The organism is Kribbella pratensis (genome assembly GCF_004365355.1).
Classification (GTDB): domain Bacteria; phylum Actinomycetota; class Actinomycetes; order Propionibacteriales; family Kribbellaceae; genus Kribbella.
Window position 1 is genome coordinate 342266 of the sequence record NZ_SODP01000004.1, and the last position, 56863, is coordinate 399128.

General features: G+C 67.3%; 51 protein-coding genes, 5 tRNA genes and 2 pseudogenes (1 of these 58 only partly in view). 25 read left to right on the plus strand and 33 right to left on the minus strand.

Annotated features, from left to right (window positions below; translation table 11 throughout):
• Positions 1-956 precede the first annotated feature (956 nt).
• Positions 957-1766, minus strand: a complete 810-nt coding sequence (locus EV653_RS42790) for an HNH endonuclease signature motif containing protein (RefSeq protein WP_370359392.1) — start codon at positions 1764-1766, stop codon at positions 957-959.
• A 42-nt stretch (positions 1767-1808) separates the two neighbouring features.
• Between EV653_RS42790 and EV653_RS42795 the strand changes: the two are divergent.
• A pseudogene (locus EV653_RS42795) lies at positions 1809-1862 on the plus strand (hypothetical protein); the annotation flags it as partial.
• Positions 1863-2039: 177 nt separating this feature from the next.
• On the opposite strand, the pseudogene EV653_RS42800 reads toward EV653_RS42795, so the two are convergent.
• A pseudogene (locus EV653_RS42800) lies at positions 2040-2741 on the minus strand (DUF222 domain-containing protein); the annotation flags it as partial.
• Between the two features lie 270 nt (positions 2742-3011).
• Complete coding sequence (locus EV653_RS36005) at positions 3012-3896, minus strand: RNA polymerase sigma-70 factor (RefSeq protein ID WP_134110163.1); 885 nt, start codon at positions 3894-3896, stop codon at positions 3012-3014.
• Between the two features lie 162 nt (positions 3897-4058).
• Between EV653_RS36005 and EV653_RS36010 the strand changes: the two genes are divergently transcribed.
• Positions 4059-4550 (plus strand): carboxymuconolactone decarboxylase family protein, encoded by a 492-nt coding sequence (locus tag EV653_RS36010; RefSeq protein WP_134110166.1) that lies wholly within the window; start codon positions 4059-4061, stop codon positions 4548-4550.
• On the opposite strand, the gene EV653_RS36015 is transcribed toward EV653_RS36010, so the two are convergent.
• Entirely contained in the window at positions 4530-5045 is a 516-nt protein-coding gene (locus EV653_RS36015; RefSeq protein ID WP_134110169.1) for a DinB family protein, read from the minus strand. The two genes, EV653_RS36010 and EV653_RS36015, sit on opposite strands and share 21 nt — an antisense overlap.
• Positions 5046-5120: 75 nt before the next feature.
• Positions 5121-5531: a VOC family protein gene (locus EV653_RS36020; RefSeq protein ID WP_134110173.1), complete on the minus strand. Its 411-nt coding sequence runs from the start codon at positions 5529-5531 to the stop codon at positions 5121-5123.
• Positions 5532-5651: 120 nt separating this feature from the next.
• On the opposite strand from EV653_RS36020, the gene EV653_RS36025 reads away from it, so the two are divergent.
• From EV653_RS36025 to EV653_RS36035, 4 genes are all read left to right on the plus strand, one after another.
• On the plus strand, positions 5652-6026 hold the full coding sequence (locus tag EV653_RS36025; protein ID WP_134110176.1) for a VOC family protein: 375 nt from the start codon (positions 5652-5654) through the stop codon (positions 6024-6026).
• Between the two features lie 133 nt (positions 6027-6159).
• Positions 6160-6294 carry a hypothetical protein gene (locus tag EV653_RS42545; protein ID WP_255511220.1) on the plus strand — a complete coding sequence of 45 codons (135 nt, stop codon included), beginning with the start codon at positions 6160-6162 and terminating at the stop codon, positions 6292-6294.
• A 109-nt stretch (positions 6295-6403) separates the two neighbouring features.
• Positions 6404-7258 carry a hypothetical protein gene (locus EV653_RS36030; protein WP_238160680.1) on the plus strand — a complete coding sequence of 285 codons (855 nt, stop codon included), beginning with the start codon at positions 6404-6406 and terminating at the stop codon, positions 7256-7258.
• Between the two features lie 425 nt (positions 7259-7683).
• Complete coding sequence (locus EV653_RS36035; protein WP_238160681.1) at positions 7684-9528, plus strand: heparinase II/III domain-containing protein; 1845 nt, start codon at positions 7684-7686, stop codon at positions 9526-9528.
• Between the two features lie 97 nt (positions 9529-9625).
• On the opposite strand, the gene EV653_RS36040 is transcribed toward EV653_RS36035, so the two are convergent.
• Complete coding sequence (locus EV653_RS36040; RefSeq protein ID WP_134110183.1) at positions 9626-10210, minus strand: mycothiol transferase; 585 nt, start codon at positions 10208-10210, stop codon at positions 9626-9628.
• A gap of 63 nt (positions 10211-10273) precedes the next feature.
• Here EV653_RS36040 and EV653_RS41835 point away from each other — a divergent pair, with 63 nt between their 5' ends.
• Complete coding sequence (locus EV653_RS41835) at positions 10274-10768, plus strand: hypothetical protein (RefSeq protein WP_202871987.1); 495 nt, start codon at positions 10274-10276, stop codon at positions 10766-10768.
• Positions 10769-10796: 28 nt separating this feature from the next.
• Positions 10797-11249: an NUDIX hydrolase gene (locus EV653_RS41840; RefSeq protein WP_202871988.1), complete on the plus strand. Its 453-nt coding sequence runs from the start codon at positions 10797-10799 to the stop codon at positions 11247-11249.
• Here EV653_RS41840 and EV653_RS36050 read toward each other — a convergent pair.
• The gene (locus EV653_RS36050) at positions 11244-11705 is read right to left on the minus strand and encodes a GNAT family N-acetyltransferase (protein ID WP_166679672.1); all 462 of its coding nucleotides are present in this window, start codon (positions 11703-11705) and stop codon (positions 11244-11246) included. The two genes, EV653_RS41840 and EV653_RS36050, sit on opposite strands and share 6 nt — an antisense overlap.
• Positions 11706-11855: 150 nt before the next feature.
• Here EV653_RS36050 and EV653_RS36055 point away from each other — a divergent pair, with 150 nt between their 5' ends.
• Together EV653_RS36055 and EV653_RS36060 are read left to right on the plus strand one after the other, a co-directional pair.
• A complete protein-coding gene (locus tag EV653_RS36055; protein WP_134110191.1) occupies positions 11856-12791 on the plus strand; it encodes a phosphotransferase enzyme family protein in 936 nt (311 codons plus the stop codon).
• Positions 12788-13417, plus strand: a complete 630-nt coding sequence (locus tag EV653_RS36060) for a histidine phosphatase family protein (RefSeq protein ID WP_134110194.1) — start codon at positions 12788-12790, stop codon at positions 13415-13417. Before EV653_RS36055 ends, EV653_RS36060 begins: the two co-directional genes overlap by 4 nt.
• 34 nt (positions 13418-13451) lie before the next feature.
• Here the strand turns inward: EV653_RS36060 and EV653_RS36065 are convergent.
• A tRNA-Thr gene (locus EV653_RS36065) sits at positions 13452-13527 on the minus strand.
• A 544-nt stretch (positions 13528-14071) separates the two neighbouring features.
• Here EV653_RS36065 and EV653_RS36070 point away from each other — a divergent pair.
• The 8 genes from EV653_RS36070 (at position 14072) to EV653_RS36095 (ending at position 18752) form a co-directional block, all read left to right on the plus strand.
• A tRNA-Pro gene (locus EV653_RS36070) sits at positions 14072-14147 on the plus strand.
• A gap of 91 nt (positions 14148-14238) precedes the next feature.
• Positions 14239-14312: transfer RNA gene (locus tag EV653_RS36075), tRNA-Arg, on the plus strand.
• Positions 14313-14496: 184 nt separating this feature from the next.
• Complete coding sequence (locus EV653_RS36080; RefSeq protein ID WP_134110198.1) at positions 14497-14943, plus strand: HNH endonuclease; 447 nt, start codon at positions 14497-14499, stop codon at positions 14941-14943.
• 34 nt (positions 14944-14977) lie between these two features.
• Positions 14978-15050: transfer RNA gene (locus EV653_RS41445), tRNA-Gln, on the plus strand.
• A gap of 29 nt (positions 15051-15079) precedes the next feature.
• Entirely contained in the window at positions 15080-16270 is a 1191-nt protein-coding gene (locus tag EV653_RS36085; RefSeq protein WP_238160682.1) for an RtcB family protein, read from the plus strand.
• A 39-nt stretch (positions 16271-16309) separates the two neighbouring features.
• Positions 16310-16400, plus strand: a tRNA-Ser gene (locus EV653_RS41450).
• 61 nt (positions 16401-16461) lie between these two features.
• Complete coding sequence (locus EV653_RS36090; RefSeq protein ID WP_134110201.1) at positions 16462-16653, plus strand: hypothetical protein; 192 nt, start codon at positions 16462-16464, stop codon at positions 16651-16653.
• Between the two features lie 188 nt (positions 16654-16841).
• Complete coding sequence (locus EV653_RS36095) at positions 16842-18752, plus strand: heparinase II/III domain-containing protein (RefSeq protein ID WP_238160683.1); 1911 nt, start codon at positions 16842-16844, stop codon at positions 18750-18752.
• A gap of 11 nt (positions 18753-18763) precedes the next feature.
• On the opposite strand, the gene EV653_RS36100 is transcribed toward EV653_RS36095, so the two are convergent.
• The 7 genes from EV653_RS36100 to EV653_RS36130 are packed head-to-tail and all read right to left on the minus strand — an operon-like array spanning position 18764 to position 29194.
• A complete protein-coding gene (locus EV653_RS36100; RefSeq protein ID WP_134110207.1) occupies positions 18764-20143 on the minus strand; it encodes an FAD-binding oxidoreductase in 1380 nt (459 codons plus the stop codon).
• Positions 20140-21006, minus strand: coding sequence for a U32 family peptidase (locus EV653_RS36105; RefSeq protein WP_134110210.1), 867 nt, complete (start codon positions 21004-21006; stop codon positions 20140-20142). Before EV653_RS36105 ends, EV653_RS36100 begins: the two co-directional genes overlap by 4 nt.
• Positions 21006-22247, minus strand: coding sequence for a DUF362 domain-containing protein (locus EV653_RS36110; RefSeq protein ID WP_238160684.1), 1242 nt, complete (start codon positions 22245-22247; stop codon positions 21006-21008). The genes EV653_RS36105 and EV653_RS36110 overlap by 1 nt, the downstream gene beginning before the upstream one ends.
• Before the next feature lie 59 nt (positions 22248-22306).
• Complete coding sequence (locus tag EV653_RS36115; RefSeq protein WP_238160685.1) at positions 22307-24112, minus strand: IlvD/Edd family dehydratase; 1806 nt, start codon at positions 24110-24112, stop codon at positions 22307-22309.
• Positions 24109-25560, minus strand: coding sequence for an aldehyde dehydrogenase (NADP(+)) (locus EV653_RS36120; protein ID WP_134110216.1), 1452 nt, complete (start codon positions 25558-25560; stop codon positions 24109-24111). The genes EV653_RS36115 and EV653_RS36120 overlap by 4 nt, the downstream gene beginning before the upstream one ends.
• A complete protein-coding gene (locus tag EV653_RS36125) occupies positions 25557-26450 on the minus strand; it encodes a fumarylacetoacetate hydrolase family protein (protein ID WP_134110219.1) in 894 nt (297 codons plus the stop codon). Before EV653_RS36125 ends, EV653_RS36120 begins: the two co-directional genes overlap by 4 nt.
• 29 nt (positions 26451-26479) lie before the next feature.
• Entirely contained in the window at positions 26480-29194 is a 2715-nt protein-coding gene (locus EV653_RS36130) for a UxaA family hydrolase (protein WP_134110222.1), read from the minus strand.
• Between the two features lie 121 nt (positions 29195-29315).
• Here EV653_RS36130 and EV653_RS36135 point away from each other — a divergent pair, with 121 nt between their 5' ends.
• Both EV653_RS36135 and EV653_RS36140 read left to right on the plus strand, forming a co-directional pair.
• Positions 29316-30014 (plus strand): GntR family transcriptional regulator, encoded by a 699-nt coding sequence (locus tag EV653_RS36135; RefSeq protein ID WP_238160686.1) that lies wholly within the window; start codon positions 29316-29318, stop codon positions 30012-30014.
• Positions 30011-30457: a ParB N-terminal domain-containing protein gene (locus EV653_RS36140; RefSeq protein WP_134110225.1), complete on the plus strand. Its 447-nt coding sequence runs from the start codon at positions 30011-30013 to the stop codon at positions 30455-30457. The genes EV653_RS36135 and EV653_RS36140 overlap by 4 nt, the downstream gene beginning before the upstream one ends.
• Here EV653_RS36140 and EV653_RS36145 read toward each other — a convergent pair.
• Together EV653_RS36145 and EV653_RS36150 are read right to left on the minus strand one after the other, a co-directional pair.
• Positions 30447-32036 (minus strand): phosphodiester glycosidase family protein, encoded by a 1590-nt coding sequence (locus EV653_RS36145; RefSeq protein ID WP_134110228.1) that lies wholly within the window; start codon positions 32034-32036, stop codon positions 30447-30449. The genes EV653_RS36140 and EV653_RS36145 overlap by 11 nt on opposite strands.
• A gap of 70 nt (positions 32037-32106) precedes the next feature.
• The gene (locus EV653_RS36150) at positions 32107-32421 is read right to left on the minus strand and encodes a VOC family protein (protein WP_238160687.1); all 315 of its coding nucleotides are present in this window, start codon (positions 32419-32421) and stop codon (positions 32107-32109) included.
• A gap of 56 nt (positions 32422-32477) precedes the next feature.
• Between EV653_RS36150 and EV653_RS36155 the strand changes: the two genes are divergently transcribed.
• From EV653_RS36155 to EV653_RS36175, 5 genes are all read left to right on the plus strand, one after another.
• Positions 32478-32858 (plus strand): VOC family protein, encoded by a 381-nt coding sequence (locus tag EV653_RS36155; protein ID WP_134110234.1) that lies wholly within the window; start codon positions 32478-32480, stop codon positions 32856-32858.
• Between the two features lie 899 nt (positions 32859-33757).
• On the plus strand, positions 33758-35257 hold the full coding sequence (locus EV653_RS36160; protein ID WP_202871989.1) for an ATP-binding protein: 1500 nt from the start codon (positions 33758-33760) through the stop codon (positions 35255-35257).
• A complete protein-coding gene (locus EV653_RS36165) occupies positions 35250-36263 on the plus strand; it encodes a PD-(D/E)XK motif protein (RefSeq protein WP_202871990.1) in 1014 nt (337 codons plus the stop codon). The genes EV653_RS36160 and EV653_RS36165 overlap by 8 nt, the downstream gene beginning before the upstream one ends.
• Entirely contained in the window at positions 36260-39244 is a 2985-nt protein-coding gene (locus EV653_RS42880) for a Z1 domain-containing protein (RefSeq protein ID WP_134110238.1), read from the plus strand. The genes EV653_RS36165 and EV653_RS42880 overlap by 4 nt, the downstream gene beginning before the upstream one ends.
• Complete coding sequence (locus tag EV653_RS36175; RefSeq protein WP_166679673.1) at positions 39237-41357, plus strand: DNA-directed RNA polymerase subunit alpha C-terminal domain-containing protein; 2121 nt, start codon at positions 39237-39239, stop codon at positions 41355-41357. Before EV653_RS42880 ends, EV653_RS36175 begins: the two co-directional genes overlap by 8 nt.
• A 102-nt stretch (positions 41358-41459) precedes the next feature.
• Here the strand turns inward: EV653_RS36175 and EV653_RS36180 are convergent, their stop codons facing one another.
• The 16 genes from EV653_RS36180 to EV653_RS42395 all read right to left on the minus strand — a co-directional run.
• Positions 41460-42656, minus strand: a complete 1197-nt coding sequence (locus tag EV653_RS36180; RefSeq protein ID WP_134110245.1) for a Gfo/Idh/MocA family protein — start codon at positions 42654-42656, stop codon at positions 41460-41462.
• Between the two features lie 413 nt (positions 42657-43069).
• The gene (locus EV653_RS36185) at positions 43070-43753 is read right to left on the minus strand and encodes a glycerophosphodiester phosphodiesterase (protein ID WP_134110248.1); all 684 of its coding nucleotides are present in this window, start codon (positions 43751-43753) and stop codon (positions 43070-43072) included.
• A gap of 31 nt (positions 43754-43784) precedes the next feature.
• A complete protein-coding gene (locus EV653_RS36190) occupies positions 43785-45110 on the minus strand; it encodes an ABC transporter substrate-binding protein (protein ID WP_134110251.1) in 1326 nt (441 codons plus the stop codon).
• The gene (locus EV653_RS36195) at positions 45107-45919 is read right to left on the minus strand and encodes a carbohydrate ABC transporter permease (RefSeq protein ID WP_134110254.1); all 813 of its coding nucleotides are present in this window, start codon (positions 45917-45919) and stop codon (positions 45107-45109) included. Before EV653_RS36195 ends, EV653_RS36190 begins: the two co-directional genes overlap by 4 nt.
• On the minus strand, positions 45916-46866 hold the full coding sequence (locus EV653_RS36200) for a carbohydrate ABC transporter permease (protein ID WP_238160688.1): 951 nt from the start codon (positions 46864-46866) through the stop codon (positions 45916-45918). The genes EV653_RS36195 and EV653_RS36200 overlap by 4 nt, the downstream gene beginning before the upstream one ends.
• Positions 46863-47732 (minus strand): inositol monophosphatase family protein, encoded by an 870-nt coding sequence (locus EV653_RS36205; protein ID WP_134110256.1) that lies wholly within the window; start codon positions 47730-47732, stop codon positions 46863-46865. Before EV653_RS36205 ends, EV653_RS36200 begins: the two co-directional genes overlap by 4 nt.
• Positions 47733-47773: 41 nt before the next feature.
• Complete coding sequence (locus tag EV653_RS36210; protein WP_202871991.1) at positions 47774-49162, minus strand: MFS transporter; 1389 nt, start codon at positions 49160-49162, stop codon at positions 47774-47776.
• Positions 49159-49590, minus strand: coding sequence for a MarR family winged helix-turn-helix transcriptional regulator (locus EV653_RS36215; RefSeq protein WP_134110259.1), 432 nt, complete (start codon positions 49588-49590; stop codon positions 49159-49161). The genes EV653_RS36210 and EV653_RS36215 overlap by 4 nt, the downstream gene beginning before the upstream one ends.
• A 21-nt stretch (positions 49591-49611) precedes the next feature.
• The gene (locus EV653_RS36220; protein WP_134110262.1) at positions 49612-50310 is read right to left on the minus strand and encodes an MgtC/SapB family protein; all 699 of its coding nucleotides are present in this window, start codon (positions 50308-50310) and stop codon (positions 49612-49614) included.
• 21 nt (positions 50311-50331) lie between these two features.
• Positions 50332-51351, minus strand: coding sequence for a 2-hydroxyacid dehydrogenase (locus EV653_RS36225; protein WP_134110267.1), 1020 nt, complete (start codon positions 51349-51351; stop codon positions 50332-50334).
• On the minus strand, positions 51348-52808 hold the full coding sequence (locus tag EV653_RS36230; RefSeq protein ID WP_134110270.1) for an FGGY-family carbohydrate kinase: 1461 nt from the start codon (positions 52806-52808) through the stop codon (positions 51348-51350). The genes EV653_RS36225 and EV653_RS36230 overlap by 4 nt, the downstream gene beginning before the upstream one ends.
• Positions 52809-52984: 176 nt before the next feature.
• Positions 52985-53785 (minus strand): DeoR/GlpR family DNA-binding transcription regulator, encoded by an 801-nt coding sequence (locus tag EV653_RS36235; RefSeq protein ID WP_130442430.1) that lies wholly within the window; start codon positions 53783-53785, stop codon positions 52985-52987.
• Entirely contained in the window at positions 53782-54411 is a 630-nt protein-coding gene (locus EV653_RS36240; RefSeq protein ID WP_134110273.1) for a histidine phosphatase family protein, read from the minus strand. Before EV653_RS36240 ends, EV653_RS36235 begins: the two co-directional genes overlap by 4 nt.
• Entirely contained in the window at positions 54408-55766 is a 1359-nt protein-coding gene (locus EV653_RS36245; RefSeq protein ID WP_134110277.1) for an FGGY-family carbohydrate kinase, read from the minus strand. Before EV653_RS36245 ends, EV653_RS36240 begins: the two co-directional genes overlap by 4 nt.
• 135 nt (positions 55767-55901) lie before the next feature.
• A complete protein-coding gene (locus EV653_RS36250) occupies positions 55902-56135 on the minus strand; it encodes a hypothetical protein (protein ID WP_134110281.1) in 234 nt (77 codons plus the stop codon).
• A gap of 301 nt (positions 56136-56436) precedes the next feature.
• Positions 56437-56863 carry the 3' portion of an excalibur calcium-binding domain-containing protein gene (locus EV653_RS42395; RefSeq protein WP_238160689.1) on the minus strand. Its footprint extends 209 nt past the window's final position, so only the last 427 of its 636 coding nucleotides appear in the window; its start codon lies beyond the right edge, outside the window — the gene reads right to left on this strand; it ends in the stop codon at positions 56437-56439.

A 56863-nucleotide genomic window follows, 5' to 3' on the forward strand; every position in this document is an offset into this window, starting at 1 on the left:
CTCCGGATTAGCCCCCCATCCCCCGTACTCCGGTCGAGCCCACCTGCCCGCGTTCTACGGCCAACCCCACGCCGACGTACGACTGCGAGCCCCGCCTGCCCGCGCACTGCGGTCGACCCGCGCGCCGACGTACGACGGCCAAGCCCGACTGCCGACGCACGACAGCGAGCCCCACCGAACGCCGCGATCCGGCCGTTGTCCTCCTCGTGCCGACGTACTCCGATTAGCCCCCCATCCCCCGTACTCCGGTCGAGCCCACCTGCCCGCGTTCTACGGCCAACCCCACGCCGACGTACGACTGCGAGCCCCGCCTGCCCGCGTACTGTGGTCGACCCGACGTGGCGCGCAGCCGCTCCGTCGCGCTGCTCCTCCCGCGACTGCTACGCCCGGCCCCACCCCGCTCATCGCCGGTGTATCCCATCCGGCTATCCCGGACCCTGCGGGCTGTGCCCGCGAGTGCGCGCTCATCGCGTGGGCGACTGCGTAGGTCGGCGTTATGGGCAAAAGCGGCGGGACTGCGCGAACGGTGCTCGCGTGGACCGCCTGCCCATGGCCGCGTGGTTCGGGAGACGCCAGGTATCGCCGTCGACGACCGACCGTAGCAACGTCGGTCATGCCGCATTCCGACCGATGCCGGCGAGTTCCCTGCGGGTGAACCGGGCGATCGGCGCATGTCGCCGTAACCCGAATGCCCCATGTCCGGCGACGTCGAGGTCGAGGTCGAGGAAGCGTCGCCTCGCCGCATTACGCGGCGCTTGATGGTCCCATCGAGCAAAACAGGACCTCCGCACCAGCGGAGCGAACATGCCGACGGAGCGAACATGCCGGACGGAGTGAACGTGCCGACGGAGCGAACGCGCCTTCGGAGCGGACATGCCCAGCGGCGTGGACATGCCCAGCGGCGCGAACGTGCCGGCACGTTCGCTCTGGTGTGGCGCCACGACGGATGCGGGTCGTTAGATGAGTGCTGTATCGGGCCAAGGGTCCGGGTGAATCGGATCGCTTGAGGTCAATGGCCTGCCGTGAGTTCGCCCAGCGATGTCAGTGGCGTCGCTCGCCGCGGACTCGCCCCAGACCGCGAAGCGGGCGGCTTCCTGCATCATCGTTTCGTCGGCCGACCAGCGACTGGAACGCCGCCCTGAACGCCCGTTGGAACGGCGCCTCGGCGCGGCAGATCCCGTGGCAGGTCCCGTGCCAGGTCTTGCGACGGCAGCGCCGTCTGGTCGCTGGGCAGCGGCGTCGGGTCGCTGGGCAGCGGCGTCGGGTCGCTGGGCAGCGGCGTCGGGTCGCAGAGCGACCGGCGCTTCGAGGAGAGCTGAGATGCTCGGTGTTGGTTGGGGTGGTGGATCGGCCCAAGTGGGGCGGGATACCTGGACGAGTCCGTCGGTGATGGTGATGACCCAGTGACCGGCGTGGAGGGCGCGATGGTGTGCCCGGCAGAGCAGCACCAGGTTGTGGATCGCGGTCTCACCGCCGTCGATCCACGACCGGAGATGGTGTGCGTCGCAATGGATCGGCGGGGCGCCACACACCACGCAACCCTTGTCGCGAACGTTCAAGGCGCGACGCATCGCCCGTGTCACCAGGCGCTCGGCCCGTCCGACGTCGAGAGGCTCGGAGTTGGATCCGAGCACCAGCGGGATGATCTTCGCGTCGCACGCCATGCGCCGGATCGCCGCAGCCGATAGCCCCGGGCCGTACACGAGTTCCCCGGTCGCGTCGGCAAGGGCCGACTTCAGGTCCTCGAAGTCGATCGTGACGGTGATGTTCGCCTTCGCGCCGAATCCAGGTACCCAACGATCCGCACGATGCGCGGCGCCGTCCTGCGCGGCGCCGTCCTGCGCGGCGCCGTCCTGCGCGGCGCCGTCCTGCGCGGCGCCGTCCTGCGCGGCGCCGTCCTGCGTGGCAGACAACCTTGCGGAACGCGCAGCTTGAGCGTTCGCGGCCACATCGTCTGCCGCACGGACCGGCAGAAGGTTTTCGGCGCCGGCGTCCGTGGCACACGTCTCGGTGGCGGGTGGCTTGAAGCCGCTCTCGGCGGCCGCGGCGGCGATGGTCAGCGTGGCTGTGAGGGCGTCGGCTTGGCGCTTCTCGCGGGAGCGTGGGTCGAGCTCGCCGTCTGCAGTCTTGTGGGGCCGGGCGGCGGCGTGGATGCGGGATCGGAGCAGCTCGGCGTTCTCGTTGGCCAGGTAGCCGCGGAACTTCACGCCGTTCTCAGCCTCGACCAGGGTCAGCGATTCGCGGGCATACGCAGCGTTCTCGTCGGGCTCGGGACCGTCGGAGTCCAGCAGGTCACAGATCTGCCGTGCGGCCTTGGCCAGCTCGCCCGGCGACAGGTGCGCGGCGAGGTTGACCAACTGCTCCTCTGCCACCTCCAGGTCCTCCACCGCGACCCTCGAGGCGACGCGCTCCAGCGCCGTGACGATGGCGCTTGCCTGGGCTGGCCGCAGCGGCCGAGTCCCATCGGTGAGGGCTGTCGACACCGCGTCGTACTTCGGCAGACTGCGGGACAGCTTGACATCGCGATGGGCGTCGCGGCGGTCGATGCGGTGGCGCATGGCAAGTAGCTCGGCGGTGTCGCGGGCACCGAACTCCGAGGCCAGGCCGATCTCGTCGACACGGGCGATGAGCTGCAGGCGGTAGGTCAACAGCTGGGTGACTGCAGCGTCCACTTGGTCGATGGTCGGCAGCAGCTCGCTGTCGCTCATCGACCAGACCGGCCGCTCACCCAGAGGCTCCATGCCCACAACGATAGGCACTCCCTCCGACAGTTTTCAAACTCGAATCCCCTTATTTTCAAGGCGATCCAGCCATCAACCAAAGATGACTGACGTGCTCTCCCAAGTCTTGCCACCACCTCGATCTGGTTCCTGCAGATCCCCTCTCGAGACTGTTCCACGAACGGCACGCTGAAGACGTGACCGGGGTTCCCGCACGGGATGCCCGCTACGCAGGCGGACGTCATCAACGGACCTGCTGGCCTTCATCGGTCCTGCCGCCAGGAACCTGGGCTAGCGGGTGAGGGGGACCTCCTTGGTCAGATGGGAGAGCTTCGAGGGGTTGCGGACCGAGTAAAGGCCGGTTATCTGGCCGTGGTCGATTCTCAGGGCGGTGACGGTGTCGATCTCGCCGTTGAAGCGGAGGATCAGGGCCGGTTGGCCGTTGATCTGGGTGAGGTCGAGGGTGGCTTCGGTGAGGCGGTCCACGGCGACGGCCAGGAGGCGGGCTACCTTGTCGGCGCCGACGACCGGGCGCTGGACGGCTTGGACGACACCGCCGCCGTCGCCGAGGAAGACGACGTCGGGGGCGAGGATGTCGACCAGGCCTTGGAGGTCGCCGGTTTCGATCGCTCGCTGGAAGGCGGCCAGTGCCTTGCGGGTCTCGGTTGGATTGACGGGGCCGGCCGGGCGACGGGCGGCTACGTGGGAGCGGGCTCGGTGGGCGATCTGGCGGACGGCGTCCGGCTTCTTGTCGACGGCCTCGGCGATCTCGTCGTACTCGAGGCCGAAGACCTCACGGAGGACGAAGACGGCACGTTCGGTGGGCTTGAGGGTCTCGAGGACCAGGAGCATTGCCATCGAGACGCTGTCGGCGAGTTCTACGTCCTCGGCCACGTCGGGCGCGGTGAGGAGCGGCTCGGGTAGCCACGGGCCGACGTACGACTCCTTGCGGCGGCCCAGGGTGCGGAGGCGCTGGAGGGCCTGGCGGCTGGCGATCCGGACCAGGTACGCGCGCTGGTCCAGGACCGTGTCGAGGTCGACGCCGACCCAGCGCAGCCAGGTCTCCTGGAGGACGTCCTCGGCGTCCGCGGCCGAGCCGAGGAGCTCGTACGCGACCGTGAACAGGAGGTTGCGATGGGCAACGAAAGCCTCGGTGGCCTGGTCGGTACCGGTCATGCTGGACTCCTTGTACGCGCGGGTGTCACCCAACAGATGCCGGCCGCCGTACTTCTGTGACACGAAGCCCGGTATGGCGCTCGTCACGTCCGGCGGGCGTCACGGCGAACGGGCCGGCGGCATCTCGTGGTCATCCAGTAGATCTCATGAATGAGGACGATGATGACCGAACCCCGTATCGACGTGATGCAGAACGAGCTCGGCGCCAAGCTGGCCAAGCGGTTGTTCGCGGTCCACAACCTGCTCCAGCAGACCGGCCTGCCGCACGTGACGCAGAACCTGGTGATGCTGCGCGCCAGCCAGATCAACGGCTGCGGGCACTGCATCGACATCCACTCCAAGGAGGCCGCGGCGGAGGGCGAGACCACGACCCGCCTGAACCTGGTCGCCGGCTGGAGGCACTCGACGGTCTTCACCGAGGAGGAGCAGGCCGCGCTGGCGCTCACCGAGGAGGCGACCCGGCTGGCGGACGCCTCGGAGGGTGTCTCCGACGAGACGTGGGCCCGCGCCGCGAAGTACTACGACGAGGACCAGCTGATCGCGCTGGTGACGCTGATCGCCATGATCAACGCCACCAACCGGATGGCCGTGACGCTCAACCAGCTCGGCGGTTCCTACGAGCCGGGCCTGATGTCAGCGACCGTCAACAGCTAGATCCCAGATCCGCTCGGACTCCCAGGCGTACTCCCACGCCTGGATGTCCGGCGGCTCGATGCCGAGGCCGGTGAGGATGGCGCAGACCTGCTCACGGTGGTGGTTGGCGTGGTTGATCGCCTGGGCGATGAAGATGCCGACCCGGGTACCTCGGGTGTTGTTGTCGACGACGATCACGCGTTCGACGTCGATCGGCTGGGTCAGGAAGACCTCCCACAGCGCGCCGGCCTCGGCGTTCCAGCCGGCGATGGTCTCGAGGTCGGTCGCGGGGTCGCTGTCCACGTAGTCGAGCGGCCGGTCCACGATCCGGCGCAGGTAGCTGCCGTCGCACCGGACGATGTGGTCGAGGGTCGCGAGGATGCCGCCGTACGTGCCGACGCCGGTGATCTCCAGCTGTTCGGCCGTGAGTTTCCGGTCCAGGCAGAACCGGGTCAGGCTGCCGGTCGCCCAGTTGTTGTGCCGGATGGGGTCGTACAGCAGGTCGTTGAGTCCCATGCAGGCCAAGCTAGCCGTGCCCGCCCGGCCCGGGGTACTGCATTTCGCCCCGGGCGAGGCGCAGGCGCGGCGGAATCAGCTGGCGCCGATGTTGACCATCCAGTTGATGCCGAACTTGTCGGTCACCATGCCGAACTCGTCACCCCACATCTGCTTCTCCAGCGGGACCGTCACCTTGCCGCCGTCGGCGGACAGCTTCTCGTAGTACCCGCGCAGCTCGTCGCCGTCGCCGCTCAGGCTGATCGAGATGTTGTCGCCCGGGTTGTACGGCATGCCCTGCGGGGTGTCGGAGGCCATCAACGTGAACCCGCTGGGGGTCTCGAGCTGGGCGTGCATCAGCAGCTCGTCGTCCTCCGGGCCGTGGCCCGCGCCGAACTCCTTGAAGGTGTTCTTGGCCAGGTCCCCGCCGAAAACCCCCTGGTAGAACTCCATCGCCGGACGCGCTTCACTCTTGAACTGAATGTACGGATTGAGCCGGGATGCCATCGAATCGTTCCTTCCCCCAACGAGCCGAACCCTCTGGTACGGCGCTTATGCCCGCACAGTAGACCCGGCCGCCGACAGTCCGCGACACCTCGAACCCGGCCGTCCGGTTAAGGTCTCGGGATGATCCTGCGACACATCACCATCGATGCGGCCGACCCCTACGAGCTGGCGCAATTCTGGAGTACCGTGACCGGCTGGCCGGTCGCCGATGGCGACGTACCAGGCGACGACGAGGTGCTGGTCGTGGCGCCCTCGCCGGTTCCCGGGCTGTTGTTCATCGCAGTACCCGAAGGTAAGTCGGTGAAGAACCGGGTGCACCTGGACTGGGGCCCGACCGAACGCTCCCGCGACGAAGAGGTCGAGCGCATCCTCTCCCTCGGCGGCACGATCTACGAGGACCACCGCCTCCCCGACGGCCGCGGCTGGGTCACCATGAAAGACCCCGAAGGCAACGAGTTCTGCGTCGAACGCAGCGAAGCCGAACGCGCCGGCTGACCGGCTCGGGTTCCACGCGTCGTGGTCGAACGCCCACGGTCCGTCAGCGGCGACCCCCTGCGCCCGGTTCGGCTTAAATGCGGCATGGGCCGGAACCCTATGCGTGGGTCCGGTCTTCGGGGATGCTTGAGGGGTGAAGTGGTGGTGGCGGCGGAAGAAGAAGGCTGCTGAGGAGGACGGGGAGCCTCGGCGGCGGGGGATGCGGCGGGACGAGGTCAAGGACCTTCGGGCTCGTCTGACGGGTGAGGGGTACACGCTGAAGCACTGACCGCCCGATGCAACCAAATGGGCGGCCGGAGCGTTTAGTAAGTAGGAGCCGGGGGATGCACCAGGTTCGGGGCGCGCCGCGTCACGTCGCGGCGGGGAGACGACGACTCATGCTGGGGGGTGGGCGCACGCTGAAACAGGCCCACATCCATCCTCACCACGAGCGTGTCTCGCTGCTCCGGGCGTTCCTGGGGTCCGTCGCCTCGATCTTCGTCACGCTGGTGGTCCTGGCCGTGCTCGCGGGCGTGCTCGTCGTCCTCGAGCCGCGGACCACCGATGCCGACACCACAGCCGACGGCAACGGTTCGTACAGCGTGCCGACGACAGGAGCCGGCCGGTACGGATCGGGCACGCTCGGCCCGTGGCAGGACCTGGTCCGGCGGATCTCCCCCGAGGACCAGATCCGCGACACGCTCACGTTCGACGGCATCTTCCTGTTCGGCGACAGCATCGCCGTACAGGACAGCGTGTCCCTCGAACGGCGGCTGGCCGACAGCACCGGCGACTCGATCGCCTTCCACGACTGGTCCGGTCAACCCACCTCGGCGGCCGTCGACGCACTCGAGGAGTGGTCGCGTGACTACGGTCTGCCCCGGCGGATCGTGATGGCCGTCGGTACGAACGACATCTTCGACCCACCCGCGTTCGCCGCCCAGGTCGAGCGCGCGATGAAGATCGCCGGGCCGAACCGGACGGTGTACTGGGTGAACGTTTACGCCAGCCGCACCAAGCAGCCGCCCGCCGTACGCGATGCGGATCTCGCGAACAGCGCCTGGGTCAACAACGAGCTCTACGAGGCTTCGCTCCACCACCCGAACCTGCGGATCATCGACTGGTCCTCGTTCCTCACTTCCCGGCCGGACGGGCCCACGCCGTACCTGCGCGACGGCGTGCACACCAGCGAGCCGCTCGGCGGCAGTGCCCGCAACGAGCTGATCACCGAGGCAATCAAGAACAGCCGCTAGGACAACCGCTCGGAACGCCCTGATTCTGCAGGCGATCCGGCGAGGTCGATGCTGCCCTTCCGGGCAACGCCCAACCGGAGTGGCCGATCCGAGGCAACCTTTTGACCCCCTCGCGACATCTATACAACAGAGGAACCAAGCTGAACCTCAGGGGGAATCGATGGCGACGTACCCGACCGGAGTATGACCGGCAGCCAATTTGATGCCGGAAGCAACCTTCCGTGGTCCGCCGGCCGTTTCTGAAGTGCAGCGTTTCTCAACTACGCGCGTCTCTGAAGTAGCAACGAAAACACCCTGACCATTTCCCGGGGATCGCCCGACCCGAATTCAGGTCTAGGCCAGAACGGGCATGCCCGAAAGCATGCGGGGGAGGACGAACGATGCCCGCGAGACATCTGCGCACGACCAGAACGACGCTCCGACTCATGATCCCGCTGCTCGTGAGCGCCGCCGTCCTGGCCGCCGTCCTGGTGATCCCGTGGGGCGGCTCCGAGCCGGAGGCGGCGCCGGACCCGACCGTGAGCCACACCCCCGAACCGCCGACGGCACCGCCGACGCCGGTGAAGCAGAACACGTACACGTGCCCGGCGTACAGCGGGATCGACCACGCGAACCCGGTCGCGAACCTCTACCAGGACAAGTTCACCTGGGGTACGACGCCGCCCACGAAGGTCGGCGACGGCAAGGGAAACATCAACTGGCGGATCAACCCGGACAAGAACCCCAGCTGGTACATGTGGCTGCACTCGCTTCGTTGGCTGGGGCAAGGAATCAACGCCGGCGCGCGCGGTGACAAGCGAGCGCTGCAACGGGTCAGCAACATCGCGCGCGACTGGGTCAACGACAACCCGTACTCCTGGAAGTCCGACGTCGGCGCGTACGAGTCGACGATGCACCGCACCAACGTGCTGATCTGCCTGCGGGAGGCGGTGCTGTCCGGGTTGCATGTGGTCAAGTTGCCGCTGACGTACACCTGGCTCGACGACGCGCTCATGGAGCACGCGTGGTTCCTGCAGAAGAACTACAGCGGCGACTGGAACCACGGCACCGACGAGAGCCTCGCGCTGTTCGGGATCGGGTGCACGCTGCAGCGCAACGACCTGAAGAAGATCGCGTCCGATCGGCTGACGAGCGCGATCAAGACGTCCATCGACACGCAGGGGTCGACGAACGAGCAGTCCACGGCGTACGCGCAGTTCAACTACGCGCTCTGGGGACGGGCAATCGACGTACTGCGCAAATGCGGGGTCGATCCCGGTACGACGATCGTCGCGCGCCGCCGGGAACTCGCGAAATGGCTCGCGCTGGCAACCAACTCCCTCGGGAACCTGCCGCAACTGGGCGACTCGGAGGTCGTGCGGACGGTGCCCGTTCCGGGGACCGTTCTCGAGTACGCCGGGACGCTCGGCAAGCAAGGGATCCGGCCGACGCAGCGGGTCGGGATCTTCGACGGTGGGTATGTGTTCGGGCGGACCGGGTGGGGCGAGACGCGACCGTTCACGCAGGAGTCGACGTACAGCATCCGGTTCGGCCCGTCGCAGAAGCTGCACGGGCACAACGACCACACGTCCGTCACGTACACGTCCCACGGGCGCGACATCCTGATCGACGGCGGGCATGCCGGGTACAAGATCGACGACTGGCGGTTCTGGGCGAAGAGCCAGTTCGCGCACAACGAGCTGACGGTGAAGTCCGCGACCGGGCATCCGGAGACCAAGCTGGTGCGGTCGTCGATCGGCGCGACGTCGGAGTACTACGAGCTGCACGATTCGCCGGGCGCCGGTATCGACCGGACCCGCGACGTGCTCGTGCTGAAGGACCCGGACCTGATGGTCGTGCTGGACCGCGGTACGTCTGGGTCCGAGGAGGACTACTCGACGCTCTGGCACCTGCCTTCTGACCAGAAGGTGGTTGTCAGCGGCAACCGTGCGGTGGCCGCCAAGCCGGGCGATCGGGTGAAGACGACGCTGCTGCAGATCCCGTTCCAGCAGCAGACGACGCCGATCGAGGTTGTCTCCGGTTCGCAGGATCCGATCCAGGGGTGGCACTACAAGACGATCGACAAGCGGGCGCCGGCGCCGGTGGTGAAGTTCAACCGCTCCGGACACGACGCGAGCATCCTGTCCGTGATCGCGGCGACGCGCACCAAGGCCGTCGTCAGCTACACCACCACGCAGCAGGGCTCCCGCATGCTGCTGAACCTGAAGGTCGACGGCGTGACCACCGTCATCGCCGTCGCCGCAGACGGGACCCTGCAGCGCATCAAGTAGGTGCCGGATCTGCAGCCCATCACAATCGCGGAACCCGCCCGGCGCTGAGCGTGGCCTCATGCCCGGCACTGCGATTGTGATGGCGTGGCGATCCGGGTCAGCTGGTCTTCGCGCCGACCGGCTTCCACTCCCGCGGCGGGTCCTCGCCGACCCGGCCGTCGACGGCCTCGCGGATGAGGTCCGCGTGGCCGGTGTGGCGTCCGTACTCCTCGATCAGGTCGCAGACTAGGCGGCGCAGGCTCGCGTGCTGCCCGTTCGGCCAGCTGATGTCGGCCGGCTGGTCGAGCCCGCCTTCCGCGATGGCTGCGGCGAGCGTCGCGCGGGAACGCTCGACTGCACCGTCCCACAGGGCGTAAAGCTCCTCCGGGGTGTTGTCGACCGCGGAGTTGAACTCCCAATCGTTGTCGTCCCGCCAGCCGTTCTCCACCCACGGCCCGCCCATCGGCAACCCACGGAACTTCACGTTGAACATGTAGTCCTCGTTCGCCGCGAGGTGCTTCGTCAACCCGCCGAGCGTCATCGACGACTTCCCGATCCGCGTGTTCAGCCCGTCGGCGTCCAGCTCGTCCACCTTGTACCGGAACGTCGTACGCAACCGATCCAACGCCCCGACCAGCTGCTCCGCATCACTCCCCGCCAGAGGCGGTTCCCACCACGGCGAAACCCACTCATTCTCAGCCATGCCAGCACGCTAAACCCCATTCCGGACACTCCCCTTCCGGAACCACCAGCCATACTTCTCGGCATGTCAGCCGACACCTGCCCGAGCTGCGGCCGGGCCCTGGACGCCCACGATCGCGACATCCGGTTCACGCTGCCGGACCCTGTTCTGGATCTGCCGGACCAGGAGCGCACGCCCGACACCTGGCTCAGCCATGGGACGCCTCGCGAGTCCGTGATGATGCAGGTTCCGGGGGCCGGGGCGTTCGTCCGGGTTCTGCTGCCGGTACAGCTCGACGGCGGTTATCGGGTGACGTTCGGCGCCTGGCTCGGCATCCATCCCGCTCAGTTGCAGCCGACGTTCGCTGTCTGGTGGGAGCCGGAGTACGTCGACCTACGTCTCGAGGGCTTCCTGGCCAACAAGATCGCCCCGTGGGGCTTGCTCGCGGCTCCGGTCATCGCAACTGTCCGCAACCCCGACGAAACGCCCTACCTCACCGAGTCCCCCGACCCGGCCCTCACCGCCGTACTCACCAACACCTGGCCCCACGAGAAGGTCCTCCCCCATCTACCCGACTAGGGTTCGGCGGGGGGGACGGTATGCGGGGGTGATCGCGCGGTACGGCGGTCAGGTGGCGCTTGTCCGGGAGCGGTATGAGGCGTGGGACGCGCCGTACTGGAATCTTCCGAGCGGCGCCGTCGAAGAAGGCGAGACCCCAGGCGCCGGAGCGATTCGCGAGCTGCGCGAGGAGTCGGGGCTGCTGGCCGTCGAGGCGGATCTTGAGCTCGTGTGGACGACTGAGGTGTGGACCGGCGGTCGCGTGACGTCGCGGTCGTGGAACTACCTGGTGAACGTGCAGAACCCGGCGTTCGCGATCGACGATCCGGACGGGTCGGTCCTGGAGGTGCGTTGGTTCTCCGCGGAGGACGCCGTACGACGGCTCGGCCGGCTGCCGTATCCGCCTATCGCGGTGCCGGCGATCGACTACCTGACGTACGGGGTGCGACGTCAGGAGTGGACGTTCACGTTGGACGGCGTGGACTGGAGCTGGGACTCATAGGTCTCGGCGTACGACGACGTTGTGTTTGGCGTGGGTGCGGTTCTCGGCGTACTGCGTGAAGCCGGCGTCGAGGAAGGTGGGGAGGACGCCTCGACCCGGGTCGGCGGGCATGGTCTTGACGGGGTAGGCCTCGATGACGCGGGCGCCTTCGGTGCGGGCGTAGTCGACGGCTGCCTCGATCATCGGCAGGGTCAGGCCGCGGCGGCGGTAGCCGGCCCTGACGAAGAGGCAGTTGATGGCCCAGATCGAGTCGTCGTCGCGGTCGTCGATCGGCAGCACGCGTGAGTGGACGATCGCGTAGTACTCCGGCCGCGGCGCCACCGCGCACCAGGCGGCCGGGCGCTGGTCGACGTATCCGATCAGGCCGACCGGCATGCCTGCTTGGACGAAGCGCTCGAGCGCGGCTCGGTTCTTCTCGCTGCCGGCGAACTCGCGAGGGGGCAAGCGGCGTGCCATGCACCAACATCCGCGCGTGCCGCCGCTGGGTCCGAAGAGCTCGACCAGGTCGTCCCATCGCTCCTGATCAACGGGGTGGACCTCCATCGACGCATTCAACCACGGGAATCCGGTCGCGCTTGCTGATCGGCCGTGGAAGGGTCGGGCACCATGAGCGCCTCCGACCTGACCGGCTTTCTTCGCGGGCGAGGCGTTGACGCGCTTGACGTCGTACCGCTCCTCGGCGGCGAGAAGAACCGCAGCTGGCTGGTCGACGGCACGTTCGTTGCCCGGAGCTACAGCACGAGCACGCGGGACGAGGTGGAGTATGAGCTGCACGCGATCGAGTTCCTAGCGGGTGCCGGATTCCCCACGCCCGCTCCGATCGCGGCCGACGACGGATCATTGTGGGGTTGGATCGACGACCGCCCAGCGGCGCTCTTCGTATACGCCGCCGGCGCACATCCATCCGACCTGATCGACGGCTACTTCTCGACCGACCTACGACTCGGACGCGCCGCCGCAGCACTCGCCGCCCAGCTGCACACCTTGACCGCAGACCGAACCTTCCCCGGCCGACGGACCACGCGACTCGATCCCCTCGAGCGCATCGAGTCGTTCCTGCGCTCGCCGTACGCAGATCTGCCGGTCCTTCGAGATGCGACCCATCACCTGACTGTGTTGCGGCAGAAGATCGCGGCCGTCTACGCCAACCCAGCCGGCCTCCGCCAAGGCCTGGTCCACAACGACATCAGCGCCGTCAACCTTCTCCTCGACGAGCCCGGCAACATCACGGCCCTCATCGACTTCGACGACTGCATGACGTCCTTCCACCTCTACGACCTAGGCCGCGTCGCCGAAACCTGGGGCCGCACCCCCGACCGCCACGCAGACCTCACCCGTATCCACCAACTCATCGAGGCGTACGACGCAACCCGCCCCCTCACCACCCGCGAATCCGACCTCGCCGTAGATCTCATCGCCACCTACGCCGCTGCCACCGGAACCGACTACCTCACCAACCTGCTCCGCGCCGGCGCTGGAATCGAAAGCCCCGCAGACAGCTACTCCATACTCTTCTTCCTCGACCTGATCGGAGAGCAATGAGACACATCTACCTCGTCACGCACCCCGAGGCCCAGCACCACGTCGACGACCTCGTCGGCGGCTGGCACGACTCAGTCCTGACCGCCCGCGGACACCAGCAGGCCGAACGCATCGCCGACGTACTCGCAAACAGAATCGGACCCCAGCCGGTCGAGATCTACTCCTCAGACCTACGCCGAGCCAGCCAAGCGGCCGAACGCATCGCCCGCAGATTCTCCGTCGAGGTCCAACTCGACGCACGCCTCCGCGAAAGATCCAACGGCGAGGCCGACGGCCGTCCCCAGACGTGGCTAGCCGAGCGTCGCGTCCCACTTCCCGAGTACGGCGACCGCCTAGCCCACCATGACGGCCCAGCCGGCGCCGAAACCCGCCTGGCCTTGGTCGAACGCCTATACCCCGCCCTCGCCGACATCCTCACCAGCCCCGCCACGAACCAGATCATCGTCTCCCACGGCTCTGCCTCGAGCTACCTGATCGCCGCCTGGATCGGCATGCCGATGACCTCGACCGACCGCGTCTTCTTCCCCCTGACCTCAGGCAGCATCACGACCCTCCGTCGCAACGACACCCACTTCAGCCACCAGGTCCTCACCCTCAACGAGACCGACCACCTGGAGCACCAATAACAGCACCCCCCAGGCCACTGACCTGGGGGTTTGATGGAGCCGCCTGTCGGAATCGAACCGACGACCTTCTCATTACGAGTGAGACGCTCTGCCGACTGAGCTAAGGCGGCGGGTGCCGAGGCAAGAGTGTAGCGGGAGTCGGGGGGTGATTCCGAATCGGTTGCTGGTGGAGGGGGTGGGGGTGTGGCCCGGATCACCCGGGGACGGGCGGCGGGGAACCTGCGGGGGGCGGCGTACGTCGGACGGGCGAGGAATTAACCGGTGGAATGAATGATGCGGGAAATGCGTTGACTTCGTCGAGCGGGATGGGCGAGACTATTTCCCGCAAGGACCGAAACCCTGAGGAGACATCGTGTACGGCGCAAGCACCCTGACAAAGACCTGGCGGCGTGGCCGCATGGTTTTGTCGGCATGTCTGCGATCCGTGAACGACAACGCCTTCGAATACCACCGGCTCAGCATCGAGCCGAGCCCGCGTGCAGGCGGTCCGCCTGGGTGATCTCCGCGTCTGGAGACCTCCAGGAGCCGTCTGAGCCGGGCACCGGCAGCAGGCGGCTCTTTTCTTTTGCCCGGAATCCGGGTCTGCTTCGCCTGCGCATTATTTCCGGTATTCACGAATACCGGCACGAACAATTGACAATTGCACATTAATAACCAGCTGTAGGCCAGTGGCCAGGCCACCTCATTTGGGTTGAGGAGATCGGAGGTTCGAGTCCTCCCAGCTGGACCAGGCGCCCGCAGCATGCTTGCTACCGGCCGAGCGGGCGCCACAGACGTGCCCTGCGACGGAAATCCGCAGTACATCCGGCGCAGGGCACCGAACGCCCGTGGCTCAACTGGACAGAGCACCGGCCTACGAAGCCGGGGGGTGCAGGTTCGAATCCTGCCGGGCGTGCTGTGTCCGAAGCAGAAGCGGGCGATGCACCGGGACGTGGCCCCGGAGGAAGCGGGTTCGAGCCCCGCCGGACACCCTCAGTACGCCGGCCTCACGCACAGTCGCCGGACGCAACACCACGCAGTACCGAGATCTCCGACCTGGGCACGCCGGGTCGGGCACACTGGAAGGGAGGAGGTCCCAGATGAGCGGTGTGATCGTCCTGAACGCCTCGTACGAGCAGCTGCACGTCGTGTCGATCCCGCACGCCATCCGGATGCTCGTCCGCGAGGTCGCCGTCGTCGAGGAGGCCCACGACGGCGCCAGCATCGGACCGTTCCCCCTCCCCCGCGTACTGCGTCTCGTCCGGTACGTGGTGATGAACTGGCGGTACGCGTCCGGCCGGCTGCAGTACACGCGCGCCGGCGTGCTGAAACGCGACAAGTACCTCTGCGCGTACTGCGGTAAGCCCGGTGCGAGCACGATGGATCACGTGATCCCACGATCACGTGGCGGACGCGGCGAGTGGCTGAACGCCGTCGCCGCGCACTCCGGGTGCAACGAGAAGAAGGGCTCGCGAACACCGGAAGAGGCCGGCATGCCACTGCTGTGGCAGCCGTGGATCCCTTCCCGTGCCGAGCTAGCGCTCTGACGCGACACCCATCCGGTGTCGCGGCGGAGCGCGATGCCAGGTGGGCGCCGGCGACCCACCCTCGGTTCTGACCCGAGGCCCCGCAGGTTCGACTCCTGCCCTGGCAGCTGCACGTACACGACAAAGGGAGGGAACCGTGGAGCTTCCGATCGAGCTGAGTGGGGCGAAGAGCTCCACACTGATGTGGGCTCAGGAGTACGACGTCGACGCGAAGGCACTGCAGCAGCTGCGGAACATCGCGGCGCTGCCGTGGGTGCACGGAGTCCGCGTGATGCCGGACGTGCACCTCGGCAAGGGCGCGACCGTCGGGTCTGTGATCGCGATGTACCAGGCCGTGTCGCCGGCTGCCGTCGGCGTCGACATCGGATGCGGGATGGAAGGTGTCTTGACCTCGCTGACGGCCGCGGATCTGCCGGACGACCTGTCGCGCATCCGTTCGCGGATCGAGGCCGCCGTTCCGGTCGGATTCCGTTCGCACGGGGACCCGGTCGGCGTACGTCGGCTCGGGCTGGACCCGCGGCCGTGGGACCGGCTGTGGGGTGGGTTCACGAGTCTGCACGACGGGGTGCAGGACCGCGAGCGCAAGGCCAAGCAGCAGATGGGATCGCTGGGCGGCGGCAACCACTTCATCGAGGTGTGCCTCGACGACGAGGACCGCGTGTGGCTCATGCTGCACTCCGGCAGCCGGAACATCGGCAAGGAGCTAGCCGAGCGCCACATGCGGATCGCCCGGGAGCTGCCGCACAACGCGGACCTTCCGGACCGTGACCTTGCGGTGTTCCTGTCCGGTACGCCGGAGATGGACGCGTACCGCCGGGACCTCACCTGGGCCCAGGAATACGCCGCGCGGAACCGTGCGGTGATGCTCGCACTGGTGATGCAGGCAGTCCGGGAGTCGTTCGAGGTCGAGGTGCGGTTCGAACAGCCGATCTCGTGCCACCACAACTACGTGGCCGAGGAGCACCTCGACGGGCTCGATCTGCTCGTCACCCGCAAGGGCGCGATCCGGGCGGGGCTCGGCGACCTCGGGCTCATCCCGGGATCGATGGGCACCGGTTCGTACGTCGTTCGCGGTCTCGGCTCGCAACGCTCGTTCTACTCGGCCTCACACGGGGCAGGCCGCCGGATGAGCCGTAACGAGGCGAAGCGCCGCTACACGGTCGACGACCTGGTCGCGCAGACCAGGGGTGTCGAGTCCCGCAAGGACGCCGGCGTGATCGACGAGATCCCCGCCGCCTACAAGGACATCGACTCCGTCATCGCCGCCCAGTCCGACCTGGTCGAGGTTGTCGCCCACCTCAAGCAGGTCATCTGCGTCAAGGGCTGAACAGGTTCCTGCCGTCCCAGGGTGACGGCAGGAACCTCAGGTGAGATCCGCCTGTGGGTAGGGGCAGCGGTTTGCTGAACCGTCGGTCGGCTGGCATGTCGGCTCGTGAGTTCGAATCTCACTCTCACCGCTGGGCGGCCGGGATCGACCGGCTGCCCTGCCACAACCAAAAAATGAGAGGAGGACCGGCTATGGCCGACCTCAGGAAGAAGCGGGTGCCCGGCGGTAGGACCGGTGCTCCGGTGAAGCAGGGTCATGCGTTGCGGCGGGTGCAGCTCGCCTGCGGGCATGTGCAGCGGGACCGGATCGCCCACGCGGGCGATCACGTGTGGTGTGAGGCCGACTGCTCCGACTGGATCCGGGTCATCTCGGTCGAAGAGTAAGCAGTCGAAGAGTAGTCACTCGGTTACGCCGCCCGCCGTCGTCAGGGGAGACGGCGGGCGGCGCACCGAGCTCGCCGGAAACTCACCAGAACTCATCGCAACTTTCTCCACCAACTCACCATCGTGCGGTTGTACAGGTTGTCACCGCCGGCCGGGGGGCCGCGCGCGAGTGGGTGGGGAAACGCATGATGAGATGGTTACTGGTGCTCGGCCTCGTTACCGCGGGGCTCGCAGGCACCACCGGTGTCGCGACGGCTCAGACCGGGCCAGGGATCGCGATCGCCGCCGATCTTCCGGAGCCTGAGGCAGCGCAGTTCGTGCCAGGGGCAACAAACGTGGTCCCGGCGACCGCGGTGGCTGCGAAGAGTGCCCAAGCGATCACCACAGCAACCGGCGGCACCTATACCTGCCCGGGTTTCAGCACTGTCGACGACGCGACACCGCTCTCGTCCGTGATGCAGGACACCTACACGTGGGGCGGGTTCAAGCCGTACAAGGTTGGTGACGGCAAGGGAAACATCAACTGGAAGCTGAACCCGTACAGCAATCCCAGCTGGTACATGTGGTTCCACTCACTCCGTTGGATCGGCCAAGGAATCACGGCCGCCAGCCTGGGCGACACCGCCGCGCTCGACCACGTGACGACGATCGTCCACGACTGGGTTCGCGACAATCCGTACTCCTGGAAGGGTGACGTCGGCGCCTGGGAGTCGACGATGCACCGCACCAACGTGATCATTTGCACCCGGCAAGCAGTCCTCGCCGGATTGAACGTGGCCACCCTGCCGACGCAGTACGCATGGCTGGACGCTGCACTGCTGGACCACGCGACGTTCCTGGTCAACAACTGGAGCGGCGCCTGGAACCACGGCACCGACGAGAGCATCGCGCTGTTCGGCGTCGGCTGCACGCTGGACCGCACCGACTACATGACGCTCGCGCAGCAGCGCCTCAACGCCGGCATCACGACCTCGATCGATGCCGAGGGGTCGACCAACGAACAGTCGACGGCGTACGCGCAGTTCAACTACTCCCTCTGGGGCCGTGCCGTCGACGTACTGCGGGCGTGCGGCGCCGACCCCGGTACGACGATCACGGCGCGCCGCGCGCTGCTGGCCAACTGGCTCGCGCTGGCAACCAACTCGCTCGGCAACCTGCACCAGATCGGCGACTCCGAGGTCGTCCGTACGGCGCCCGTCGCCGGCACCCCGCTCGAGTACGCCGGAACGCAGGGCGCGACCGGTGTCGCCCCGACGGACCGTGTCGGCATGTTCTCCGCGGGCTACGTCTTCGGCCGCTCCGGATGGGGCAACTTCGCGGGCCAGTCGTCGTACAGCATCAGGTACGGGCCGACGCGGCAGCTGCACGGGCACAGTGACCACACGTCGCTCACCTACACCGCTCGCGGCCGGGACATCCTGATCGACGGCGGCCACGCCGGCTACCAGAACGACGTCTGGCGGACCTGGGCTAAGAGCCCGTTCGCCGGCAGCGCGATGACGACGCCGCTCTCGGCCGACACGTTGCCCGCGACCAAGCTGACCCGGTCCCAGGTGAAGCCGGGCTCCGATTTCTTCGAGTTCTCCGACGTACCCGGGGCCGGCATCAGTCGCATTCGCGCCGTACTCGTGCTGAACAATCCGGACCTGGTCGTCACGCTCGACCGCGCGTCGTCGAAGACCGCCCAGCAGTTCCAGACGCTGTGGCACCTGCCCGCGGACCAGAAGGCGACCGTGTACTCGCGGACCACCGCCCTGGCATCGAAGGCGGGCGAGGACACCCGGACGATCCTGTTCCAGGTGCCGTACCGGCAAGCCCTTCCGCCCGGCGCGATCCTGCTCAAGCAGGCGCAGACCAAGCCGATCCAGGGCTGGACCTACCCGAACATCAACACCCGGCTCTCGGCGCCGACCCTGATGTTCGCGCGCTCCGGCACCACGGCGTCGATCCTGTCGTTCATCGCCCCCGTCAAGGCGACCGGCGCCGTCACCTACGCGACTCGCTGGTCCGGTACGACGTACGTGGTCGACCTGAGCGTTGCCGGTGTACGCACGTCGATCGGCATCACCGCGGGCGGCTCCCTGGTCCGCCTGACCTAACGCGGTGCGGGTCAGAAGGCTTGGAGGACCTTCCCCGGGTTGAGGAGGTTGTCGGGGTCGAAGGCTTGTTTGATGCGGCGGTGGAGCTCGAGGCCGACCGGACCGAGTTCGGTCTCGAGCCAGCCGGCCTTGAGGGTGCCGATGCCGTGTTCGCCGGTGATCGTCCCGCCGAGGCGGAGGCCTAGCTCCATCACAGCGCCGAACGCCTCCAGGCCTCGCTCCTCGGCCGCCGGGTCGTTGCGGTCGAAGACCACGGTCGGGTGCATGTTGCCGTCGCCTACGTGCCCCGGGCAACAGATCAGCACCTGGTACTTCGCGCCGATCTCGGCGATCCCGCGCAGCAGCGCAACCAGCTGCGAACGCGGTACCGACACGTCGTCGATCAAGGTGGTCCCGAGCGGCTCCAGCGCGGAGTTCACCAGGCGGCGCGCCTCGAGCAGCATCCGCGATTCCTCCACGTCCGAGGCCTCCGCAACCTCGATCGCGCCGTGCTCTGCGCAGATCGCCGCGATGCGTGCCACGTCCTCGGCCGCGCGGGGCCCGCGATCGGACTGCGCGAGCAGCATCGAGCCGACATCGCCCGGCAGACCCATATCGCGGTAGTCCTGGATCGCCCGCAGCGTCGGTTGGTCGAGGAACTCCAGCAGCGACGGCCGCAGCCCCGAGGCCATCACCGCCGCCGCGGCTGCGATCCCGTCCTCGATCGAGCGGAACGTCGCCGCCGCGGTCAGCGCGGCCTCGGGCGCCGGACGCAGCGCGAGCGTCGCCTCGGTGACCACACCCAACGTGCCTTCGGATCCCACGATCAATCGGGTCAGGTCGTAGCCGGCAACGCCCTTCGCCGCACGCCGACCGGTACGGACGATCTCACCCGACGCCAGCACCACCTCGACGGCGCGCACGAAGTCCGACGTCACGCCGTACTTCACACAACACAACCCACCGGCGTTGGTCGCGATGTTGCCGCCGATCGTCGACATCTCCCACGACGACGGGTCGGGCGGATAGAAGAGGTCCTTCTCCAGCACTGCCCGCGAGAGGTCCGCGTTCACGACACCCGGCTGGACCACGGCGACCTGGTCCTCGACCGAGATCTCGAGGATGCGGTTCATCCGCGCGGTCGACAGCAACAAGCAGCCGTCGATGGCGTTGGCCGCGCCCGACAGCCCGGTCCGCGCCCCCTGAGTGACAACCGGTACGCCGAAACTCCCCGCGGCTCGCAGGACCTCCGCGACCTCAGTGGTCGAGGTCGGTCGCGCCAGCACCCGCGGCACACCGGCCGGCGAGAACGTCGCGTGGTCGTGCCGATGGCTGTCCAGCACATCGGGATCGTCGACAACCGCCGCCTCCCCCAACGCGGACCGGAGCCGGGCTACGAGCGCGTCAGTCATGCCTCATCCTGTTCGGCTAGCAGCCGCAGGATCAACTCCGCCCGCCGGACACGCTCCCGTCCGAGGGCTTCCGCCGTACTGGCCAGGTGTGCTCCGACCGGGTAGATGTTCGGCGCATTTCGCAGGCCCATCTTCAGGTAGACGGGTGCCGCGACGCGGACGATCTCCGGTACGTCGTAGAACCGGACGTGCCCGCCCTGGTCGTCGGGGACCTCGATGTACATGTCGATCGGCACCGTCGTCACCGAGCGGATCTCCGCCAGCACCGGCACCGGCAGGTCGGTCGACACGTTCAGGCTGGTCGCGCCGAGACGCTCGTACAGCTGGGCGGTCGGTGCGTTCGGCAACGGCATCAGCACCGAGGTCTTCAGCACCAGATCCGCAGGCAGCTCGCCCTCGACCTTCAACCGGCCCATGATCTCCAGCACACCGATGTCCCCGACCAGCAGACTCCTGACGCCGAGCTCCACCGCACGAAAAGCGTCGCACAGCGAGGCCGCGACCTGATCGTTGCCCCTAGCAACACCGCCGACGGCGGCCGAAACCTTCGCCTGACCGCCGATGTCCCATGAACCGCGGGGCCCGAGAAACAGGCAAACCTCGACACCGGCGGAAGCGCCCAACGAAAGCATCTCCTCGATCTCGCCGTCCGTCAGCATCATCACGCCGCTGCCCTGCGACACCCGGTCGATCGTGATCCCGCGTGACTTGGCCTCCTCGAGCACCGCGGTCATCACCCCCGGCCCCTCACACGAGGGGATCTCGACCTTGTACGGCGACCCGTCCGGGAACGTCCGGGTCGAAGTGTCCCCCGGTGCGAAACCGCGATCGGCGAGCAGGGCACGTGCTTCGCGAAGGTTCATCACTCGCTCCAAGGTCCGAGGCTCCCGCTCGACGTCAGGTCGCGCGCCGTACCAATGATCTCCAGGTCGAAACGCTCAGCCGCCTCGTCGAGCAGTGCCGGCGTCACCATCAGCTCGTGCGGAGACAGCGTGTCCCTGATCCGGGCCAGCCGCAGCTCGGACCAGTGCCGTCGCCCGCACATCGTCACAGCTGCGAGTACGGCGGCCTCGTCGTCCTCCATCACCATCGGCAACCGGGAACGCCGGGCACCGCCGGCGCCGGAGGTCAACGCGTTCACGTAACTCGCCCGCAGGTCGATCTGCTCCAGCAACCGCGCCGGGATGACGTCGGCGAGCCCGAGACCGGACGCGTTCCCATGCGAGGCGGGCGTCAACGAGTGCACGCTGATCGCCGCGATCGAGGGCGATTCGAACTCCGGGATCCCGTGCACCCAGCAACGACCGATGACGTTGGTGTCCATGCCCGCGCCGGACTTGTCCTTGCCCAGCTCATCGATCACCAGGACGTCGAGCTCGTCGAACGGCAGCCGGCCGAGCATGCTGGAAGCCCTTTGCAGCAATGCGTTCTCAGCCGCTCCGGCGATTCCGTCGGCCTCGACGAATTCAACCGACGCGGTCCGATCGAGCGAGTTCTCCAGGATCGCGAGACCGCCGAGGATCTTGCCCTGCGCAACGACCATCCGGGCCGCCGCTTCGATGTTGCCGCCGAGCGACGGGATGCCGCCGGCGTGCAGCGACGCGGCGCCGCGATGGTTGCCGAGGCCGATCGCGAGGATCTTCGCGATCCCGCTCTCGATCTGTCCGTGGAAGTCGGTGTGCGGTTTGACCCGGTTCACCAGGAGTACGCCGTCGGCCTTGGCCGCGATCGCGTCGTGGTGGATCTCGGTGCCGTCGTCCAGCGTGCCGACGACGACGGTCTCCATCGTCGCCTCGATCGGGCAGCCGACGGACTCCGGCGTGATGCCGAGCCCTTCGAGCATCTCCCGCTGCCCGTCCGCGGTGGCGCCGCCGTGCGACCCCATCGCCGGGATCACGAACGGTGCCGCGCCGACGTCCTTCAGCCACTCGACAGCGGCCTTCACCACCGGCACGAGGTCGCGGATCCCACGGCTGCCGGCAGTGACCGCGATCCGGGCGTCGGGCAGGATCCGTTCGCGAAGCGGTTCGAGCGCAGCGCGCGCGTCGGCGTACGGATCGGCCGAGGTCTGCACCTCCGACAGGATCCGCCTGATCGGCGTCACCTGTGGGAGGGTGCCGGACGGCCGGAGTCCTCGAACCGCCTCGAAGGGTCCCCAGCTCATCAGTGACTCTGTCGCGCGACGGCCGAGCCGGTCCGGCCGACCAGGAAGTCCAGGTCGCAGCCCTGGTTGGCTTGGGTTACGTGGTCGACATACAGGCGCGCCCAGCCGCGGTCTGTCTGTGGAGCGGGTGGCTGCCAGTCGGCGCGGCGCTTCTCGAGCTCCTCGTCCGACACGTCGAGGTGCAACCGCCGGGCCGCCACGTCGAGCTCGATCCAGTCCCCGGTCCGGACGAGGGCAAGCGGTCCGCCAACGGCCGCCTCAGGGGTGACATGCAGTACGACGGTGCCGTACGCCGTACCGCTCATCCGCGCGTCCGAGATGCGCACCATGTCGTCGACGCCGATCTCCGCAAGCTTGCGCGGGATCGTCATGTTGCCGACCTCGGGCATCCCCGGATACCCGCGCGGACCCGAGTTCTGCAGGACCAGCACGGTGTCCTCGTCGACGTCGAGATCGGGATCCTCGACCGCCTTGTCGTACTCCTCGATGCTGCTGAAGACCAGCGCCTTCCCGCGGTGCTGCATGAACCGCTCGGACGCCGCGGACTGCTTGATCACCGCGCCGTCGGGCGCCAGGTTCCCCTTCAGTACGGCGGTCCCCGCGCCGCTGCCGAGCGGATCGCCGACCGGACGGATGACGGCAGCGGCCGGCGCACCCTCCTGCCCGCTCCAGTCGGTCCGCTGCGCCTGCGCGACGTTCTCGCCCATGGTCTTGCCGGTCACGGTGATCGCGTCGGCCTTGAGCAGCGGCAGGATCTCCTTCATCACCGCGGGCAGACCGCCGGCGTAGTAGAAGTCCTCCATCAGGTACTTGCCCGACGGCTGCAGGTCGACCAGCCACGGTACGCCGCGCGCCCACTCGTCCATGTCGTCGAGCGTCAGCTCGACACCGACCCGGCCCGCGATCGCGAGCAGGTGGATGACAGCGTTGGTCGAACCACCGATCGCCGCGTTCGCCCGGACCGCGTTCGCGAACGCGTCGCGGGTCAGGATGTCGCTTGGCTTGAGGTCTTCCTCGACCATCTTGACGATCCGCTGACCGGCCTGTTGCGCGATCGAGTACCGCCGCGCGTCCACCGCCGGGATGGCCGCCGACCCGGTCAGCTGCAGACCGAGCGCCTCGGCCATACAGGCCATGGTCGACGCCGTACCCATCGTCATGCAGTGCCCGTTGCTTCGGGACATGCCCGACTCGGCCGCCGCGTAGTCCTCCTCGGACATCCGGCCGGCGTTGCGGTCCTGCGTGAACCGCCACACCGCGGTACCCGAGCCGATGTCGCAGCCGCGGAACTTGCCGTTCAGCATCGGGCCGCCGGTCACCACGATCGTCGGCAGGTCGACGCTCGCGGCGCCCATGATCGAGCCCGGCGTGGTCTTGTCGCAGCCGGTCAGCAGCACGGCGCCGTCGATCGGGTTGCCGCGCAGGGACTCCTCGACGTCCATGCTGAGCAGGTTCCGGAACAGCATCGCGGTCGGGCGGAGCATCGTCTCGCCGAGCGACATCACCGGGAACTCGAGCGGGAACCCGCCGGCCTGCCAGACCCCGCGCTTGACGGACTCGGCCAGCCGGCGCAGGTGCGCGTTGCACGGCGTGAGCTCGGACCAGGTGTTGCAGATGCCGATCACCGGGCGGCCGTCGAACACCTCGTCGGTGAAGCCCTGGGCGCGCATCCACGACCGGTGGATGAACCCGTTGCGGTCCTTCTCCCCGAACCAGTGGTCGAAACTCCGGCGCCCGATCGGCGCATCCGGGCGTCCCGGTTCGCCGAGCGTGCCGGTCTTCTCCGGGGTGGGTTCGTCAGTCATCGCGACACCTCGTCTGTGGTCACGGTTCCGTTCACCCGGCGGCTGATACCGGCCGGGTTCGAGTCCTTGAGTACGTCGGGAAGCACCGCGTCGGGAGCGTCCTGGTATGCCACCGGGCGCTGGAACCGGCGGGCCGCCGTCACGCCGACGCTGGTGTGGATCGAGCCGACCGTGGACGGGAAGGGGCCGCCGTGGTGCTGCGCCCAGCTCACCGCGACGCCGGTCGGCCAGCCGTTCCACAACACGCGCCCTGCCCGGGCCGTCAGCAGCGGAAGGAGCTCACGTGCTTGGTCGGCGTCCGAGTCCTCCGCGTGAAGAGTCGCAGTCAGATTCCCCTCGAACGCCTCGATCGCTGCCTTCAGCTGGTCGGCACCGTCGTACTCGACGACGATGGAGACCGGACCGAAGCACTCCTCGAGGATCTCGTCGCGGCGGGCGAGTAGCTCGGCGACCGTGGTCTGCAGGAGAGTCGCGGCGCCGGTCGACCAGACCCGGAGGCCGTCGACCTTTTCGAGGCGGTCGAGGCCGGAGCTGAAGCCGTCCCTGATCCGGTCGTTGAGCATCGGGGCCTCGGCGACTCCGCCGACTGCCTCGACGAGTTGCTCTTGCAGGCCGTGGCCGGTCGGCAGGAAGAGCAGCCCGGGCTTGGTGCAGAACTGCCCGACGCCGAGCGTGAACGAGTCGACGTACCCGCTGGCAATGTCCTTGCCCCGAGCATCGATCGCGGCCTGCGTGACGAAGACCGGGTTCAGGCTACCGAGCTCGCCGTAGAACGGGATCGGCTCCGGGCGGGTGACCGCGATCTCGTGCAGCGCCTTCCCTGCCGGGACCGAGCCGGTGAAGCCGGCCGCGGTGATGCGCGGATCCTTAAGCGCAGTGACACCGACGTCGAAGCCCGCGATCAGGCCGAACGTTCCGTCCGGTGCTCCGGCAGACTTCAACGCCTCGATCATCACCTCCGCGGTCCGCGCGGAGAGCTCCGGGTGCCCAGGGTGTGCCTTGACGATCACTGGGCAACCGGCCGCGAGCGCGGAGGCGGTATCGCCGCCGCAGACGCTGAACGCGAACGGGAAGTTGCTGGCGGCAAACACAAGTACCGGCCCGAGCGGCACGAGCACGCGACGGAGATCCGGCCGCGGTACCGGCTTGGCCTGCGCGTCGGCGGTGTCGATGATGACTTCCAGCAGCGAACCTTCTTCGAGCACGTCCGCGAACATCCGCAGCTGGCCGGTACTCCGGGCGACCTCGCCGGTCAACCGGGCCTGAGGCAACGAAGTCTCACGCATCGCGATCGGCACCAGCTCGTCGGACGCCGCATCCAGCGCGTCCGCGACGGCGCGGATCCACCCGGCCCGCACGCCCGGCTCGGACGCACCGAACGCGGGCGCAGCAGCTGCCGCGGCGGCGAGCGCCTGCTCGAGCTCGGCCGGCGTGGTGTCGTGCGTCATCGGGTTCCCTCCAGGTTGTCGGTTGCGAGGAACGTGAACGGTTCCCGGCCTACCGCCACGGTATTCGTGAGCGTGCCGACCTCGTCGATCGTGATCGTGATGACGTCACCCTCGGCGAGCGCGAAGTCCAGCTCGGGAACGATCCCGGTGCCGGTCGCGAGGATCACACCGTCGGGGAAGTCGTTCGGCAGGAACAGTACGTCGATCAGGTCCTGCAACTCCCGCACCAGCTTCGCCGTCGAGGTGGTGTCCGAGAACACCTCCGCGCCGGCCCGCTCGATCACCAGCCGGATGGCGAGGTTCTTCGGATCGGTGACCTCCCACACCGGACGGATCCCCGAAGCCAGCGCACAGCCACCCGCGAACAGCTTCGCCTGCGGCACATACAGCGGGTTGACGCCCTCGATCGAGCGCGAGCTCATGTCGTTGCAGACCGTGAACCCGACGATCTGACCGTGGCTGTTGGCAACGACCGCCAGCTCCGGCTCGGGTACGTCGTGACCGGAGTCGGTCCGGATCCCGACCGGCTCGCCGTCCACGACCACGCGCCAGGCCGGCGCCTTCTGGAACAGCTCAGGCCGGTCGGCGCTGTAGACCTTGTCGTACACCGACTGCTCGGTGCTCTCCTCCATCCGGGCGCCGCGCGACCGCTCGTACGTCACGCCCGCACACCACACCTCACCCCGCCCGTCGAGCGGAGGCAGGAACTTCAGCCCCTCGACCGGCTCGCCCTCCCCGAGCTTGCCAACCGCGGCTTGCAGATCCTCGAGCGGGAGTTGCAGCAACTCCGCGAAGGTGTTGATGCCGGGGAGCGACGCCACGGTCTCACCGGTGCGCACACCGGGGATCGGGCGGCCGTCCACCGGGGAGAGATATCGGACCAAGTGCATTGAGAGGCCTTTCATTTCTTCGAGCACAGTTACATCGACGTGCCGAGCAGACCACGGGTGATCTGGAAACCAACATTGCCGGAGGCAACAGCTTTGGGGACGAGTCGACGACTCGCAACAGCGGCGATGGTGTCGAGCCCGATCCGCGCCTGCTCTGCCGCGTCACCGGTCGCGACCGCGTCCAGGTCGTCGCCGTACGTCGCAACCGTCTCCGGATCGTTGCTGAACTCAACGACCGGCACGAACCGCTGCGCCGACAAGGTGCCGCCGGCAACATGCGCCAGGATCTGCTGGACACCGGTCGCACCGAACCCGGTCGCGGTCTCCATCCAGTCCGTCCCCGGCATCCGCATCACGTGCCACCCCGGCGCCACGAACCGCTGCCCGTGCGCGACCGTCGGCCCGACCGGCTCCGCCGACCCGAACGCCGCAGTACGGAACCCGTCATGCGCCAGCAGTGCGCCACGCGACGACAGTACGACGGAACCACCCGAGCCGACGATCTCGCGGCCGATCAGCGCGAGCGCCTCGGCTGTCGCGTCCGAGAACGGACCTCGCGCTTCGAGGCCGACGGTGAGTGCACCGAGGTTTCCACGTTCATCGACCGGCGCGGCCAGCTGGAAGCTGCTGAACCAGTCCTTGACCTTCTCGCCGACCGCGTCGAGACCGCCGTCGGCCTGGATGCTCGCCCAGCCGAAGCGGGACGGATCCGCGCCGGCCTCGACGAGACGCGAGCGGAAGTAGTCGTTGTGGGTCTTCTCGCAGCCGTGCTCTAGCAGCAGCGCCATCCGGGTGTTCGGGTGCAACAGATACCCGAGCATGGTCCGCGCGAACGTTTCTTCGGACGCGCCGCCGCTGCTGCCACACCCCTCGGTATGCGGCAGCGCGACCATCCGCGTGACCGCGTCGCCGGCCCATTTCTCCAACTCCGCCTGGGCCGCGATGCGCAGCGCAATCTGACCGGAGCACAGGCTCGTCGGCAGGATCAGGCCGACTGCCTCGGGCACCAACCGGTCGTCGACCCGCAGAAGCTCCGTGGGGGTCCGGCTGTCGGAGATGAGGCCATGGAGCGGCAGGCCGTCGAGCGGAGCGTCCCGGTCCTCCGCCGGGAGGTCGGTGAGCTTGCGGCTCATCCGGCCGTCGGTGCTGATCGAGATTCCCTCGACCGGGCCGACCTGCTTCCAGTTCCGCCAGATCGATACCTGGCTGTGGCCGGCGCGTTCGCCCGCGCTCTTCTCCCCGGACGCGACCCGGACCGTGAGGTCGAACGTCTCCGCGGTCAGGTCCGCCATCGGCGTACCGGTCAGATATTTGCCTGCATCAACGTCCATCTCGGCGTGCAGGCGCTCGTACCGGGCGCTCGTCGTGACGAATTTGAGCGTGGGCACGAACGGGAAGTTGGTGATCGAACCGTTGCCGGTGGTGAAGAAGATCAGGTTGCAACCGCTGCCGATCTGGCCGGCGACCGATTCCAGGTCGTTGCCCGGGCTGTCCATGAAGATGTAGCCGCTGCCCGGCAGCGGTTCGCCGTACTCGATCACGTGGTCGAGCCGGACCTCGCGCGGAAGCTTGCGCGCGGCACCGATCGACTTCAGCACGATGTTGTACAGCCCGCGGTACACGTTGCCGCCGGAGGGGTTGCCCTCGGCGGTGTGGCCGTGCCAGCCGACGCGTTCCTTGAACGACTTGATGATCTCGAGGAAGCGCCGGGCGGTCGCGAGATCGCGGACGTTGTTCAGCACGTACGGCTCGGCGCCGATCAGCTCGTCGGTCTCCGCGAGTACCGCCGTACCGCCGTGCCGGATCAGCTCGGCGCTGACCTGACCGGCCAGCGGGTTCGCCGAGATGCCGGAGAACGCGTCGGACCCGCCGCACTGCAGCGCGATCTTGAGATCCGCCAGCGGGACCTCCTGGCGCTGCTGAGCATCGACGACCGGCAGCCACGGCTCGATCAGCGCACCGGCGATCGTCAGGTCGTGCTCGAAGCCGGCCTTCCGGGTGAAGTAGGCGTGCGGCACCTTGATCGACGGGTAGCCGTTCTCGGCCATGAAGTTCTTGATCGCCTCACCCGAGACGACGTCGCCCTCGGTGTCGACGATCAGGACTGCGCCGACGTTCGGGTTCAGCGTGAAGCCGGCCAGCGTGGCGAGCAGGAAATGCAGGTTGTTCGGTACTTCGTCCTCGCCGCCCTCTGTATGCGCAACCGGTACGACGCCGTCGCCGGCCGCCGCGCCGTCGAAGCGCCGCGCGAGCTCCGTGACGAATCCGCTACTGCGCGAACTGGTCGCCATCAGTACGACGTGGTTGCGCGTGCCGGCCGGGCCCTGTTCACGCGGGTAGCCGAGGAACGTGCCGGGCTGCTCGACGCTCGTCACCTGGGCGCCGAAGTTCAGCGCGGACTCGTCCAGCTCGTACGGGTCGAGCGGCTCGTTGGTCGCACTCGGCACCTCGGGCAGGCCCTCGACGCCACGGGCCGTGACAGCGGCGAGGCTGGTCGGCGTACACACATAGTCACCGGGGACAAGGTCGCGAGACGCCCGGGCGAAGGCGGTGTTCCACGAGGTCAACGCATCGCCGGTGCTGGTCGGGGCAACCACGAAGCGGTGCCCTTCGAGCACGGTGTGTGGCAGCGTCACCGTCGTACCGTCCAACTGAACCTCGATACCGGCCTCCAGCCGCCGGGAGGCGATCGCGACGTTGTCCCCGGGCTCGGGCAGAACGCCGACCTCTTCGAACCTCACCATCGTTCGCGCCTTCCCATAGCTTGCTCCGCGCGGAATCGTGCATGATGCATGATTACCAGTGTTACCCTGCCGAAACCTGCCCGGTGGGGTCAAGGGCGCGACCAGATTCCGGAGACAGCTGATGGCGGAGGCGTTGGGGCCGATGGAGCCGGTATCGCCGGTGGACCGGCGAGTGCTGCGGCGGCAGATGCTCGCCGACGACGTGTACGAAGCCATCAAGACGATGCTGATGGACCACGTCATTCGGCCCGGCGCCCGGATCTCGATCGACGGGCTGGCGCGCGAGTTCCAGGTGTCGTCGACGCCCGTCCGGGAGGCGCTGGCGCGGCTGGAGTCGGAAGGGCTGGCGGTCAAGGAGCCGCTCAAGGGCTACCGAGCGACGCCGCTGTTGACGCTCGAGGAGTTCGACGATCTGTACCGCTTCCGGCTGCTGCTCGAGCCGTGGGCCGCGCGGCGGGCCGCTGAGCTGATCTCTTCCTCGGGGCGCGAACTGTTGCGCGCCGAGTTGGCGAACGCGGTCGAGCCGACGTCGGTCGACTACGCCGGGTACAAGTCGCTCACCGCGCATGACAACCGGTTCCACTCGCTGATCGCGTCGCTGTCGGGGAGCGAGCAGGTCCGCCTGGCCTTCGAACGCACCCACTGCCACCTGCACATCTTCCGGCTCCACTACGACCGCGACATCGGGCCGGAGGTCCTGACCGAACATCGCATGCTGGTCGAGGCGATCACATCCGGTGACCCGGCGGCTGCGGAGGCCGCGATGACCCAACACATCGAAAACTCGATGACGCTCCGCCTCCGACGCATCTACGAATGACCCGGCGCCCGTTCCCACTGGTGGTGCCGCCGGAGCTTGCGGCGTACATCCTGGACTTCCACTGGGACCTCGAACTGCTGCACGCCCTCGACCTGCCGGTGGTTGAGTTGTCCGTCGCCGACTTGGCACATCACCTCGATCTGCCGTTCTGGGCGTACGGCGGACGTCCGTTTCGGGTGACGCCTCGGCAGGTGGGGGCGGATCCGGTGACGTATCGCGAGCAGTACGAACGCACACTGGCAGCTGATCTGCGTCATCCGCTGGACGTCGTACGACGCCGCGACGAGCGGATCACGATCCTTGACGGCGTGCACCGTTTGCTGCGGGCCGAGCTCGAGGGTCGGGCTGTTGTTGAAGTTCGCGTGCTGCCGTGGGAAGACCTCGATCAGATCGCTGTGCGGGGGCGGTCTCCCACCCCCGCACGCGACACGTCTACTTCGTGATGACCAGCGCGTCGCCCACCGGACGTTCGCCGGCCGCATCCGACGGCGTGTTCAACACCTTGCCATCGGCAACCATCGTCGTGGACCCGCCGCCGTCGAGGTTGATCGCTTCGGTCAGGTGGAACGACTTGGCAACGGCGGCCGCTTCGGAGATCGACAGGCCGAGGCTGTTGACGTTGCGACCGTCGGCGGTGATCAGCACCGTGCGGCCGTGGTCGTCCACGCCCGCGATCGTGCGCGGATTCCGCTTGTGGACCCAGCCGTAGTAGAAGCTCGCCGTACCCTGCACCATCCCGTCCGCCGCCGCGGTCGCATGGATCTGCCCGTCGCGGACCAGCTCCGGTCCGCCGTTGACGATCGTCGTACGGCGGGACAACGGAACCGGTCGACCGCGCTCGTCGAACAAGGTCGAGCGGACCGTCAGAGGCTTGCCGACTCGAGCGGCGGCCAGCAGCGGCGCTACGAGGTTGCCGATCGCCTGCACGGTGCGCCCGCCCTCCGGGATCGCCCCGCCGCGAGTCGTCGTACGGATCGCAGTCACGATCCCGCGCCGGTCGAGCACCACCTCGGCACCGGGTCCGCTGGGCGTGGCAACGCCGTACGACTCGTCGAACGCGATCAGTTCATCCGCGTCGGTGCAGGTCGTGTCGTGCATCGGCTTCGCGGTCGGCAGGTCATCCGCAGTACCGCCGCAGTTGCGGATCAGCCCGGGCACGCGGTTCAGGCCGTCGAGCGGGAGCGGCTTGCCGACGCCGCGGACCTCGCCACGCCAAGTGAACCGGTCGACGGATGTGCCGCGCGGGCCGAGCACGAGGGCCGGGCGGCCGTTGGTCGGCTCGCTGACGAGGCGTCCGTCGTACACCCCGACGCCGGCCGGATCGCCGGGCGCTCCGGACTTCGGATCGAGGACGAAGAAGCCGGCGTTGATCGCGGCCGTCGCACCGGTCAGGGTCGCGAGCGTGCTGGTCGTCTCGCGCTGCTCGATGTCCGGACCGTACGTCGCATCGAGCGTGCCGCGGAACGTCTTCGGGTCGATCGTCAGGACCTGGACGTGCCAGGGACCGGTCGAGCCGGCGATGTCGTCGGGCTCACCGTCCCAGCCCGTGTAGATGCTCGATCCGCTCAGCCCGGCCGCGGTCACCTTGGTACGCAAGGCGTCGGCGTCGGCCTTGTTCGCGAACAGTCCGAGGCGGACGCGGTACCCGAGGCTGCCACCGCCCGCGTCGGCGAGGCGCGGCGTCGGCACATCCTCGACGCGGGGCTCGAGGCCCGCGGCGCGGAGCTTGTCAGCGGCCTTGTTCGCGGCGGCCTGATCGGAGATCGCGGCCGCGGGCGCGTCCGGATCGGGCGAGGAGGAGGGGATCGCGATCTCGACGGTCCAGCCGGCGTTGGTGTCGGTCTTGCCGCGGACGATCGTCGTCAGCGTGACGCCCGGCTGGAGCGTACGGGTGTCGCGGGTCTCGGTGAGGTTGTCCGGGCCGAGTGGCAGATGCTGCGTCGGCGGGGTGGCGACAGCGGTCGTGCCACCGAGGGTCAGGGAAAGGCAGAGGGCGGACAGGCCCAGACGTCGCAGGGTCATAGGACGTTCCTACGTTCCGCCCTCCCCTGTCGCAACCTGAGCGGAGCGTCGTGTTCTTGAACAACAAACGTCACTCCAGCGGCGCACCGCCGTACGAGACCTCGTTGCCATCCGGGTCGAAGAACGTCGCATGCCGTACGCCGTTGTCGTACGTCTCCCGTACCGCGGGGACGAGGCCGCGGTCGGCGATCGCCCGCAGTACCGCGTCGAAGTCCTCGACGAACAGCGTGTGCTGCGCATGCCCCGCGTGCTCGGGCACCACTTCGATGTAGAGGAACTGGTGCTCGCCGAGCTCCCACACCGCCTCGATGTCATTGGGCAGAAAACTTGGCGGCCCACCCAGCAACTGCGTGTACCAGGCGACCGCCGTGTCGTAGTCGCGCACGGATACTCCCGCAAACAGGTCCATACCGAACCCTATCGACAGGTAGCCTCGGCCAGGTGCGTGTCGATCGGCTGGATCACCTTGTTCTGACGGTTGCGGATGTGGATGTGACCGTCGACTTCTACCAGCGGGTGCTGGGGATGAAGCCGGTGAGCTTCAAGGGCGGCCGGCGGGCGCTCGCCTTCGGGAGCAGCAAGATCAACTTGCACCAGGCCGGGCACGAGTTCGAGCCCAAGGCCGAGCACCCCGGCCCTGGCACCGCCGACCTGTGCTTCATCGTCGACGAGCCGATCGACCGGATCCAAGCCGAGCTCATTGCACACGGCGTTGATATTGAGGAAGGTCCGGTCGAGCGCACTGGCGCGACCGGACCGATCCTCAGCGTGTACTTGCGCGACCCCGACCAAAACCTGATCGAGCTCAGCAACTACCTCTAGTCGACTTCCGGGGTCGCCGTCCTCGTTGACTAGCACCGCGCGGATCCTGTACGCCCAACCGGAGACCTGGTTCAGTACGCGCCGCACAGGAAGGACCTGTCCTCCGGGCGGAGGCCCTGTCCACCCCGGTGACGATTTCAGGTCACACCGCGGCAACTCACCATGGTTGACCGGGATGGTCCCGTCCGCGCTCCCGTGCAGCAGCAGCGCCGACGCGGTGATTGTTCTCAGCTCACAACCCAGTCCTTCGTGTACGAGGCATCGTCGTCGATCGGCCCATACGGGCCTGCATTCAGCCTCGACGCGGCCACCTTCGTCAGCCACCCGCACGTCCCGCCGAACATCTTCACGTCAGTGTCGGGGAACCAGCGTCGTTAGTCGAAACCCGAGCTATGTAGGACTTCTCGCACGTTGGTTCCTGCAGCGGTGGTCCCAACGTAGCCACCGCCGACGGCACCCAGCTGGGCGTCGCGTCCCCGCCGGTGTCCTGCTCGTGCACGACCTGCCGTCCGACCACTCATATTCCGCTCGATCACGCCTGCCAACGCCTCAACGCCGGCACACCCTGACATAGGCGGCATCGGAGCAGCGACCCGCACCACGACACCTTGGTCCTTCGGACCGACTCATAGACATTTCGGCGACTGAGTGTAACGATCCATGCCTACTCTCCGATACGACCTACGGAGAGTGACCGATGACGCTTCGAGCATCGTCGGTTTGAGCGCAGTTGCTCTTATCCACAGCGGATGGAGCACTGATTTGCCACCTGGGGGACCAGTGGGGGGATGTATGGGGACGGGCAGTCTTTGGTTGCTCACGTTGAGGTCGGCCGGCCTGGCTCGCCAGCTGACGCGCCAGCAGGTCAGGAGCTGCCGGTCGAGGCGGGGGGTTCGATCGTGAGCGACTTCGACGTAGTTGAAACCATCACACTCAAACCCGACGCGAGTTTGGTGAAGAGCCTCGGGGCGCATCACACCCTCGAGTCTGCGGTCGCCGACCTGGTCGACAACTGCCTCGATGCTGGGGCGACCAAGGTAGTCGTCCAGCTTCTTACCTCGGCCGACCAGCTCGTACAGGTCGAGGTCATCGACAACGGATGCGGGATGGACTCGAGCGCCGCCGACAAGGCGATGACACTCGGCCATCAGCGAGAGTACGCCGACCATGACCTCGGCCACTTCGGCATCGGGCTCAAGGCCGCTTCCTTCGGCCACGCGGACACCCTGACTGTCTGGTCGTCCCGGCGCGACATGGTTTCCGTCGGCCGTCGCATTCGACGAGCCGACTTCTCGAAGGACTTTTCCTGCGAGGTTCTTTCCGAACACGCGGCAGCTACGGCCGCCGCCCATCGGAAGCGAGTGACTGGCACCAGCAGCGGCACATCTGTGGTGTGGACTGACCTGCGCGGTACCTACCGCGGCACGAACGCCGACGAGGCGCGGACGTGGATGTCGAACGCCGAGCGAAGCCTTCGGTCACACCTCGGCGTAACCTTCCATCGCCTGATCGCCAAGGAGATCCTCGACATCGAGATCATCGTTGACGATATCGAGTACGCCGATGAGGCAATCGGCACTCCGGTCAGGGCGATCGACCCCTTCGGGTACCCCGCCTCGGGCCGTCCGGGATATCCGAAGAACATCGTGGCGGAGTCTGGTGATCAGCAGGTCATCCTTCAGTGCCACATCTGGCCGCCGAAGGTGGACATTCCGGGCTTCCGGATCAGCGGCAAGACCGGTGGAAGCTTCCAGGGGTTTTATATCTACAGACGCGATCGACTTTTGCAAGTAGGCGGCTGGTCGGAAGTCGCCAACTCTTCGGCGCATCGCCAGCTCGCTCGCGTCGTTCTCGATGACGAGACGGCGATCGGCTCTCTGCTGACTATGAACCCCGAGAAGGCCGGCCTGCGCTTCGAACCGATCTTCAGGGACGCCCTCGCCCACGCGGAGGCGGCGGACGGAACCACCTTCGACTCCTATCTGAAGGATGCCGAAGCCGCTTACGTCGAGGGAAATCGGCGGATCAGCAGGCGTCAGCCCGTCATTGCGCCCGAGAAAGGGTTCGGTCCGAAGCTGCGCAAGTCGATCGGCGCGGAGTTGCCGCTGCTGCACTCCGACGCGCTCAACATACAGTGGAAACGACTGTCGGAGGACGAGTTCATCGACGTTGACTTCGGCAACAGCACGCTCTGGCTCAACTCCCGTTACCGCTACCTGTTCGCTCCGGAACGTGGGAGCCTGAACGATGCGCCGGTACTCAAGGCGCTCCTCTTCCTGCTTACCCATACAGTCTTCGAAGGCGCCCATCTCGGGCCGAAGGACAAGGACAACATCGCGCTCTGGAGCGCGATCCTCAGCGCCGCAGTCGAGGCTGAGGAGGCGATGCGCGGTGATTGACCACCCCGGCGTCGACGCCACCGAACGATCCCAGGATGCGCGTCATCTAACCGTCGAGAACCTCGACCTCGTCTGGTCGGGCCGGCACCCGGTGGTTCTCCCACTCTCGGGAGAACCGGAATGCCGGCTCGACGTGCACCCGCCCAACGGAACGATCACGCTGATCACCGCCTTCACACCGCCGGAACCCGACGTCGCCAAGTGGCGCAATATCACCTTCCAGCGAGTGATGTCCGACGAGCAGGAGCTCGCGGAGCTGAGAGTCGTGATCGCAGACAACCTGCACGGTGCGTACGGTCTGCTGACGAGTGTGGCCGACCAGTTGCAACTGCACCACGAGCCGCTCGCTTCCGCGGTGGCGATCTCGATCAAGAAGCACCGCGATCTGTTCGCGGGTCAGGCCGGTCTCACCACGGAGAAGGAATTGGGGCTCTTCGGCGAGCTGTTGGTGCTTGAGTATCTGATCGAGATGATCGGCGCCCGTCGCGCGATTGAGTCCTGGCAGGGTCCACGGTCGGAAGAGCACGACTTCGTCCTGCCGGGGATCCATCTTGAGGTCAAGACGACGTCAGGCGAGCACCGCAAGCACATGATGCACGGGTTCACACAGCTTGAGTCAGTACGGGGAATCCCGCTCAGCCTCGTCTCCATTCAGCTGACGCGGGCTAGCCATGACGGCGGTTTTAGTCTCGGTCAGATGGTTTCTCGCGTCCGGGCGAAAGCTGGCGGCTACCGCCCACCCGTCGACGCGAGCCTTGAGGCCGTGGGATGGGATGACGGCCACGCTGACCTGTACACCACGTTCTGGACTCGGCGGAACACGCCGCGCGCTTTCGACGTCGACCAACGGTTCCCGGCCCTGACCTCGGCCCGCCTTGAGGCCGCGATCCCCAACTTCAAGGCGGTCGCCAATCTCGCCTACAGCGTCGACCTGACGCATTTCACGTCCGACGTGCTGCCAGAGCCGCTGTTGGGTTTCGTCACCACTGATACGGAGCACTCATGACCATGCCAGAGGACTGGACGGTGCCGGCGTGGGCGATGCCGTTGCGAAACCTGCTGCAAGGCTTTGCCGAGCAGGCGCCTCGACCGCTGCTTCCGGCGCTTGCCATGTTCGGCGGCGAGGTTTCCGAGGCCGAGCTGGTCGACTTCATCCAAAGCGCGCCGGTCAACGACAACGCATTCATCGCGCTCCGGCTAGCCTTCGCCAAGTGGGACGGCAGCGACGACATCGTGCTACACGATCCACAAGGCGCCGAGACGGCGTCCGGAACGATCGCACGGCGACTTGCGGTAGTGGCAGCTCTCGGGCTGTCCGCCGACACCGAGGCGACGATCCGGGCGGTCATCCCCGTGCATCAGGAAACCACGATCGTCATCAGCCGAGAGTTCGAACCGTGGTACGAGGATGCGCGATCGCAGCGCAGCTCGCTCTATTGGGACGATTACGAGAAGTACCTCGCCGAGGTCAAGAAGTGGCCCACGTCATCGATCACGACGCTCGACCGGAGCACCAACTCGGTGATCGAGCGGCTGAGTGACCCGACTCGCAGCGAGATCAAGCAGACCAAAGGCTTAGTTGTCGGCTACGTGCAGAGCGGAAAGACAGCGAACTTCACCGGCGTCATCGCAAAGGCCGTCGACGCCGGCTACCGGCTGGTTGTCGTCATGACCGGCACAATCGAGATCCTCCGCTCCCAGACCCAACGTCGCATCGACATGGAGCTGATGGGCGTCGAAAATGTCCTCGCCGGCCAGGATCCGTCAGACCCGGACGTAGCGAAGGGACTCGATTACCAGCAGGACGAAGACTGGTTGGCCAACAGGTTCGTCGAGCACAGTGAGCGTGCGCTCAACCAGCCCGGCGTGGCCCGCATTCGCCGCGTGACCACGCATCACAACGACTATAAGAGCCTGCCCCAGGGGATGTCGCAGCTTCGCTACGAGCGGCACGACAAGACCAGACCCCTGAACGCGCCAGAGAACCTCCTCCACACCGACGCGTACGTAGTCATCGTGAAGAAGAACTCGGCACCGCTGAAGAAGCTGATCAGGGACCTGCAGCCCTTACAAGCCATGCTCAGCGAGCTTCCCGCTCTGATCATCGACGACGAGTCAGACCTCGCCTCGGTCAACACCAAGGACCCGGCCAAGTCAAGCGACCGGACCACCATCAATCAGCTCATCACCAAGTTGATGGATATCGTCCCCCGAGCGCAGTACGTCGGGTACACGGCAACACCGTTCGCAAACGTGTTCATCGACCCCGACGATGAACGCAACCTGTTCCCGTCGGACTTCGTGCTCTCACTCCCGCGGCCCGCGGACTACATGGGGGTTCAGGAATTTCACGACGTGGACCCCGATTGGGAGAACGTGGAGAAGACCGTCGCGACCTCCAACGAGCTGGCGTACGCACGTGCTATCCAAGGGGATCCGCTCCGGGACTCTGAGCTCCGCAAGGAGGAGCTGCGCGAAGCTCTCGACTCCTGGGTGCTCAGCGGTGCCATCAAGAAGTACCGCGAGTCGGTGACCGGACGGACGTACCGCCACCACACGATGCTCGTTCACGAGGAACTGACGAACAAGACACAGTCCGAGTCTGCTGTTGTCGTTCGTGCTCTGTGGAACACAGGGAGATTCACCTCTGGAGAGGGCCTCAGGCGGCTGCGGAAACTCTTCGACAACGACCTTCTGCCGGTCATGAAAGCGCGCGCCAACGGTGAGCCGGTACCGGCCGACTTCGACGACGTGAAGCCGTTCGTAGCCAGAGCTCTGGCGGAGATGGACAGCGGCGGCTCGGATCCCGTGCTCGTTGTCAACTCCGACAAGGCGGTCCAAGAACAGCAAGAGGCGCTCGACTTCGACGCTGGACGCGTCTGGCGAATCCTTATCGGCGGCGCGAAGCTCAGCCGGGGATTCACGGTCGAGGGACTCACAGTTTCGTTCTTCCGTCGCAAGGCCGGGCAGGCAGACACGCTCATGCAGGCCGGCCGATGGTTCGGTTTCCGCGAGGGCTACCGCGACCTCGTCCGGCTGTACATCCGGCGCGACAAGGTCGTCGACCTCTACGAAGCATTCGAGGCTCTACTGCTCGACGAGGAGGCTTTCCGAGACGAGCTGGCGAAATACGAGGGATTCGACGAGGACGGAAGACCGATCGTCGAACCGCGACAGATTCCACCGCTGGTTAGCCAGCATTTGCCGTGGCTAAAGCCGACCGCGCGAAACAAGATGTTCAACGCCGTCGTGAAGTCACGGGCCTCAGTGGGGGCGTTCCACCAGCTGTCGTCAATCCCACCGCGGGGAGCCGACGAGAATGAGCAGAACCTAAGGGAGGTCATCCTTCCGTTGCTGAAAAGGGCGACCAACGACGCGACCTTGCAGTATGAAGACGACGACAAGAAGATCAAGGACCAGGAAACGAAGGTCGGGCTCATCGATGCAGCCGAGTTCCTCGCGTACTTCGACAAGCTGAAGTGGCACGAAGATTACGCGACTGTCATCGATCCCCTGAAGTCCTTCATCACCACTGCGACGGAGAAGCAGCGCATCAAAGATTGGGCAATCGTCTGGCCGCAGCGCAGAGGTCCCGGACGCGCGCTTGTCTTCGAAGAGTTGCAACAGCCAGCACCGATCTGGAAGCGCAAGCGCCGCGAGTCCCCCCGCATCGATTTTACCGGGGAGAACAAGCGCAACCTTCGAGCAGCGGAGGCTGTGCCGGCGGGACGGGAAACGCCCGTCCTAGGGGCTAGTCCCACCCGTGGAGTACTAGTCATCTCATTGGTCGCGGACCAAGCCGAGACGAGTGAGAGCGAGCCGGTCACCCCCAACAAGGTTGTCGGAATGATCTCTTTGCGGGTTCCCGACAGATCTGTTCGGAGCAAGCGCGACCATATCCAATACTCGGTCATCGTCGCGGACGCAGACGACGCAGCCATCGACAAGTCGCTCCGACCGGACCATGAAGGTGGCCACGATGCATGATGTCGACTTTGTCGACACGCACCCTCGAGTCTGGTCGGACGCCTTTCCCTGGCTGCGCGGCAGCCTGTCCGGCGACGACGAGCTTCGGTCGTGGCGCGACATGGCGATGGACGATGCAGCGGGGATGGATCGCCGACGAGTCTTGAGCTCTGTTGTGTCTCTCGCGATCAATCACTTGGAGAAGTGGCCTATCGGCGAGGTCTTCCCCGGAATGCCTCTGGAGATGCCGATCGATGACCTCGACCTGACCGTCCGGGCGTACAACGTCCTCCACCGCGAACGAAAGCTGACGACCAGCGACTTGGCAGACGTGCGCATTGAAGATCTCCTCGCCTGCCGCAATGCCGGGATCGGAACTGTACGGGACATCCTCCGGAACCTGGCTGACCGATCGACTTCTTTGCCGCAGGCGTCGTTGGCTGATGACACCACCATGTTCGTGGAACCCGCATCGTCTGCTGCTTTGCTCGGTGGCCTCATCAACGACATCGAGGCCCTCGCCGAGTGGAACCTGCTGCTGGGGCAAGAGGACCGCGGACTCTTGGCACCGCTGGCGCTCGGAGCGCCAATGGAGATTGCCGCAGCTCGCGAGCGGATACTCGCATTGTCGGCGACCGCAGTCGCGCCGCCGTCGAGTGCCGACGTTGCCGAGGTGCTCGAGCAGGCGATTCTTGGCATGGACGAACGGTTCCGCGTCATCTTGGCCCGGCGCCTGTTCGCGTGGAAGCCCATGCGCCTGGAGCAGCTCGGGCAGGAGTTCGGTGTGACTCGGGAGCGAGTTCGCCAGCTGGAATCCAAGGCCCGGTCGAAGTTGTACGAGGTAGTCGCGGAGGGCACCCCGGCGGGGCAGGTGGCGGCCGTCGTCCGCAGTGAGGTCCGCGGCGTGCGGCCGTTACAAGAGCTGCTGACCGAGATCCCTGCGCTCGCGCGCACCGTCGAGAGCGTCGGCCAGCCGGCGTGGCGGGTCATCGACATTCTCGACGACTCCTACGAGATTGCCGATGGCTGGTGTGCAGAACCGAGCCTTGACGCCGCCAAGCGTGAGACGGCGATTTACCTCGACGAGCTAGCCGACGAATTCGGCGTGGTCAGACTCGCCGACGTTGGCCTCGTCGGCTCCGGTGAGCCTGGCACTCTGCCTTGGCTTACCGAATGGCTACAACACCTCGGATGCGACGTGCGCGATGGCTTCGTACTGCTGCGCACGAGCTCAGTAGGTGATGTCGCGGCAGCCGCGCTGTCCATCGAGGGCGGACCGCTGACCCTCGAGGTGCTCTTCGAGCGGGCCAACCGAGGATCGATCGGTAGCCTCCGTAACCAGCTCAACACTGATCCTCGTTTTCACAAGGTCGATGTCGAGCACTGGGCCTTGACCGCGTGGGGTATGGACGGCTACAGCAACATTCGGACGGAGATCGCCAAGCTCCTTGAGCAGGCGGGCGGAGAGCTGCCGCTGGCGACCATTGTTGAGTCGCTCGTCGAACGCTTCGGCGTTTCCCCGGCATCCGTCAACGTCTACGCGGGGAGCGCGCCATACGAAGTCCGCAATGGAATCGTGCGCTCTGAAGCGATCCGTACTGCCGGCGGAAAGAACCCGGCCAAGGTTCAGGGCTACTACCGCCGCGGCCAAGACTGGCTGCATCGAACGACTGTCACACGTGATCACCTGCGGGGAAGTGGGTGGGGAGCCTCGACCGCGATCGCGACCATCGTCGGACTGTCGCCTGGCGAGACGGCCGAGCTGCCGACTCGACTCGGACCTCAGAAGTTCTCGTGGAAGAACCACCAGCCGGCGTACGGCAGCATCAAACGGTTCCTCGAGGCGGACGACCTCGGCATTGGCGACGAGGTCTTCCTCGTCTTCCGCGGTGACGGGACCTTCGATGTGGAGAAGCTGGCCGAGCCCACCGAGGAGCCGCGACGGCAAGCACTCCGGCTGGTTGGCGCCGACATGAACCTTGCGGGCCAAGAGGCGGTCGACGCGCTCGCCGCAGCGATCAAGTATCCCGCCGGAGACGATGTCGAGACCGTCGCAGCTGGTTATGCCGCCAGACGAGAGCAGCCGATCGCGGAGTTGCTGGGGCAATGCCAATCTGACTTCGGCGCGTCCTAGAGATAGGGCGCTGACCCGGGGAGAGTGGAGTGCTCGCGGAGCAGCCGCCGCGAGGAGCGGCGTGACGATCGTAGCGGCGGTCGCCCCGCGAACGAAGGTCGGCTACACAGGCGCGTCGCCGTGGTCGGGGATTTCCAGTTGTACGCCGCCCTGGAGCGCGGACTGGTGGGCGATGATGCCGGGGAGGGTGTAGCGGGCGGAGATCCAGGCGTTGATCGGCGGGAGGGTCTTGTCGGCTACCGCGCGGACGAAGTCGTCCGCGAGGAAGTGGTGGGAGCCCTCGTGGCCGTTGTGCAGGCCGGCGAACTCCTTCGGCAGGCGGCTGCGGTCGTGCACCGGCGAGAGGCCGGAGCGGAACGCGTCGCGCAGCGCGGGGTCGACGTTCGCCAGGTCGGCGTCGTCGAGTGAGCTGCTCGGCTTGGTCTCCATCAGGTGGGAGACATCCTCGACGCCTTCCTTGTTCTGCCACAGTGTCGTGGTGGCGAGCTGCTCGAAGCTGCCCTCGGTGCCGAACACGCGCAGCCGCGACTCGCGGATGTGCGACGGGTACCCGACGCGGCGCATCTCGTTCGTCCGCATGATGCCGCCGTCGGCGAGCTTGAAGAGCGCGGTCGCGTTCGAGAAGTCGTTGTTGAACTGGCTGACGTCCTTGTCGAAGACGCCGTCGCCGCGGTCGTCCTCGACCCCGATCGCCGACACGTGCGTGGCGTGCTGACCGGTCACCGAGAGAACGTTGCCGACGGCATGCGTCGGGTAGAGCAGCGGCGGGAACGACGCGGTCTTCTTCCAGTCGTCGCCGCCGGAGTACTGGTACGCCGCGTAGAAGCCGAGGTCCATGTCGTGGACGTAGTCACCCTCGGAGTAGAACACCCGGCCGAACGCACCCTCGGCGAGCTTCTGCCGGCAGTACACCGACGACGGGTAGTAGAAGCTGGTCTCGCCCATCATGTACGTCAGGCCGGTCTCCTTGACCAGCTCGATGATGCGCGCGATCTGGTCCGCCTCGATCGCCATCGGGACCGTCGAGTACACGTGCTTGCCGGCCTCGAGCGCCTTGATCGCCATCTCCCCGTGCAGCCACCGCTGCGTGAAGATCGCGACCGCGTCCAGGTCCGACTCGAGCATCTCCTCGAACGACGCGTGCGTGACTGCGATGCCCTGCTTGGCGGCCATCTCCGCGGTCCGCTCCGGGATCACGTCGGTCAGCCGCACCTCGGACACATCCGGGTGCGCGGACCACAGCCGCAGGAACGAAGGAGCAAACTGTCCGGCGCCAACCACGCCGATGCTGATTCCCATGCACGCTAGGCAATCACACATTTATGTTCTACGGAAGAACAAATTCACACGTTGGAACATGTGCCCCCAGCCGACCGCCGCCTCCGGCGGCACGAGGAGCCACGTTGGAACCTGTGCCCCAAACCCACGCCACCTCCGGCGGCGGCACGAGGAGCCGCGCTGGAACCTGCGCCCCAAACCCACGCCACCTCCCGCGGCGGCACGAGGAGCCGCGTTGGAGCGTGTGGGAGTCCGAGTCCACCGCCTCCAGCGGCGGGCTGGACGGGCGGTGGTGGACCGCCTGGTCTCCTGCGGACCGATTGGACTTTGGGCGCCCACCAACCATTTTCGTCGCGGCGAAACGGTTGATGGGTGCTCAAAGTGCCGTCCGGACGCGCGGGGTGGGCCGGTGTGGGCGGTGTGGGGGTGGGCGGTCAGTGGGGGTGGGGTGAGGTGAGGAGGTGGGGGTTGTCTGTGGTGATGCCATCGACGCCGAGAGCTACGGCTGTGGCGAGGGTTTCGGGGTCGGGGACCGGCCAGGCGGTGGCGGACAGGCCGGCGGCGTGGAGTTCGCTGACGGCGGCGGGGGTGAGGCCGGTGATGCCGCAGAGCGCCCAGGTGGCGTGGGCGGCTCGGGTGCGGGTGATTACGTCGGGGATGTCCGGAGTACGGCCGAAGATGTGGCCGGTGGTCACGTCGGGGAAGGCCTCGCGGATCGCCAGCAGGATCTCGGGGTGGAAGGACGTGACCAGCGTCCGGGCGGCGAGTGCCCGGTCCGACTTCAGGGATTGGGCGAGCAGCGGTACGGCGGACTCGGCCTTGATCTCCGCCTGGATGCGGACGTCGACGGCAGCGACCGTCTCGGCCCAGGTCGGGACCTGCTCGCCGAGGCCCGCATCCAGTGCCCGGAGCTGCGCAAGCGTCAACGAGGCGACCTCGCCCGACCCGGAGGTGGTCCGGTCGACGGTGGCGTCGTGCATGATCACGAGCTCCCCGTCGGCACTCACCCGCAGGTCGAGCTCGATCTCGTCGCAGCCGTCCGCGACCGCCCGGCGGAACGAACGCAGCGTGTTCTCCGGCTCCGTCCCCAGCGCACCGCGATGCCCGGTGATGATCACGACAGCAGTCCCTCGTCCGACCCGGTGATGATCACAGCACCTTCTCCTCGTAGAGCCGTTTGACCTCGGTGCCGATCGCTTCGAGCCGCTTCGCGACCGAGCCGAACACCTTCTTCGGTTGGGCATTGTCCGCGTAGATCTGCTGCAGGCCGGTGTAGATCTGCACGTTCGCGTTCCGTCCGTACAGCCGGATCGCGTCCTGCTTCCGCGCGTTCTCCAGCTGCGCGATCGCCACCCCGTAGTTCGGCTGCTCGGCGATCAGCTTCTTCAGCTCGGCATCCTCACGCGCCTTGTTCACCACCGGCAGGTAGCCGGTCTGCGTCGTCCACCAGGCCGAGTTCTCCGGACGCGCCAGGAACTGCAGGAACGTCGCCGCGGCCTGCTTGCGCTCGTCCGAGATGTTCCGCAGCATCCCGATCCCGCCGCCGCCGGTCGCGAGCCCGGTCGCGACCTCGGACGGGATGAAACCGGCCCCGACCTTGAACTTCGCCTTGCTGCTGATGGTCTTCATGCCACCGGTCGATTCCTGGATCACCGCGACCAGCCCGTTGGCGAAGTCCGTACTCGGGCTACTGGCCATGTACGCCGCCCCGAGATCGTGCACCATCGACCGTTGCCACTCACCGGCCGCGACGGCGCCGGCCTCGTCGATCGTCACGTCCAGCCCGCGCGAGTACGCGCCGCCGAACTGCCAGACGTTCCCCTGGAACTGCCAGTCCCCGTCGATCTTCGCGAACGCGATCGTCCGCAGCGACCGCCCACCGGACTGCACCTTCGCCAGTGACGGCACCCACGACCGCAGCTCGCTCCAAGTCCGCGGCGCCCGATCCGGCAGCCCGGCCTTCTCGAACGCGTCGCGGTTGTAGTACAGGATCGGCGTACTCCGGGCGAACGGAACCGCCCAGCTCTGCCCCTTCACGACGTACTCCCCGAACAGCTTCTCCTGATAGACCCCCGGCCCGAAGCCGTCGTTGAAGTAGCCGTTCAGCGGCTCGAGCGCCTCGTTCAGGAAGAACCGTTCCCAGGTGACGTCGGACAGTACGGCGAGATCCGGCGCCTGCTTCGCGACCAGCGCGGCCGCGACCTTCTGCGCGACGTCGTCGTAGCTGCCCTGGAACTGCGTCTCGACGTAGACGTGATCCTGCGAATCGTTGAACTTGGCAACGAGTTTGTCGACTGCCTTGCCGTTGACCCCGCCGTACGGCGACCAGAAGACCACCCGCGTGCGGTTCGCGTACTGCTTCGGCACCGCCCCGGCCGGCTGCGAGTAGACCGCATCCACAGACCGGTACCCACAGCCCGCCAGCGTCGCGCCGGCGGCGAGCCCGAGGAACATCCTGCGCTTGAGCATCGTCATCCCTTCAGAGCTCCCTGCGTGATTCCGCCGACGATGTAGCGCTGGGCGATCAGGAAGATCAGCAGCATCGGCGCTAGCACCAGCAGCGTGCCGGCCATGATCGTCCCCCAGGCCGCGAGGCCCTCCTCGTCCTTCAGGATCAGCAGGCCGACCGGCAGCGTCCGCATCGAGGCGGTATTGGTCACGATCAACGGCCAGACGAAGTTGTTCCACTCCTCGACCGCGGTGATCACCACGACCGTGACCAGCATCGGCTGCGACATCGGCAGTACGACGCGCCACAGCGTGCGCAGGTGTCCCGCGCCGTCGACCGCGGCCGCATCCGTCACCTCGGTCGGTAGCGTGAGGAAGTGCTGGCGCATCAGGAACGTCGCGAAGGCAGATCCGATGCCGGGGATGATCAGCCCGGCGTACGTGTTGATCCAGCCGAGTGTTGCCACGGTCAAGTAGTTCGGCAGCAGCGTCACGTGGCCAGGCACCATCATTGCCCCGAGCACCAAGAAGAACAGCACCTTCTTGAAGGGGAATCGCAGGTACGCGAAGGCATACGCCGTCAGTACGGCATTGATGACCTTCAGCGCCGTACCCACGACCGTGATGATCGTTGAGTTCAGGAAGTACCGGTCGAACGGCGCGGCCTTCCAGGCCAGGCTGAAGTTCTCCCAGGTCAGATGCGGCCACCACGCCGGCGGCCACTGGTAGATCTCACTCGGCTGCTTGAACGCCGTGGACAGCAGCCAGTACAGCGGTCCGAGGAACACGGCCGCCACACCGATCAGTACGACGTACTGGATCGCGCGGAGCTTCATCGGTAATGCACCCGCCTCTCCATCACCTTGGCCTGCACCGTGGTGACGACCAGCAGGATGACGAACATGATGATCGACAGCGTCGCCGCGCGGCCCGCGTTGAATGCCTGGAAACCCTCGTTGTAGATCGACCAGCTCAGCGTGGTGGTGGCATCACCAGGGCCACCACCGGTCATCACCGCGATCACGTCGAAGGCCTGGAAAGTGCCGATCACCGTGGTGATCAGCAGGAAGAAGGTGATCGGGGCAAGCAACGGCAGCTTGATCGCCCGGAACCGGGTCCAGGTCGAGGCGCCGTCGATCGCGGCCGCCTCGTCGAGCTCCTTGGGCAGGCCTTGCAGACCGGCCAGGTAGATCAGGGCCGCGAAGCCAACGTTCTTCCACAGGTAGACGATGACGAGCCCGGGCAGCGCCCAGTCGGAGTTGTTCATCCAGTCCGGCGGCTCCGCGCCGAACGGCTCGATCAGCGCCCGCAGCAGGCCGTAGCCGGGGTCGAAGATGAACGCCCAGATCGTGGCGACCGCCGCACCGGACAGGATGTGCGGCGCGAACGCGATCGTCCGGACCGCGCCCCGGCCCTTGAGCGGCAGGTTGAACAGGAACGCAAGCGCCAGCCCGATGATCAGGCTGCCGACCACGATCAGGCCGGTGAACACGACCGTGATCCACAGCGTCTTGTGGAACGCCGGGTCGGTCAGCGTACGGCCGTAGTTGGCCAGGCCGATGAACTTCGGCCGGGCGGCGATCATGTTCCAGTCGGTCAGGCTGAGGAACGCGTTGTAGATGATCGGCCAGTACGCGAAGACCGCGATCACCAGCAGGTTCGGCGCGACGAGTAGGGCGAACAGCCCGTACTCGCGACGGCGCCGGCGTTTCAGCTGATCGTTGCCGGTGGCAAGTGTTCGTTCGTCCGGATGCGTCCGCGCCGGCAGTTCTACTACCGTCACACCGACCTCCTAGGGGTGAGGATGTCGAGAAGTCCGGCCGCGAGGGAGGGCGCGGCCGCCAGGATGCCTTCTGGAAAAGCCGTTCCGGGTCCGCGGACCACGGTGGCGCCGGCCTCGCGGGCGATCAGCGCGCCGGCGGCAATGTCCCAGGGCTGGATGAGGTGCTCGTAGTACGCGTCCGACGTACCGTCCGCGACCGAACACAGGTCGAGGGCGGCGGATCCGCCACGACGGATGTCGCGTACGGCGGGGAGGAGCCGGCGGAGGTGCTCCGCCTGTTCGGCGCGGCAGTCGGGGAGGTAGGCGAAGCCCGTGCCCACCAAGGCCGTCTCCAACCCGACCTCCCGCATCGGCCCCAACCGCCGACCGCCATACCAAACCGTTTGGTATGGAGCGTCGTCGCGGGCATACCAAACGGTTTGGTATGGCGGGGTGTCGCGGCGATGAGCGCCGCCGTTGCGGGTGGCGGACCAGGTGGTGCCGGTGCGAGGTTGGTGGACTGCGCCGGCAACGGCGCCCTGTTCGTCTTCGACGGCGATCGAGACGCACCAGTCGGGACGGCCGTACAGGTAGTTGACCGTGCCGTCGAGAGGATCGATCACCCAGGTCAGGCCAGTGGCCGACGGGGACGCACCTTCCTCACCAAGCAGCCCGTCGCCGGGCCGGGCGGACGTCAGACCGTCGGTGATGAGCTTCTCGGAGGCGCGGTCGGCCGCGCTGACCGGGTCGCTGACCGAGGTTTTGGTTTCGACATCGGCGGCGTCGATCGAGAGACTCTGCTGACGGACCAGCAGCTCCTCGCCTGCCGCGACGGCCAGCCGGACGGCCAGTTCACACAGGTCAACAGGTGTCGAGGGGGCGGGCATGCCGGTGAAATTATCACCGCTTGATGGTTACGTATAGAGAATCACTGTGATTTTCTCGCGAAGATCACATCCAGGAGCAGAATCACCGCGATCCCGCCGACCAGTAGGCCAAGGCGGTGCAGGCCGGCGTCGGTGGCCGGGCCGGCGAAGACGAGGGCGATCGCGGCGGCGGCGAGGTTCGCTCCGACGTACTGCGAGGTGCGGAACAGGCCGGCCGCGGCACCGGCGACCTCGGGCGGGGCGGCGCGGTACACGGCCAGTTGGTTGCCGAGCCCGTTGAACCCGTTCGGTACGCCGAGGATCGCGCTGATCAGGACGAGCACGGCGATCGGCGTACCGGTGTGAACTCCGAAGGCGAGCGCGGCGCCCCCGACCAGGAGGCCGGCCGAACCGATCAGGAGCAGCAGCCGGTCTCCGTGGCGGCGAGCGAGTTTGGTCGCGATCGCGACGGTGATCGCACCGAGGGTCGCGATCGGCAGGACGACCAGTCCGACCTGTGTCGGGTCGAGCCCCCGGCCTTGCTCGAGCCAGCCGGGCAGACCGTAGAAGATCGCGTAGAAGGCGACATACGTGAGCATCGTGCGGAGGTAGCCGAGGGACAGCGGCGCGCTGCGGGCCAGCAGGCGTACGTCGACGAACGGGGTCGTGGAGCGACGTTCCCAGAGGATGAAGAGCACAACGAGCGGGACTGCTGCGCCGAGCAACCACCAGTTCGGGTTGGTGGTCAGTGAGAGCAGGACCAGCATCAGCGTGGTCATCGCGAGCGTGAACAGGACCAGCCCGGCGAGGTCGATCTCCCGCCAGAGTTTCCGGTCGTCGTCCGCCGGCCGGGGCGGATCCTTGGGCACAAGCCGGAGTACGGCGACGCCCGCGACGGCGGCGACCGGTAGGTTGACGAGGAAGATCGCCTGCCAGTCGAACGTGCCGACAAGGAGACCGCCGACGCTCGGGCCCAACGCCGCGGAGGTTTGGGCGAAGACGGACAGCAGTCCGAGCGCACCCACGGCGGAAGCCTTGCGACGGTCGGCAATCCTGCGGATCATCGCAACGCCCGAGGGGAACTGCGCGCCGGTCCCGATTCCGAGCAGGACCCGCGCGACGATCAACCACCCGAGGCTCGGCGCGAGCGGGGCCAACGCCGACACGACCGCCACGAGCGCTAGTCCGGCAAGGAACACTCGCCGGGCACCGACGAGATCAGCGAGCCGCCCGGCCGTCGGCGCCGAGACCGCGGTCGCGAGGTACAGCCCCGAGACCAGCCACTGCGTCTCGGTGCCCGCGTGGAAGTCCGCGCCGATCGCGACCAGCGCGACGGCGATCATCGAGGAGTTCAGCGGCTGCAGCAACGTGCCGAGACCGACCGAGGCGGCATACCGCGCCGGCAGCTCCCCGGTCCGAACTGCCTCCCGTTCCTCCACGGCCTTGGTCACTCCACGACCTCCGAGAGTTGGTCCATGAGGCGGGCGGCCAGGTGGAGAAGTTCTTGTTCAGTGGGGGTGAGGGTTGCGTCCATGGCCTTCGCGAGGAAGGTGTCCCGGCGACGGCGGTCTTCGCGGACGAGAGTGGCTCCGGCGGGCGTGATCTCGAGAAGAACCTGCCGTCGGTCGGCGGGATTATCAGCACGGCTGATGAAACCGCTCGCCACCAGGTCGGTCGTGGCGCGCATCATCGTCTGCGGGGTGACCCGCTCGGCGGCGGCCAGGTCGGCGTTTGTCATCGCGCCTTCGCGTTCCAGCCAGCCCAGCACGTTGAACTGGGAGTAGCTGAGCTCACCCTCGGGACGCTCCTGCCGCAGCCGGCGGACCAGACGGAACAGGCTGGTCCGGATCTCGTGGGCAGCAACATCCGTCGAACTCATACCATCAGCATAGCTGATGGTTCAATCGTCGTCGTCGTCCCGCAGCCGCACCCCGGTGACCCCGTCGAGGTCGTCCAGTGCGAGCACCAGGTGCTGCAACGGCGCCCGACCGGTGAACCGCATCGACGCCAGTACCTGCGGTCGCGACCCGTCCCGCCGCTGCACCTCGGTCCCGAGCACAGACGCCTCGAACCCCATCGACGTAGCGGTCGAGAGGATCGACCGCAGTACGCCGGAGCCGTCGTCGTACCGCACCGTCACGATGCGGCGACGGTCCGGCGAGGGCAGGACCCGGGCCAGCCGGGCGAACGGACCGACCGCAACAAGATACAGCACGGTCGCGGCGACCGCGAGCACCGGCATCCCGGCTCCGCAGGCCATCCCGATCGCCGCCGTCATCCAGATCGTGGCCGCGGTTGTGAGCCCGCGGACCACGTCGCGCCGCATGAAGATCACCCCGGCGCCGAGGAATCCGACGCCGGACACGACCTGGGCGGCGATCCGGGACGGGTCCAGGTTGACCTCCGTCCCGAGGACCGCGTTGAAGCCGAAGCCGGAGACCAGGGTGAACAGGGCCGCGCCGGTGCCGACCAGCGTGTGCGTCCGCATTCCCGCGCTCTTCTGCCGGATCTGCCGTTCGATGCCGATGATCATCGACAGCACGAACGCGATCAGCAGCAGAAGGAGTTCGATCCCGGTACTCGATGTTGCCAGTTTCATGGTTCGTACCCTGTGCCCCGACTACGCGGACACCAGTCCTACCGGGTCCTTTCCGGACAGGAAGGCTGCCACCGCCTCCGCGGCGATCGAGCCCGCCCGGTGGGCGGTCTGCCGGGTTGCGCCGGCCAGGTGAGGGGTCATCACGATGTTCGGCGCCGTCAGCAATCGCGACCCGGCGGGCACGGGCTCAGCGGGAAACACGTCGAACGCCGCCGCCCCGAGCTGGCCCGACTCCAGCGCGTCCACCGTTGCGTCATAGTCGAGCAGACCACCGCGCGCAGTGTTGACCAGTACGGCGCCGCGCTGCATCGAGGCGAGCTGCTCCGCACCGATCATCCCACGGGTCTGATCTGTTAGCCGGGCATGCAGGCTCACCACGTCGGACCGCCTCAGCAGCTCGTCGAGATCCACCAACTCGATGCCCTCCGGCGCCTGATCGACGTACGGATCGGCGACCAGGACATGGGCGCCGAAGGCAACCATCACCCGCGCGACCCGTTGCCCGATCGCGCCGTATCCGACCAGCCCGACGGTGGATCCGTCGAGCTCGCCGCCGCACTCGTCGTACGCGTAGAGGTCGGACCGCCACTCGCCCAGCTCCAGCGTCCGCTGCAGTCGCGGAAGGTTGCGCAGGGCACCCATCATCAGGGCGACCGCGTGCTCCGCGGCCGCCACCGCGTTGCGCCCGGGCGTCGACGCCACCGCAATCCCTCGCCTCGCCGCAGCGGCAACGTTCACGTTCACGGGGCCACCGCGGCAGACGACCAGGTACCGCAGGTCGGGCGCGGCATCGAGCACCCGCTCCGTGAACGGCCCCATTTGCGTGACCGCGAGCTCGACCCCGGCCAGCGCCTCGATCAGCTGGTCCTCGACATCGCTCGCTTCGTCCACCTCGGCGACCCGCCCGTACGGCGTCAACGGCCACGGCAACATGACCTCACGAAACTCGAATGCGACGTCCGGGATCGTGCTGAGCGCCGCGGCGAGCAGTTCGTTGCGTACGAAGTGGTCGCCGGCGAGCAGCGTCCTGACGGTTCTCATCGATCTCCTGTGAACGTGGGTGCTGGGTCGGACCAGCGCGGGCGGGCCGCCTCGATCCGGCGCAGGTAGTGGGCGTATCCCTCGGCGTAGAACTCGGCGCGGGCCGGATCCGGGTCGACCTGGCGGGTCTCGGCGATCCACTCCGCGCCGGCGCTGTCCGGGTCGACAGCGCGTCGCGCGCAGATCACCGCACCGCGCGCGGCGACCTGTTCGGCCTCGGCTGTGTGCAACGGTGCGTTCAGTACGTCGGCGAGGATCTGGGTCCACTCGCTGCTCCGGGCGCCGCCGCCGCAGACCGTCACACGACCGGTCCACCCGGCTGCGTCGAGGCAGTGGCGAGCGGCGTACGCAATTCCTTCGCAGGTGGCGCGGACCAGGTCGGCCGTGGTCGTGGCCAGCGAGATGCCGTCGACCGTTCCGCGGGCACGGGTGTCGACGAACGGCGCACGTTCACCAGCCTCGGACAGGTAGGGCAGGACGGTCACGCCGGACGCGCCGGGCGGGCTTTCGGCGAGCAGACCGGGCAGTTGAGCAGTACCGACGCCGACAAGCGCGAGCACGCGATCGAGAGCCGCCGTACCGACCATGGCCGGCATCGCGCGCAGCCAGACGCCGGGGGTCCAGGTGCCGAGGAACAGGCCGGCGGGCTCGCCGTCGACGGGCAGTTCACGGGTGACGACCTGGCACGCCAACGTCGTACCGACAGTGAGAAGCGCGTCTCCCGGATCGGTCACTCCCGCGCCGGCCGCAGCGGCGGGAAGGTCGTACGGCCCGGCTGACACCCTGGTCCCAGCGGCCATGCCGGTCGAGTTGTCTCGCAACTCGCCAACCGGCCCGCCCACCGCGACAGGCGCCAATAGGTGACGCACCTCGGACAGCCCGGTCGCCGCGAGCGCCTCCGCGTCGTACTCCCCGGTCCTGGGATCAAGAAACGGCGCCGACGCATCGGAAACATCCGTCGCCCGTACTCCGGTCAACGCCTGCATCACAACGTCCTTGCAGTACGCCGCCGTACCGGCCCGATCGATCACCTCAGGCTCTTCCGCCCGTACTGCGGCCAGCAGCGGCCCGGACGCACCAGGAAACATCCGGTTGCCCGAACGCCGGAACACCTGCTCGGCGACACCATCCGTCGTCCAGCGCTCGAGGATCGGGCTCGACCGCGCGTCGAGCCACGAGATCGCCGGGCGGACCGGCGTACCCTCGTCGTCCACCAGCCAGAGGCCGTCACCTTGCGCGGTGATCGCCAGCACACCGGGCCGGGTCCCGACTGCGCCGGCCAGCTCCTGCACTACCTCGTTGACCGAGGCAACGATCTCTGCGGTCTCGTGCTCGAATCGCCCGGTACTGCGATGAACCAGGCGCGTCGGCCGGGAGGCCTCGGCCAGCGGCCGGCCGTCGGCGTCGAAGGCGACCGCCTTGGTCACGGTGGTGCCGACGTCTACTCCGACGTCCATACGCACCCTCCTCAATGCTGCAGCTCAGGTGTCCTTCGAGTGATTGCGGTGTCCAGGTGCGTGCATCGGGGTGCTTGAGCAGTGGCCTCGATGCGGAGCATCGTGGGCGCTGGTCAAGTGCCGCGAGGTGCGTGCCTGGGCGCCGCAAGCGCCGAAGGACACCTGAGCTGCAGCGTTCATAGTTTGGCTACCTCCACGGTGGCGCCGTGGTCGCGCAGCGGTTCGATCAGATCCTGCGGGGTTTTCTCGTCGACGATGACGACGTCGAAATCGGTGAGCGGCGCGAGCCGGTGCAGAGCGGTGCGCTGCAGCTTGGCGTGGTCGACCAGCAGCACCTTGGTCCTTGCCGAGCGCAACATCGCCCGCTTCACCAGGACGATTTCCTCCTCCTGGTGGAACGCATGCGTCGACGACACCGCGGACACCGAGCAGAACAGCAGGTCGGTGTGCAGCGCCTCGACGGCCTCCGCGCACGGCATCCCGCCGAACGAGTCGTGGGTCGCGGAGTAGATCCCGCCGAGCGCGAGCAGCGTGATGTCGCGGAGCTGGGACAGCCGGGTGATCGCGGGCAGGAAGTTCGTTGCCACGGTCAACGGTGTGATGTCCTCGATCAGGTCGATCAGGGCCAGCGCGCTGGTCGAGTCGTCCAGCATCACCGACATCCCCGGCTCGATCATCGCCCGCGCATGCCGGGCGATCGCGGCCTTCTCCGCGTGCGCGGTGTTCAGCCGGTACGCGACGTTGCTCTCGAATACGCTGGTCGGCTGCGCGCTGACGCCGCCGCGGTACTTGCGGACCACGCCCTGCCGCTCGAGCTCGTCCAGGTCGCGGTGCACCGTCATCACGCTCACCCCGAACGCCTCGACCAGGTCGTTGGCCGAGACCGAGCCGTGCTTCACGACGTACGCCGCGATCTCGGCCTGCCGGCGCGCGGGCCGGCTCAGTTCGGTGGTGTCGCCATCGACTTCCGATGTCATTCCTGGATCTCCATTCGCACAGGATCGGGCACAGGCGGAACGTTGTACGCCTCGAGACCCACTGTGCCGTCCTGCCACCGGAAACGCACCAGTGCCGCGGGACCGAGCGCAGGTAGCAGTCTGCGGTAGTCGTTCAGTCGCAGTCCGAGCACCCTGCACACGAGCAGCCGGATGAGTGTGTTGTGCGCGACGACGAGGACCCGCTGACCCTCGTGCCGCTCGGCGATCTCCCCGAAGACCTCGTGCACCCGGTCGGCCGCGTCGGCGGGATGCTCGCCGCCCGGGAAGTGATCGAGCACCGGGTCCAGCACGAACGCCTTCGCCACCGCCGGCGGCAGTTCGCTGATCATCTTGCCCTCGGCCGAACCGAAGTCGACCTCCCGCAGCCGGGCATCCAGAGTCGGCTCCAGATCCAAAGCCTCAGCGATCGGTCCGATCGTCTGCCGGGCCCGCAGCATCGGTGAACACCACAGCGCGTCCGGCGCGTAGTCCAGCGCCCAGTCCTTCAACTGTTCAGCCTGCCGTACGCCGACCTCGTCGATCGGGAGGTCCGTCGAACCGGTGTACCGGTTGCCGTGATGCCATTCGGTCCGGCCATGGCGGGCCAGGACGATCGTCGTTCTCATCCGCGATACCCCCGACGGTCGAGCTCCGCGACAAATGCGCCGTACAGGTCGTCAAGCCGTTGGCCGCCCGGTTCGAGCACGCGATCCACTCGGACCATGCGGCGCGCGGTGCCGGTGAGGTCGGTCCCGCCGGACGCAGCCAGGACAGCCATGCCGTACGCCGGATCCGGTACGGCCGGAAGCTCCACCGGTACGCCGAGAACGTCGGCGCGAAGCTGGTTCCAGTACCCGCTCCGCGTCGCTCCCCCGGTCAGCGAGACCGAGCGGACTGGATCGGCGCCGAGCGTCTCGAGGTGCTCGAAGGCGAGCCGCTCGATGAACGCGACGCCTTGCAGCACGGCGAGGTACGTGTGGAGATCGTCGGCGGTGGTGCCGAGGGTGAAGCGCTCGGCCTGCGGCGCGACGAAGGGGAACCGCTCGCCGGTCTTGGTGAGTGGATACGTGACGGCATCGATCGGGCCCCGGGCGCGGGCCGCGCGGTCGAGAGCGTCGAGGTCGGCCCCGGGAAGAAGCTCGGTGAGTACGCCGGCGCCTGTGCTGGACGCGCCACCGGGGAGCCACCCGCCGTCGGGATGACGATGGCTGTAGACGGCGCCGGTGGGGTCCGTCAGCAGCTCGTTGCTGACGCCTTTGAGGACGAGCGTCGTACCGAGGACGGAGTTCCAGGCGCCGGGGCTGAGTGCACCGGCGGCGATCTGGGCGGCGCAACCGTCGGTCATGCCCGCGTGGACGGGAACGCCGGCGGGTGTGCGGCCGAGCTCGACGCCGGGACGGACAACCTCGGGGAAGGCGGACAGCGGGAGGCCGAGCTTCTCGAAAGCCGCAGTCGGCCAGGCCTCGGCAATCAGGTCATATCCGGTCTTGAGGGCGTGGCTGGTGTCAGTGGCGACGGGATGGCCGACGAGGTGGGCAGCCACGAAATCGGCGCTGTGGACGACGCGACGATCGGCGAGGTCGTGACCGTCCGCGACGAGGTCGAGGATCTTCGGTAGGGCCCAGGTGGGTTGCATGCTCGTGGCCCAGCGGTCCGGGTCGGCGTCCACGATCTGGTCGCGACGGGAGGCCGCGCGCGCGTCGTCGTACATCAGGGCCGGGGTGACCGGTCGGCCGGAGCGGTCGGTCAGGAGGAAGGTGCCGGAGGTCGAGCAGATCGCGATGCCGTCGAGCCCGGTCGTGCCGACCTCAGCCAGGACTGCGTCGACGGCGTCGAGCCAGCCCTGTGGATCCTGCTCGTGGCGGACGCCGTCACGGTGGCTGGTGAGCGGGCGGGTTGCACGGGCCAGCACGCGGCCCTTGGCATCGGCCAGCACGGCGCGCACACTTTGCGTGCCGAGGTCGAGACCGATCCAGCCCACGAAGCCTCCCAGGTGAGTGTTATCTAGGTTGATAACATAACACCAGAAGGCGATAAGAACGCGCCAGCCTCGTGGCCGAACGCGGACACACCACGGCTCCCGCAGCCGGTCGGCCGACGGGAGCCGGATTGACGATCAGGAGTGCATCAGCACCAGGGCCGGGTCGACCGTCGCCAGCTCGATGCGGCCGGCGTCGACCGCGCCGTACGCGCCGATCGGGCCGCTGCTGCGGCGGCCGTTGCGGTTGGTCCAGAAGCCCCAGCCGGCCGGTGCGTCGGGCCAGGCCGGGTCGGGCTCCCAGCCCATCGGCGGACGCCAGCTGTCACTCGGTGGTTCAGGCCAGTCGGGTGGAGCGTTGAACTTGTGCACGAGCGGTCCCTCCGGATTCCCCAGCGATCCGCTGATTCGCGAACTGCCTGACAGATCAACGACCTGGCGCGCCGAATGTCACGGATAAATCTTCGTAAAGTTTCATCCGGCACACGGCCACCTATCTCACCACCAGAACCTCACCCCGGCAACCGTTCTCTCACCAGCCGGACTGCACGTGCAGCCTCACCGGCATTAGCTGCCTCCTCCACAACCAACCTCAAGTTGTCCACAGCAACCGTCCACCTATCCACAACCAGACCCTGTTATCCACAGGCGTTTCTGTGGACACAGCGTGGCCTTACTCGCAGGCGACTCCGTCGCCGTCACGATCGAGATGTGCGGCGTACCCCGGGTCGCCCCGGTAAAGCGGTGCCTTGCCGGCGGCCCGGACAGCCGCGCAGTTGGCGTAGTACACGCTGGTCTCCGGAGCTTTTGTCGTTTTGGGTTCGGTGCTCTGGGTGTTCTGGGCCAACGGCACCGGCGCGGTGGTTCTCGTGGTCCTGTGGCTCGTCGGCGGCGCCGGGACCGTGACGGTCCGGGCAGGCAGCGGCGGCTGGGTGACCGTTGCCGTCGGCCCAGGAACGGTCTGCTGCACGGTGACCGCCGGAGCCGTCACCGTCGTTGTCGGACCGGGGACGGTGACCGTGGTGCCAGGCGTCGACGAGACCGCGGCCGGGCTGTTGTTCGCGCCGATCGCCGCCAGGATCACGATGAACGCGACCGCT

What these genes read in the sequence shown, in the direction of transcription:
- EV653_RS36005 (WP_134110163.1), bottom strand. Translation starts at nt 3,896, where the DNA reads ATGACCGGTACCGACCAGGCCACCGAGGCTTTCGTTGCCCATCGCAAC.
- EV653_RS36010 (WP_134110166.1), top strand. Translation starts at nt 4,059, where the DNA reads ATGACCGAACCCCGTATCGACGTGATGCAGAACGAGCTCGGCGCCAAG.
- EV653_RS36015 (WP_134110169.1), bottom strand. Translation starts at nt 5,045, where the DNA reads ATGGGACTCAACGACCTGCTGTACGACCCCATCCGGCACAACAACTGG.
- EV653_RS36020 (WP_134110173.1), bottom strand. Translation starts at nt 5,531, where the DNA reads ATGGCATCCCGGCTCAATCCGTACATTCAGTTCAAGAGTGAAGCGCGT.
- EV653_RS36025 (WP_134110176.1), top strand. Translation starts at nt 5,652, where the DNA reads ATGATCCTGCGACACATCACCATCGATGCGGCCGACCCCTACGAGCTG.
- EV653_RS36030 (WP_238160680.1), top strand. Translation starts at nt 6,404, where the DNA reads ATGCTGGGGGGTGGGCGCACGCTGAAACAGGCCCACATCCATCCTCAC.
- EV653_RS36035 (WP_238160681.1), top strand. Translation starts at nt 7,684, where the DNA reads ATGATCCCGCTGCTCGTGAGCGCCGCCGTCCTGGCCGCCGTCCTGGTG.
- EV653_RS36040 (WP_134110183.1), bottom strand. Translation starts at nt 10,210, where the DNA reads ATGGCTGAGAATGAGTGGGTTTCGCCGTGGTGGGAACCGCCTCTGGCG.
- EV653_RS41835 (WP_202871987.1), top strand. Translation starts at nt 10,274, where the DNA reads ATGTCAGCCGACACCTGCCCGAGCTGCGGCCGGGCCCTGGACGCCCAC.
- EV653_RS36050 (WP_166679672.1), bottom strand. Translation starts at nt 11,705, where the DNA reads ATGGCACGCCGCTTGCCCCCTCGCGAGTTCGCCGGCAGCGAGAAGAAC.
- EV653_RS36055 (WP_134110191.1), top strand. Translation starts at nt 11,856, where the DNA reads ATGAGCGCCTCCGACCTGACCGGCTTTCTTCGCGGGCGAGGCGTTGAC.
- EV653_RS36060 (WP_134110194.1), top strand. Translation starts at nt 12,788, where the DNA reads ATGAGACACATCTACCTCGTCACGCACCCCGAGGCCCAGCACCACGTC.
- EV653_RS36080 (WP_134110198.1), top strand. Translation starts at nt 14,497, where the DNA reads ATGAGCGGTGTGATCGTCCTGAACGCCTCGTACGAGCAGCTGCACGTC.
- EV653_RS36090 (WP_134110201.1), top strand. Translation starts at nt 16,462, where the DNA reads ATGGCCGACCTCAGGAAGAAGCGGGTGCCCGGCGGTAGGACCGGTGCT.
- EV653_RS36095 (WP_238160683.1), top strand. Translation starts at nt 16,842, where the DNA reads ATGAGATGGTTACTGGTGCTCGGCCTCGTTACCGCGGGGCTCGCAGGC.
- EV653_RS36100 (WP_134110207.1), bottom strand. Translation starts at nt 20,143, where the DNA reads ATGACTGACGCGCTCGTAGCCCGGCTCCGGTCCGCGTTGGGGGAGGCG.
- EV653_RS36105 (WP_134110210.1), bottom strand. Translation starts at nt 21,006, where the DNA reads ATGAACCTTCGCGAAGCACGTGCCCTGCTCGCCGATCGCGGTTTCGCA.
- EV653_RS36115 (WP_238160685.1), bottom strand. Translation starts at nt 24,112, where the DNA reads ATGACTGACGAACCCACCCCGGAGAAGACCGGCACGCTCGGCGAACCG.
- EV653_RS36120 (WP_134110216.1), bottom strand. Translation starts at nt 25,560, where the DNA reads ATGACGCACGACACCACGCCGGCCGAGCTCGAGCAGGCGCTCGCCGCC.
- EV653_RS36125 (WP_134110219.1), bottom strand. Translation starts at nt 26,450, where the DNA reads ATGCACTTGGTCCGATATCTCTCCCCGGTGGACGGCCGCCCGATCCCC.
- EV653_RS36130 (WP_134110222.1), bottom strand. Translation starts at nt 29,194, where the DNA reads ATGGTGAGGTTCGAAGAGGTCGGCGTTCTGCCCGAGCCCGGGGACAAC.
- EV653_RS36135 (WP_238160686.1), top strand. Translation starts at nt 29,316, where the DNA reads ATGGCGGAGGCGTTGGGGCCGATGGAGCCGGTATCGCCGGTGGACCGG.
- EV653_RS36140 (WP_134110225.1), top strand. Translation starts at nt 30,011, where the DNA reads ATGACCCGGCGCCCGTTCCCACTGGTGGTGCCGCCGGAGCTTGCGGCG.
- EV653_RS36145 (WP_134110228.1), bottom strand. Translation starts at nt 32,036, where the DNA reads ATGACCCTGCGACGTCTGGGCCTGTCCGCCCTCTGCCTTTCCCTGACC.
- EV653_RS42880 (WP_134110238.1), top strand. Translation starts at nt 36,260, where the DNA reads ATGACCATGCCAGAGGACTGGACGGTGCCGGCGTGGGCGATGCCGTTG.
- EV653_RS36175 (WP_166679673.1), top strand. Translation starts at nt 39,237, where the DNA reads ATGCATGATGTCGACTTTGTCGACACGCACCCTCGAGTCTGGTCGGAC.
- EV653_RS36180 (WP_134110245.1), bottom strand. Translation starts at nt 42,656, where the DNA reads ATGGGAATCAGCATCGGCGTGGTTGGCGCCGGACAGTTTGCTCCTTCG.
- EV653_RS36190 (WP_134110251.1), bottom strand. Translation starts at nt 45,110, where the DNA reads ATGACGATGCTCAAGCGCAGGATGTTCCTCGGGCTCGCCGCCGGCGCG.
- EV653_RS36195 (WP_134110254.1), bottom strand. Translation starts at nt 45,919, where the DNA reads ATGAAGCTCCGCGCGATCCAGTACGTCGTACTGATCGGTGTGGCGGCC.
- EV653_RS36205 (WP_134110256.1), bottom strand. Translation starts at nt 47,732, where the DNA reads ATGCCCGCCCCCTCGACACCTGTTGACCTGTGTGAACTGGCCGTCCGG.
- EV653_RS36215 (WP_134110259.1), bottom strand. Translation starts at nt 49,590, where the DNA reads ATGAGTTCGACGGATGTTGCTGCCCACGAGATCCGGACCAGCCTGTTC.
- EV653_RS36220 (WP_134110262.1), bottom strand. Translation starts at nt 50,310, where the DNA reads ATGAAACTGGCAACATCGAGTACCGGGATCGAACTCCTTCTGCTGCTG.
- EV653_RS36225 (WP_134110267.1), bottom strand. Translation starts at nt 51,351, where the DNA reads ATGAGAACCGTCAGGACGCTGCTCGCCGGCGACCACTTCGTACGCAAC.
- EV653_RS36230 (WP_134110270.1), bottom strand. Translation starts at nt 52,808, where the DNA reads ATGGACGTCGGAGTAGACGTCGGCACCACCGTGACCAAGGCGGTCGCC.
- EV653_RS36235 (WP_130442430.1), bottom strand. Translation starts at nt 53,785, where the DNA reads ATGACATCGGAAGTCGATGGCGACACCACCGAACTGAGCCGGCCCGCG.
- EV653_RS36240 (WP_134110273.1), bottom strand. Translation starts at nt 54,411, where the DNA reads ATGAGAACGACGATCGTCCTGGCCCGCCATGGCCGGACCGAATGGCAT.